The sequence below is a fragment of the Hoeflea sp. CAU 1731 genome, from assembly GCF_039888615.1.
Lineage (GTDB): Bacteria > Pseudomonadota > Alphaproteobacteria > Rhizobiales > Rhizobiaceae > Flavimaribacter.
In genome coordinates, this window is the sequence record NZ_JBDQQS010000009.1 from 1 (window position 1) to 57,197 (window position 57,197).

Here is a 57,197-nt window from a genome sequence, read left to right on the forward strand (position 1 = left end):
CGGATCGACCTTTCGGCTGAGCAGATCCCTGGCGTCGAACGCCGCTCTTCGTGCCTGCGCGATTCCCACTTCGGGATAGGCGCCCAGACCCATATCGCGGCGCTTGCCCGTAAGAGGCGAAACAAATCGGATGATCCATTTGCCACGTCCCTTGGGACTCGAGGGAAACAGAAAAAGGCCCCGAACGCGCGACCGACCCCGCTCATGCCTTCTCCTTCCAGAAGGCGGGCGACAAAACGAAGACGTTCTTCCATATCCGAACTCTCTCTCCACGGCATCAACACCTCCCGCAAAGCGAAAAGTGTTACCCATGTGTCCGGTGCGTTTTGGACTGAACCCCTGGACTGAACCCCATAACAGAGTCAGCGAAATAGGTTACAGTTCTCTGTAAGGAGAATTGATGTTTCCGAAGAAAAAGCCCCGCGGTTTCAGCCGTGATTTCAAGCTGAAAGTCGTTGAGCGCATGGAAGCCGGTGAGAATGTGGCAGCCCTTGCGCGAGAATTGGATGTTCAACGTCCACGGCTCTACCGGTGGCGCAACGCGTTTCGCAGCGGAGGGAAACGTGCGCTGCGCAATCGCCGCGGCCGTCCGGTCTTGCCGCCAGCTGTTGAGATGGCAAACTCACGCGATCCATCGCAAGAAGCACGGGATCTGGTCGAAGCACGACGACGGATCGCAGAACTGGAGCGCAAGATCGGCCAACAGCAGGTGGATCTTGATTTTTTCAAGGAAGCCTTGCGGCATTTAGAGGCGTCACGCCGGCACAGCAGCGTGCCTGGCGAGACAGCGTCTTCGCGAGCATCCAAGCGATGACGTGCCGGCAAGGCGAAGGATCGAAGTTGGCGCCTTCGGTTGCCAGGATGTGTGCGCTTGCCGGCGTTAGCCGGGGAGCATTTTATCGCGGTTGGGGTGAACGGGCGCCGGGCGAGGCAGAGACGGCGCTACGGGATGCTATCCATCGTTTGGCCTTGTCGCACCGTCACTACGGCTATCGTCGCATCACCGCTCTGTTGAAACGGGAAGGATGGGTTGTGAACCACAAGCGTGTCGCCCGTCTGATGCGTGAAGACAATCTGTTGTGCCTTCGCAAGCCGGCATTCAGGCCGGCAACGACGGACAGCCTGCATGACTGGCGGGTCTGGCCGAATCTGGCGCGCCGGCTGGCGCCGATGGCGGTTAATCAGTTGTGGGTGGCCGATATCACTTATGTGCGGCTGAAGGAGGCTTTCGTTTATCTGGCCGTGATCCTGGATGCCTTCAGCCGCAAGGTGGTAGGCTGGTCGATGGCAAATTATCTGACGGCGGATCTAGCAGTTGAAGCATTGGCGATGGCATTGGCCGATCGCGAGGTGATCGCCGGAGGACTGGTCCACCATTCGGATCGGGGTGTCCAGTATGCCAGCAGCGACTATGTCGAACGCCTTCAAACCGCAGGCATTTTGCCGAGCATGAGCCGTGCAGGATGTCCCTACGACAATGCAATGGCCGAAAGCTTCATGAAAACGTTGAAGGTGGAAGAAGTTCATACCTCAGATTACAACGACCTGGAACACGCACGATCCGCAATCGGCGCGTTCATCGAGACCGTGTACAATCGCCAGCGACTACACTCGGCTTTGGCATATAAGTCGCCAGAGGAATTCGAAGCCAGTTCACTGGGCGCAACTGCAACGTCGCATCCCGTGGACCAATTGAACTGTCACCAATTTATCTGACTCAATAAACGGGTTCAGTCCAGTTTCGTCACCTATGTCTCGGGTCGCTCAAAAGGGTCCATTCTTGTCACTTGATTGACGTTTTCTGTGGCGCGTTTTTTCCAGGGTCGGCGTTGAACAGACAGCTCAAGCAATGGAATTTTCCTGCGGATCCGATGAATCGTCGGGTTCATGCCAGGAACCCGGTTTGGCGCCGGCAAGGAAGTCTCCCCAGAAAACGTCGCGATTGCGACCGTTTATCTTGGCGCGATACAAGGCGACGTCGGCGGCCGCTGTGACTGAATCGAGCGTCGAGCCGGTCTGCGGCGAGAAAGCAATTCCTGAGGAAAATGTCAGTCGCATGTCGCCGAGTTCGTCCAGACGCGCGTCGCTGATCCGTGCGCGCCACTCGGCGCATCTGCGTTGAACACGCTCCCGGTTTGTGCTCGGTATGACAAACAGAAATTCCTCGCCGCCATAGCGAAAGACATGTTCTCCTTCACGAACCTCATCGTTAAGCATGTCCGCAAACGTCTTGAGCACCGTGTCCCCGACAGCGTGTCCGAACCGGTCGTTGACCTGCTTGAAATTGTCGATGTCGATCAGGATGACGGCAACTTCCTCGCCCTGCCGGGCGTTTGCGATGATCAAGGGCAGAATGTCGTTGGCGTGACGCCGGTTGTGCAGTTCGGTCAGCGGGTCGCGTATGGCGTCCTCCTTGAGGAGGTTCTGAAGCCGTATGTTTTCCTCCAGCCGCGATTGCAGATCCCGAGACATTACGGTCATTCTGTCTTCAGCCGCCTTTCGCAGAGTGACGTCCCGCAACACCAGCATCTTTCCCGCGCTCCGCCCCCAGGGTTTCACCACCTGGGACGAAACCTCGTACGTTTTGCCGATTTCCTTGAATCCGACCAGCGGAGCGTTGTCGTTGCCGGGCAGGGGGGCGTCGGCGAAAGCCGACAGCGGATGGCGTTCGTCGAGTATGTTGCCGATCGGCCGTTCGGGCAGTCCGGGTAGTTTTCGCGCGGCAGGATTGAGCTCGAGAATGCGCTTCTTGCTGTCGAGAACGATAACCGGATCCGGCAGAACCGTGAATATGATGTCGCGGGCGATGGGCGGCGCCTGGAACAGTCTGCCGAAAGACTGGACCAGCAACATTACGACTGCGGTCAGGGCGAAGGCGAAAGGCGTCGGATCGTCATTGAATATGCGAAATTCCCGGAAGACGAAGGCGGCGTTTGCAATCCAGGGCAGCGACATTGCGCCGATAAGCGCCGCGAACTGCAGGCGATGGCTTCCGGCGCGCCGGCGCGCCATGAAGATGACTGATACTCCGGTGGCGGAAATAGCGGTGTAGACCATCCCGAGCACTGCGAAGAAGAACCAGCCATGGGAGAAGCTTGGCCGCTCCACGTTGGTGACGCCCGTATATAGCCAGTTATGCCAGTCATTGGTCAGCGCAATAACGCAGACGAAGGCGCTCACTGCGCCGATCAGCACGAGATGCCGGTACGTCTCGATGCGTTTGCCTCCCGCATAGCTGAGAAAACCCAGAGCCCAGTAAAGCGGTGCTCCAGCGATGCCGAACCAGGCCAACTCGCAGTACAGAATCTTCGTGTTGAGATCAGGCGTGTTGAATCGCAGGACCACACAGGTGATCCACCACATGGCGGCGAAACCGGACAGCGCAAAGGCCCGCTGTCCGGGACTCCTTGGGGAACGGAGGATTCCGAAAACCATGGCGATCGCCAGGATGTCTGCAACCAGTAAAAATAGAAACGAGTTGTTCACGCGGATCCCTGCGACAGTCCTTACAGTAATAAACAGAATGTTGCTCGAACACAGTTCGACTATATTATCATGGTTGAAAATAAATAACGAAATACAAATTTTTAATTGCAGACAAAGACAAAGTCGAATTTCGTCTGGTCAGGCGCCATTATATAATAGCGCCTGACCACAATTTCGGAAAAATGGAAAAATGCGCGCCCGACGACATCCGTCGCCGGACCGCCCCCGAAATTCTGCAGTCGGATGCGCTATCCGACCGGTCGACCATAAAATATCTGATCGAAACGGGCGTCAGGATCCGCGCTCTCGGATCGGTCGAATATCAGTTCGCAAGCGACTTGTGGCATTCCCTGGCCGCTTCGATCGCCTTGAACGTTCCCGTAAGATCAATGATGAAGAACCAGGGCTTGTCCGGGAAAGCCAGTAGTTCATGACCCTTGGCGATCGCTTCGACAAAGCCCGGATCGTTTGACAGGACGTAGCCGCCGGAATAGTTGCCTTTCAGCTCTCCGCTGCGCACGCCGTAGGATTCGCCGGCATAGACCTTGCCGTCAACAGCGATCGCGATTGGCGTTTGCGGGGCGATTTTGGCGTCCTTTTGGGTAAAGACCCCGACATAGACCGCCGACAAATCCTTGGTCATGCCCATTTGCATGGCATTGCCGTCATCGTCGGATCGCTCGATCAGACAGCTGCCGCGGTCGGCGTCGGAATAGACTGTCCAGTCTCCGGACTGCTTGTAAACAACAAGCGTGTCGCCGGATGCAGGCACGATGTCGGAGATCTCCATCGCATAAGCCGCGCTCCCTGTCGTCAGAGCAAGTGTAGTCGATAATGCAAGTATATGACGTAGTTTCATGGGAAACTCCTCAATAGGCAAAAATCAAGAGCCAACCTTATGGTTGATTCGCGGCACAGTATTCCTGAATCGCTATTGTCTTCAAGAAGGAATTCTTCCTTTGTCCGCTATGTGCGCCAACAGGTATTTGAACTAAATGGCGTGTTTTCTTTATCGTGCGGCGTAACATCCGAAAGAACTCCCAACCATACTACGCGAGGCGCAGACTTCCAGGGTCAGGGCAACGGGCTTTACAAATCCGCATTGACATATGCATCTATTTTTGATAAATCGTTTTTTTGGGAGGAAAAAACGATTTACTAGGTTTTTTCCGCATGAATCTGCCTGTCGATCAGGTTACCCTCCGCAGACGATCCCTTAGAACCGTCGCTTACGATGCATCGCGTTCCGCAGGCGGGCTGGTGTTATATGCGCCGCAGGCGAGCGCCAAGGCGACGCTTGCCGAACTGGACGGCTGTATCGTCCATGAATGGTCCCTTCCCACACGACCAGGTCGTCATGCGGTATTGCTGGCGAACGGCAATCTCGGGCTGAATGGCGCGCACGCACAGAGGCCTGACTACTATCCGGCTTGGGATGTCTGGCAGGGCGGGCTTTTTCTTGAGATTACTCTAGACGACCGGATCGTATGGAGCCACGAGGACGATCTCCATCATCACGACGGGCGCTGGCTCGCCAACGGAAACCTGCTCTACACAACCGCCGAACCACTTCCCGCCGAAATCGGGCGGCGCGTGCTCGGCGGTCGGCCTGGCGCATCCGACATTATCGTCGGCGATGTCGTCAAGGAAGTGGATCGCAGTGGCGAGACGGTCTGGGAATGGCGCTCCTGGGAGCATATCGATCCGGTGGCGTTCCCGATCAATCCCGTGTTCGACCGCAATCACTGGCCGCTGATCAACGGCCTGCATCTCCAGGACGACGGTCTTGTTCTGATGAGCCTGAGAACAACATCAGGCATCATAGCCGTTGACCGAAAGTCCGGCGACATCGTCTGGACCATCGGTCCGGAACTGCTTGCCCAACAGCATTCTCCAGTCGGGCTTTCCAACGGCAATGTTCTTGCCTTCGACAATGGCAACTATCGACCCGGCATAGCCGTTCCGTATTCAAGGATCGTGGAGATCGATCCCCGGACCAACACTGTGGTCTGGGAATATTCCGATCCCATGAAGCCGTCCTTCTTTTCGCCCTATATGGGTTCGGTCCAACCGCTGGCGAACGGCAATCTGCACATCACCGAATCCGCGATGGGACGACTTTTCGAAGTGACGCGTTCAGGTGAGGTCGTGTGGGAGTACGTGGTCCCCGAATTCAACGAGTATCCTGCCGGAGGCGCGCGGACCTATGCGCCAGGACTGCATAACAGCGTGTTCCAATCTTTCCGCTATCAACATCGAGACATTCCCTGGCTCTGACGGGCCGGATTAAGGAGAAGATATGCCTATGCCGAAAACCGGAATCTTTACATCCCTGTCTTGCGCCGTCCTACTCTGTGCGGCGGCGCCGGCCGGCGCGCAGGACGATGTTCATGTGCTCCTCGACTGGTTCGCTCAGGCCACGCATGGCGGCTATATCCAGGCGGAGGAGGACGGGATCGGAGCTGACGACGACATCAGCATCACTGTTCTCGATGGCGGCCCGAAGATCCAGACCATTCCGCAGGTCGCCTCCGGACAGGCAGAGTTCGGCGTCGGGTACGCGGACGCCGTGTTGATCGCCCGGTCGCGCGGCGCGCCTGTCAAGGCGGTCTTTGTACAGGCTGATTTCGTTCCCTACGATCTCGTCTACCACTCCGATCCGGAAGTGAAATCGCCGGCGGACTTCAAGGACATGAAATTTGCGGTGTCGCTCGGCGCGCCGTACTGGGAGTGGATCAAGAAGAAATACGGGTTGGAAGGCGTTCAGGAACTTCCGGTCACCGGCGATCTTACCATGTTCCGCACGGACCCGACGCTGGTGCAACAGGGGCTGTCCCTTTTTCTGCCTGCGAGACTGGAAAAAGAAGGGGTCGCTTTCGACGAGTTCAAGGTCGAGGAACTCGGATACCGACCCTATTATGTTCTCTACACCACCGACGCAATGATCGAGGAAAAACCGGAACTGGTGGAAGCCGCCGTGAAGGCCGTGAAGGAGGGCTGGACGAAATTCGCCGAAGATCCGACGGTCGTCAAACCGGTGCTGATGGCGCGTAACAGCCAGATTGCCCCGGATATCCATGATATGGCTGCCGAAAAACTGATCGAAAGCATGCTTCCAGCCGACCGTACGAAGATCGGTTGCATGGATCCGGCGCGCTGGGAAGAGCTTGCGGCGCAGCTTCGGGAAGTAAACATGCTGGGTGATGATTTCAGTGTTGAAGAGGCCTACGATACGTCTTTCGTATCCGGGTGCAACGAGTAACCAAGCACAGGACTTCAAGGCGCGATGGTGACGAGCGGCGGCGTTTCGGAAACAGCGATTGGTGTGTGCGAGGTATCCAAGACGTTCGATGAAGATCTGGTTGCACTCGCGCCATCGAGCCTGTCCATCCGAAGGGGCGAGTTTGTCGCGATTGTCGGACCGTCGGGCTGCGGGAAATCGACGCTGCTTCGACTGATCGCCGGAATCATGGAGCCAACGGCGGGCAAGATTTCCATGCCGGCCGATGATACGCTAGCCTTCGTGTTTCAGGAGCCTGGGCTGCTTCCCTGGAGGAACGCGCTCGGCAACGCCGAACTGCTGCTGGAGTTGAATGGCGTTGAACGACAGTCAAGACGCAAGACTGCGACAGAAGCCCTGGAAACCGTTGGCCTCGACAACTTCGTTGACGCCTTGCCGCATCAACTTTCCGGAGGCATGAAAATGCGGTTGTCGCTGGCGCGGGCGATCGCTTTTCGGCCCAGCCTCCTGTTGATGGACGAGCCGCTCGCCGCGGTCGACGAAATCACCAGGGACATTCTACAGGAAGAAATTTCCACCCTCTGCCAGAATTTGAGCCTGACAGCGCTTCTGGTGACGCATAACGTCTATGAGGCGCTCTATTTGGCTGATCGCATCGTCGTCATGTCGACGCGACCGGGACGCATCATTGACATTGTCGAGGTTCCCTTCGCCTTTCCGAGAACACCGGACGTGCGTGCGTCCACAGAGTTCACGAGGCTTGCGGCAGGTATTTCGGCCTCGCTGCGACAGGGTTTCGGGGAGCGGATATGATGCGTGGCGGACGATCCGCGTTGTCGACCGGAAGGCTTGGCGCACTCATGAACGCCGCTGGCCCGGTCCTGCTTGTCGCCGTCGCCGGCGTTCTGTGCTGGTATCTCCTTTCGGCCACCTATTATGCCGACCGTCCCTGGCTGCTTCCCGGCCCGGGCGTCGTCGCAGGCGCCGCCCTGGAAAATTTCACGGTGATTGCACAGGCGACAGTGATAACGTTCGTCGAAGCCCTGTCGGGATTTGCCATCGCCGCGGTCGGTGGCGTCCTGACGGCGGCGGTCATGAGCCAGTCGCCGTTCCTCGAGAAGAGCATTTATCCCTATGCCGTCCTGCTGCAAACGGTTCCGATCATCACGGTCGCTCCCTTGATCGTGCTGTGGTTTGGCTACGGACAAACTTCGGTCATCGTCATCAGCATCATTATTTCCCTGTTTCCCATCATCAACAATACGCTGCTCGGTTTGCGATCCACACCGAAAGTGCTTGTCGAATTGTTTGATATGCAGACCCGGAGTCGCGCCGTGACATTTTTCAAGTTGCGGCTACCCTCGGCGATGCCTCAACTGATCGCAGGGCTGAAAATCTCAGCCGGACTTTCGGTTATCGGCGCGATTGTTGGCGAATTCCTCATTGGTACGGGAGGCGGGCGCGGCGGGCTCGGCGTCCAGATCATTTTTGCGCAGGGCCAGATGCACACAGCTCTGCTGTTTGCGGAAATCTTTGCTGCGACCCTGCTTGGATTTCTTTTCTTTTCTGCAGTCAGCGCAATTGGCAACCTCGTATTGAGGGGCTGGCATGAATCCGCTGCTTGACTGTCTCGGCGTACCCTCGTCGAGGCGGATGGAAATTGGCGCCCAAAATTCGCTTGAACAAGACGCATGTTTCGGAGCGAGGAGGACTGGCGTGCCGCTTTTGATAGACCGCAACAGACTTTTCTGATTATTCAGACCCCATGTTCAGGAAGAAAAACGCCGTTTCGATTCGCGACGTGGCGAAGGCAGCGAAAGTGTCTCCGCCTACGGTCTCGAATGCGTTGAGCGGCAAGCGTTACGTTTCACCGGAGCTCGCAAAGCGAATTCGTCTTATTGCCCACGAACTCGGTTACAATCCCGATCCACGGGCGGCGTCGCTAAGGACAGGAAAAGTCAACAGCATAGCGCTGCTTTCGCCGGTCACGTCCGCCATTCCTGCGGGACGTGGACGGCTGGAATTTCTGATGGAAATCGCCGAGGCCGCAGCAACACGGGCTTTGGAGAAGGATCTGGCGCTGGTCATCGTGCCGCCGACCGGCGCGCCGAGCAGGATTATTCCCAATCTGCTGGTTGACGGAGTAATCGCGGTGGAGCCCGCCAACGACGACCAGAACCTGGATGCGCTCGTCAAACGCAGCATACCGATCGTTTCGATCGGGCGGTTTGTGGCGAGCGGCTATGACATTCCTTATGTCGATATGCACTACTACGAAATGACAATGAAAAGCCTCGATCATCTGAGACAGGTCGGCGCGCGCAAGATCGCGGTTATTTTGTGCACGGCTCAACGCCAGCTTTACTCGGAAATGCATCGCGCTTATGCGGATTTCTGCGCAGTAAACAGCATGCAGATCATCTGCCACTGGGCTGAAGAAAGCGACGCTGAAGAAGGTGGAACGGTCGCTGTGGAGACGCTGTTCTCTGACCATTCAGATATTGATGGTTTGCTTGCGCCGCTCGCGACGTTCGCCGTCGGCGCTCGGAAAGCCTTGCGGACCTTGGGCAGGAACGTGCCCGAAGACGTGAAGATCGTCACCCGGTATAACGGCATCCGATCGCGCGAGTGTGATCCGCCTCTAACCGCGATTGACCTGCATCTGGATGAGGTGGCGAAAATTGCTGTCGACATGCTCTTGTCGCATATGTCCGACAACCAGTTGGAGCGAAAGGTGAAGGTGCCTGAGCCGACCCTGATTGTCAGACGGTCGACAGAGGTCGGCTTATCTTGAAGCTGGTCTCCGGCCTCCAATTCCAGGACATCGAACAGTCACCTTCCCGCCCTTGACAATCAGGCCGGCGTCCCCCAGAAATTTGCGTGCTCTGGTTCGGACGGTTCGCCGTTCAGCCAACAGGGAATACGGTGAGGTTCGACCCGAAGGGTTTCCAATTCCGTAACTGCCCCCGCAACTGTAGGCGGAGAGCAGAGCCGAATACGCCACTGCGGAAATGCAATCCGTGGGAAGGCCGGCCTCTGCGATGACCCGCAAGTCAGGAGACCTGCCAGAGCGGCTCACCCGGTTCTTGCGCGGGGCCGCGCGAGAAACAGCGGACTATCCGTAGTGGTGGCATCTGCAACCGTCTACGGATCAGGGTTATCCCCATCCGAGGACAATTTATGTACGCGGCGACGCCTTTGGGCCGCCGGTCCTGTTGGGGGTATAATCATGAGAAGTCAGCTCGTTGTGGCGGGATCATTGCTGGTGTCCAGCGCGGCATCTGCGCAGGACGTCGAGCCGTTTGTGCTCGACACGATCATTGTCGGCGGCGGTCTCACGCCGATCGAAGCCGAGCAATATGGCCGCTCAGTCACTGTCGTCACTGCCGAAGATCTGGAAAACCGACAGGTTCGTCACGCCGCCGACGCGTTGCGCGCTTTGCCCGGCGTTGAGGTCAGCCAGACCGGCGGTGTGGGCGGCGCCGTCCAGGTGCGAATCCGTGGCGCGGAGGGCAATCATACGCTGGTGCTGATCGACGGCGTTGAAGTCAACGACCCGGCGAGCGGCGGCTATGATTTCTCAAATCTGCTTGCCGACGATATCGAGCGGATCGAGGTGTTGCGCGGCCCGCAATCATCGGTCTTTGGTTCGAACGCAATCGGCGGCGTCATTAATATCATTACGAAATCCGCCACTGAATACGGCTTTCACGGAACCGCCGAAGCAGAAATCGGCAACGAGGAAAGCGGCGGAGGAGCCGCGTCGCTGCGCTATGCGAACGAACGGGCGCGTCTGTCCCTTTCGGCTGCGCGCCGGGTGACCGGCGGCTATGATGTTTCCAACACGCCCGGCGGGGATGATGACGGCGATCAGAACACAACGCTCAACGCACGCGGCGAATTCGATCTGACGGAAAACATCACCATCGGAGGGACCCTGCGCTACGTCGATCAGAACTCCGAATACGACCAGTTCAATTTCGGCGCCGCGACGGAAGAGGGTCTGGTGACGAGCGCCGATCTTGAGCAGGATATCGAGAATTTCTTCGGCTCCGCCTACATCAGGTCCGACCATTTTGGCGGGCGCTATCGCAGCGATCTGTTCTTCGCCTACGCCAACATGGACAGCATTACCACCGACGCCGGCGCCAAGACGTCCGATTTCACGACGACGCGCACGAAATTGAGATATCGCGGCACGGTGGCGCTTGATGCGCCACAAGTGGATTCGGCAAGCCAGATCGTGAGTTTTCTGGTCGAGGGCAGGCAGGAAACCTTCCAGAACAACGACGCCGATCTGGTGTTCGATCCGGCCATGCTGGAGAAGCAGACGCGGCAGCTTTACGGTTATGTTCTGGAATATCGCGGCGGGTTCTTCGATGATGCGCTGAACCTGCAGGCGACCGCCCGCTACGATCAGAACGATGATTTCGAGGATACGACGACATGGTCTGTCGGCGTCTCCTACCTGCTTCCCAACCAGACGACCCGTTTTCACGCATCGGCAGGCACGGGCGTCCAGAATCCGACGATGTATGAGCAGTTCGGCTACAACCCCGGCACATGGATCGGTAATCCCGATCTTATTCCGGAAGAGAGCATCGGTTATGACATCGGCGTCGAGCAGCGGCTCTGGAATGATCGCGCCGTGCTTGGACTGACCTATTTCAACCAGGATCTGACAAACGAGATCTCGTCGACCTATGATTACGTGACGGGTGAGTCGACTCCGGTCAATCTGGACGGCGAAAGCCACCGCCAGGGTATCGAGGCGTCAGTCGAGGTTCAGCCTGTCAGAGGTCTTACGGTCGGCGTGGACTATACCTGGCTCGACGCCACGGATCCCGATGGCGAGATCGAGGTGCGGCGGCCCGGTAATGAACTTGGCGTGCGGGTCTCCTATCTGTTTCCAAACGGAAAGACGCGACTGGGAGCGGATGTGCGTTATGTTTCAGACCTTTGGGACTTCGATTATACTGCGCCGTCCTACGGTTCCGATTTGACCAGTCTCGATGATTACACCGTGGTGAATTTGACCGCGCAGCACCAGCTGACGGACAATATTCTGTTGACGGGGCGGGTTCAGAACCTGTTCGATGAGGAATACGAAGAAGTGCAGGGCTACCTGGCGCCGCCGCGCACCTTTTATGTTGGTCTGAGAGGTCGATTCTGATCAGTCATGACGGTCGTTGCTCGCATATCAGGCATCCTGCTGGCTGTGCTCGCCACCGCGTCGCAGGTTGCCGCCACGCCGCAACGCGTCGTGTCAATGAACCTGTGCACCGACCAGCTCGCGATGATGCTGGCGGCGCCCGGCCAGTTGATCTCGGTGTCCTATCTGGCCCGGGATCCCGAGGCGTCCGCCATGGCCGGCGAGGCGCAGGCCTTTTCCGTCAATCACGGTCTGGCGGAGGAAATCTTCATGATGAAACCGGATCTGGTGATCGCCGGACAGTATACGACGCAGGCGACCGTCTCGATGTTGAAGCGTTTGGGTATTCCCGTGGCGGTTATGGCTCCAGCCGACTCGATGGAGGACGTGCGGGACCGGATGACCGAGATGGGCGCGCATCTCGGTCACCCGGAAAAGGCAATCGCCCTTGTCGCGGAATTTGACGAAGACCTTGGAAGACTTGCTCAAGACGCCGAAGAGGGCCCCCGCGCCGCGATTTACGCTGCGCACGGCTACACATCCGGTCCGGAGAGTCTGTCCGGCGACATTCTCAGGGCGGCCGGCTTGCGCAATGTCGCCGAGGAGGCAGGCCTCGATCGTGGCGGCGTGCTGGCGCTCGAACGCCTCGTCATGCTTTCTCCGGATCTCGTCGTTCTTTCGCAGCGCCGGACCGGCAATTCACGTGCCGAGGAAATACTGAACCACCCGGCGCTTAGCGCATTGCTGGAAGAGGCGGGCGTCGCGCCTCTTACCGATCGTGACTGGGTTTGCGGAACGCCGCACGTGTTGCGGGCCATCGCAGATCTCGCGTTTGAACGCGATGCGGGTCAGGAGTCGCAATGACGGCGTATGTCCGCCTCCTGTTTGGCCTTGGTCTGCTTTCCCTTTTGCTTTTTGTCATTTCACTGCTGGTCGGTCCAGCGGGCGTTTCGCCGCATCTCAGTCTGTCCGCGCTGATATTCGGCGACGCCGGTCCGCTTTCCCTTGTCATGCGTGAAATTCGCCTGCCGCGCGCAATTCTCGGCGTTCTGATAGGGGCGGCTCTTGGTCTTGGCGGCGCGGCCATGCAGGGTTATCTGCGCAACCCTATGGCGGAACCTGGCATTCTGGGCGTGTCAGGCGCCGCGGCTCTCGGCGCTGTTCTCGCGATCCAGACCGGGCTGACGGCGGCTTTCGCGCTCGCGCTGCCGTTTGCGGCTCTCGCCGGCGCGGGCGTCGCTGTCACCCTGCTTCTTCTTCTGGCGGGACGTCGCGGCGGCACGCTGACGCTAATCCTCGCCGGCATCGCCATATCGGCCTTGGCGGGCGCGTTGACGTCGCTGGTTTTGAACCTTTCTCCCAATCCGTTTGCGGCGAATGAAATCATTTTCTGGATGATGGGCTCGCTTGCCGACCGATCCTTCCTGCATGTTGCGCTTGCGCTGCCCTTCGTCGCACTTGGCGCTTGTTTGATACTGCCGCTCGGCCGCGGTCTCGATTCGCTGACGCTGGGTGAAGACGCGGCAGAAGCGCTCGGCGTCCGCATGGTCCGGCTCCGAGTGCTCCTGGTGGCCGGCGTCGCCGCCATGATCGGCGGCGCGACTGCAGTCGCCGGCGCCATCGGTTTCGTCGGACTAGTTGTTCCGCATCTGCTGCGCCGAGCGGTCGGCGCGCAGCCCGGCCGTCTTTTGTTCGCCTCCGCTCTGGGCGGCGCCTGCATGGTGCTCGCAGCCGATATCGCGGTGCGATTGATCCTGCCGGACAGGGATTTGAAGCTCGGCGTCATGACGGCCATTGTCGGTACGCCGTTCTTTCTGCACCTCATCTACCGCTCGCGCGGTCAGGGGTAGAGGCGATGGCGTTTGTGTGCCGCGACGTGACGGTAAACCGCGGTTCAACACCGGTGGTCAAGTCCGTCTCTTTGACGATTGCGCCTGGCGAAGTCGTCGGTCTGATTGGCCCGAACGGCGCCGGAAAGACAACGCTGATGCGGGCGGCTCTCGGACTTTTACCGTTTTTCGGCTCCTGTTCGCTGGCGGAAATGCCTGTCTCAAGCCGCGCGCGCTACGCGACCTGGCTTCCCCAGGATCGCGAAATCGCCTGGCCGATTCCGGTGGAAGCGCTCGTGGCCCTCGGCCGAACGCCGCACGGCGCTTCCATATCACGCTTGTCGTCGCAAGACGCGGAGGCGGTGCGGCAGGCGCTGGAGAAGGCCGACATGTGGGCGTTTCGCAATCGGATAGCGACGCAGCTTTCCGGCGGTGAAAAAGCGCGGGTTTTGCTCGCCCGGGCGCTGGCGCAGGAAACGCCCATGCTTCTCGCCGACGAGCCGATCGCCGGCCTGGATCCTGCTCATCAGATTGCGACAATGCAGGTCTTCAAAACCCTGGCCTCTGACGGACGTTCGGTGCTGGTCGCTCTGCATGATCTCGGGCTGGCGGCGCGTTTCTGTAGCCGCCTCGTCCTGATGCAGGCCGGCCGGATAGTCGCCGATGGTCGACCGGTAGACGTGCTGACGGCGCACAATCTCGCCGAAGTCTTCGGCATCGACGCCTATAGGGTCGAAACAGCAGACGGTTTGTTGTTGCAGCCACTTGGGCTTGCAACGAAGACGTAATACGACCAACAGCGGCAACCAGGCTTCGAGGATAAAACGATGCCCGATCTTGAACACGTGCTCACAGAGCAACTGGCCGACTATCGCAGCGGCTGGTCGATGGGTTCCTTTGGCGCCATTGCGGAGTTTCACCAGGACGAAGGCGAGCCTTGCAGCGCCAGTCCGCTGCAGCGGGTGACTGCTCGGGGAGGCATCCGGATCCTGCCTCAACCGGAAATGACGCCGGTCGCTTACGAGACGCTCAGCCCGCGGCCGCACCGCTGGAGCCAATCGGTTGCGCTTTGCCTGCCATCGGCCGCCGCAAGCCGCGCCAATCGCTCTGTTCTCACCGAACTCGGACCGGACGCCGAGGCCCTGCGCGAACAGGATCGGGGCGCTGTTCTCTTTGATATGGGTTTGTCCCAGATCCAGGTCGATTTCTGCATCAGGACGTCCGATCAGGGCCTGATCGAAGCGCTGCGCGCTTGTGCCGGCCGATCGCTTTTCGAATCGGACAATCCGGTTATGGGATGCATACTTTCGGCGCACCCGCACCGGGTGGCCCTGACTGGTCTCGGGCGGGTCGAGGTCTATCAGAAGATCGGCGGTCCGGAGACGGGCGGTCGGTCGCCGGAAGGTCCGCACACCCATGTTCTGCCCAAACTGTTGAAAGCAGGCCGCACCCATTCTGCCAATGTCCCGATACCGGACGGGTTGGTTCCATGCGCCGGCTTTCATCCGGGCAATCCTGTCATCGGGCCGCTCGGTGAGGACCGCGACTTCGATCCCGCTCTTTTTGATGCATTCCAGAAGCTGCTGCGGGCCTGGGGGAACCGCGACTATGTCGCGGAAAGAGACGGGAGTTGGCGAGCTTTGGAGGCCGGCCTGGCTCCACATCAATTTGATGCCGATATATCACGGCAGGGCCGCGCCGGATTACGCAACGGCTTGCGACAGTGGAGGCGGCGCCATGGCCATAGCGCGCTTCTCGACGAGTGGTCCCGCGCTTTCGACAAGGGCGCATCGGATATCGACGAAACGGGTCACGAGACCTGATCGTCGCCTTGATGTGAAGTTGGACATATTCCTTGCCCGACACGAAGTCTCGGACGGGATCGAGCAGTTCCCTGCTTGTTTACAGAAAATACCTGGCGTCGTTGTACACGTCGCCACGCCTTGGAAAGCGTTTGTTCTTACGTCTGAAATCGACCCAGGAAACCAGCCTGTCGCCGGCCCTTTATTTTGGAGCCAGACTTTACAGCTATCTGAACAGGATGTTGCTGGATGGTCGGGAAGTCGCGTGAGAACTGATTATCGTATTACTCTGGTAATCAAAGTTCCAATTTAATTCGAACTGTCTGTCTGACTGACGCCCCGCGGAACAAAGTCGTCGATGCCGGGTTATCTCCACAGCTCTTAAGACAACTCCAGGAGATAATAATGCCTGATCATGACGAGAATATCAGCAAAGCCAACAAGAAGCTGAGAAATGGCGAAAAGTCTGGCGAAAAGGACAAGAACGGCAAGTCGAACGCCAGCATTAGCAAGGGTGCGGCCGTACAGTCATCCGGAGAAGACAACTAGGCCCAGCGCATCAGAGATCGAGCAGAGAGCGTGTCGGATCGCGGATTCAGCGTCCGCGGGGCAGGCACTTGTAAGCAATCGTGCAGCGCCGCTTGTCAGAGGTCCTGACCTGAATTCCGGATGAGGAACAGCCCATCCTGCTGCGTTGAGAAGCTGGCGTGTATCCGTATATCGGGACTGTCGCGTTTCCGTTGGCGTTGGTATTGATGCGCCCGTTGCGCTCATAATAGTTGATCGCCTGCTGACAGGTCATCGAGTTTGAAACCTGCGCCAATGTTGCTGCAGGTTGGACAATCAGAATCGCCGTTAACAGCGAAAAAGCAATCGAACGCATGAGTTGAACCGCCCTGAGACGTCGCCAGTTTCAGGATCTTACAGTCAAGCGTAGCCTTTGAAAATAGGGCGTCAATCAATACTGCGTTATCCGAAGTTGTCAGGGCGCGCGCAGGCTGGCGCAATCCTGTCACACAGCAAGCCTATATTTATCATGATTCAGATTTATATTGTAAAATGCGCGAAGTTGCGCAGTAATGATGGCGACTGAAACACAGGCAGGTTAGTGGTTCAGCGGGTATTTGGTTGAAAACATGTGCTCTTGCGTTGCTGTCGCGGGAAGCTGATTTTTCAATCGAGGCGCTCTTGCTGGACATGGCGACGGAATTGCGGATGGCTTGCAACCGAATGAATGACCGCCGTATACGACGACGCTGCGCCATGGCGGCGGCGTTGCTTTGTGTCGCCTCTCTGGCTGGTTGTACGACGTCCGGCATGTCGACCGTCTATTACAACGTGCCCGGAACGACCGTGGATCAAATCACGGAACAGATTTCCAGCCGCGGTCCACAGAACGGGCACGCCATCGGCACGGCGGAGACCCGCATGACGCCGAAGATCATCACAATCCAAAAGGACGGACAGTGCCAAATCGCCTCGGCGGAGGTGCAACTCGGCATGAGGATCACGCTTCCGCGCTGGACGGAATTGCACAAGGCGGACGCTCGAACGAAGACAGCTTTCGAAGAACTCGGCAAGCATGTTCGCTGGCATGAGCAGCAGCATGTGGACATATCCAACCGTTATGTCCTTCTGATCGAAGAACGACTGATGCAGATCCCGCCGCAGAAGAATTGCCGCAAAGCGCTGGACACCGCTCGGGAGGTCTTCAAGCAAGGCTTCAAGGAGCATAACGAAGCGCAACTGGCCTTCGATGAGAGCGAACGCGACGCGATACGCACGCGTCTGGAGGCGCTGCACAACAACCGCCGCGAACTGCCTCCCTTTCCTGAAATCCTTTGAAGCAGGCTGATTTTAGCGCCGAAAGGCTGATTAACCAATCGCCAGACCGGCAAGATAGGCCAGGCCCAGGACGAGGGAGTGTGACGAAAAGACGACCGACAGCCAGACGCCAAGAGCGTTGTCCTGCGCCCTGCTGATCAGGATATTTCTCCTGGGCTTGAAGAAGAGATAGGGGATCGTGGCGACGACGGCGAGAACTGGAATGGCGATCCAGTGTTTCCCCATGAAGCCCATCAGGAACGACAGGGCCGATAAGCCGATATAGGTAATTAAAAGCAAAGCGTGACCCCCGACACATTGCGGGAAACAGCTATCGATCTTCGTTGATGCGATCAACACAATAATGGATGTAATTTACAAGAATATTTTGAGATTAATGCAACCCTTATTTTGCAAAGCTCATAAGTAAACTTGAGTAATGTAAATAAGAATAAGCTTCTCATCTTTTCACTGAGTGATGATATTGCGCTGTTGATCCTCGCTGTATCTGTTTGCCACGGGCTATCGACCTTCTGTCACCGGGCGTCATTGCGAAGCGTTGGCGATAGGCTCGATTGAAACGCGGCACATCGGAGAACCCGTTGCGATGGGCGATTGAGGAGATTGTCCGGAAAGCATGTTCAGGGTTCGCAAGCATTGCGTCCGCCTGCATCAGGCGGCTCTCGAGCAACCAGCCCGAGAATGTCTGGTCAGCCTCGCGAAACCGGGTCTGGATTGTGCGTATGGAACAGCCGAGCCGCCGGGCGAGGTCGGAAACGCCGTAGGCCGGATCGCACAAGCCCTCGCGCGCGGCCGTCTTGATTCGTTCGAGATTGGGTAGGCGGCTTTCCCCTGCGCTCTGATCTACGACGCCATGCAGAAGTTCGCGCACCGATGTCGCCATTGAGGCGCACAGACGGGCGTTGCCCTGGCGCATGGCCTGGCTGAGCAGCGCAAACTGCTGCGACAGCGCCCGGCCGGCTTCGCTGGCGCAGGCGTAGCGGTTGATTTCGCAGATCCGCGACGCCGTCAGTCTGCAGGGCAGGACGGAGCGGTCGATGCGCAGCGAAAAGAGATCCATAACGGCCGTTTTTTCGAATTCCAGCGCGAAGCCGTCGCCATTGTCAAGAATGAGCGGCGTTGCCCGCGGCGCCAGGAAACTGTCTTCGGAATAGCAAACGCCGCAAGCGCGGCCAGGCTCGAAATTGATGAAGATGCTGTCGTCGGGTCGCGTCGAAATGAGACGCCGGTCGCGCCGGGCGCGGTGGCCCGGGGCGGCGATGTGCGCAAGCTCCATGCCTGGCAAAGCAAGCGCGGTGAACTTGGCCCGGAATGTCTCGCTCGATGTTTGCTCTGGCCGGATACCCGTGAAGGTGTCACAAATGGATTCGACGAAATAATCGAATTTGCCGCGATCCGGGATCGCGTCGTTTGATCGCCTGATCCAGCGGTGATCATGCTGTTCTGCGTTTCCCGACAAGACTTTGCGCCTCCCGACAAAGACCTCTGGCTTCGCTGCGCATAATATCAGACGCACAACGGAGGAGGTAGGATCCATGCACAATAATCCCGGATTCGTGTTCGTGCACGGCGCCTGGCACAACGGCGCCTGCTGGAACAAAGTCATCGGACTGCTTCAAGACGAGGGTTTCGCCTGCGCTGCGATCGATCTTCCCGGCGCCGGCGCAAACGCCGCGGCGCCTGCATCATTGCAGGCCCGCGACATGGCCGCGCTCGCCACCGAACCGTCACCGAACGCCGGAGTCGGGCAGGAAGAGCGCACAAACGCTGTGATCAACAGCGTCGAACAGATGGCCGAACGGTCGAACGGTAAGGTGGTTCTCGTCGGCCATTCAATGGGCGGCGTCACCATATCGCCGGTGGCGGAGGCCATTCCGGATGCGCTCGAGGCGGTTGTCTTCCTCACTGCCTTCATGCTGCCGCCCGGCATGCCGGCGATCGCGATGATCCAGGATCCCGCCATGGCGGACGCCGTCGTGCCGTCGCTGTTCGTGGCCGATCCGCAAGTCGTGGGCGCCCTTCGCATCGACACGCTGTCTGACGATCCGGACGATCGCGCGCGGTTGCGGGAAGCATTCTACGCCGATCTCAATGAGGAGGCCTTCGCTGAGGCCGTGGCGCAGTTGCACAGCGACGAGCCGGTGCAGGTCGCGGTTAATCCCTCGGCGGCGACAGTCGAGCGTTTCGGGTCCGTGGCGCGTCACTATGTGCGGTGTCATGACGATCGCGCGATTACGCCGGCCGGACAGGAAAAGATGATAGCGCTGACCGATGCGGCCCTCGGCGGGAAAACAACCGTTCATGAACTTCACGCGAGCCATTCGCCGTTTCATTCGCAACCGGAGGAACTTGTCGCCATTCTCCGGAAGATCGCCGTCGCGTCGCGCTGATCGTCAGACGAGGCCCGCCAACGCTTCGATATCATAGATCAGGCATATTTCCTCCACCCCTTCGCGGCCACGGATAGGCGCTTCGTCGCGCTCGCCAATATCGTCGATTGAAAGGCCCGCGGCCTCGGCGATCTGCCGCGAGAACACAATGCGGGCGTTCTTCTGCTTGACGATGCCTTCCAGCCGCGAGGCGGTGTTGACCGTGTCGCCGAGCGCGGTCAGCGGCGCTTCGTTATCCACCCGACCGATCTGGCCGATGATCGCGGGACCGCCGTGGATCGCGACGACGAGTTTCAGCGGTTCGTCTAGATGCAGCTTCAGTTCCGCGTTCAGCGTATCCATGCCCTGTTGCAAGGCGACCGCGGCGCGCAAAGCGTCCCGTGACGCCTGTTCGAAACTGCGATCAACCCCGAACAGCGCCATGATGCCGTCACCCATGAACTTGTCGACCAGGCCATTGTTGCGTGCAATCCTTTCAGCCGCCGATTCGAGATAGGCGTTCAGTACGAACAAGACGTCGTAGGGCAACCTCTTTTCGGAGAAGCGTGTGAATCCGCGCAGATCGGTAAACATGACGATCACCGGTTGCTCGACGCCCCAGCGATACATGTCCGACCGACTGCCGGAAATGTTCTGAACGCGGGGTTGCACGAGCCGGATCACGGATATGTCGCGCGTCGGCTGGATCTGACAGGCGAGACGCACATCCGCCGTCGCCTGGATCTGCTTCAGCACGGCCGCCTCCCTGGCGTCTGGCGGTGGCAGTTGTTCAATTCCCGCCACCACCCGAACCCGACAGGTCGAGCAGCGCGCCCGGCCTCCGCAAATCGAGGTGTGGGCGATGTTGTTCGCCCGGCTGATTTCGAGCAATGTCGGTCCTGGCGCGGTGCGGATCTGTTTGCCGCCCACATAAGAGACCGTCATGGAGGATTTCAGGCGGTGTGCGGTCATCACGCCGACAGGAAACAGGAAGCACAGCACGAAGCCTGTGAAAGCGAGCTGTTGCGCAAGCAGCGCCTGGACGGCGAGCTGGTTGATTTGGTCGTTGGTCAGCGCAATTTCGGCCCTGCCGGACAGGATCAGCTCCTTGCCCGCGGTCGTCCATCCGGTCGCGGAAAGCAATGGAATGGCGACTGCCGCCGAAAACAGCCAGGGACGCCACGGTGCATACCAGCGCTTGTGGCGCAGCCACAGGTGAACGCCGATCATGCCGTGGATCCAGACCACGACGACGAGCGCGGTCTGTTTCCAGAACACCCACGGCCACGCGATGCTCAAATAGGTTTGATAGTTGAGTTTCGCGTCGACCAGTTCGGCGCTCAGGCGGGTGTAATACAAATGCTCCGCTGCAAAGACGGGGATCGACAGGCCGAGCACCAGTTGCAGCAATTCGCTCATTGGAATGCGGAAGGTCCGCCGACCGAGCGTCTTGGCGATCGCAAGGCCGGCGTGGATGATAAGCGCGCCGTAGAGAATGATCGTGCCGGCGAGCGAACGCCAGACAAAATCGTGGAAGTCGCCCGTGCGGGCAAGCGCTGCATAGGAAATGTTGCCGGCGGCGTGGCTGAGAAGGTGGGTGGTTGCAAAGAAGAGAAGAATCAAGCCTGTCCAAAGCCTGAGCTTCGCTCTTGCGGGCTTGCTGAATAGCGCTGGCAGGCGATCCCGGACGAAGCCGGAAGTATTCGAAGGCGTGACCGGTTGCGACAAGCTGCGTCCTCGACGTGATTCCTGTCTCTATATGCAACAATAGCGACGCCTTCGCCAGAGCTCGATCACAACTGTGAATGTGAGCGTGTCTGAATTAAACTACCGCCGTTTCGGAAGTTGAGGAGGATGGAAATGAGATTGCGTTGTCTAATGACAGCCTCCCTGACCGTACTGCTTCCCGCATCGGCGATCGCCGATCCATCGTTTGAATGTTCAATGGGCAGCGGCAGTCAGGTGGAGACCGCAGAATGTGTCGCCAAGACCGAGGCGATGGTCGACGAGACGGTTAAACTGTCCTTGCAATTCGCCATGAACGCCGCGAAGGAACTCGACGAAACAACGGGCCGTGCGGCAGCCGTCCCGGCGCTGGAGAAAGCGCAAGATGCCTGGTCAACCTTTCGCGACGTCCATTGCGACTATGTCGGTTCGACCTTCGGCGGCGGGTCCGGCACAGGCATAGCCATCCGTTCCTGCCGTATCGAACTCGGCCGCGACCGGGCGGACCTGCTGCTCCGCTTCGCAAAATAGCATCAGTCGCTGGAGGCGCCGGAGTTGCGGTTTCCCTTGCCAAGGTCTTCCCTGGCGCGCTTGTCCTTGTCGAGCTTCTCGAAACTCTCGATGACGCCGTCCGTCTCCAGCTTCACGTCGGGAACGGCGTGGCGCTGATTGCGCACCTGTTCCTGGTCGTTGCCCTGCAAGCTGTTGTCGCCCATCTTTTCTTGCGCGAGATCGCTCTCGGTCAGATCTTCGGGTTTCTTTGTCTTGCCGTGATTTTCCATCGTTGAACTCCCTTTTGAAGCACCAACGATCGAATGACGGTTAGGGTTCCCCACGATCTATCGGTAGAGCATCGTCGGCAGCCACATGGATATCGACGGAATGAAGGTCAGGAGCAACAGCACGATCACCAGCGGTACGAGAAACGGCGCGGTCGCCGTGACGCAGCGCTCGAAAGGCACGGCCGCGACTTTGGAGAGCACATAGAGGACCATGCCGACCGGCGGCGTCAGAAGGCCAATCATCAGATTGAGGATCATGATGATGCCGAAATGCACCGGATCCACGCCGAGCGATACGGCCACGGGTAACAGCACCGGCGTCAGGATCGTGATGGCGGCTATGGTTTCCATAAAGCAGCCGATGATCAATATGATCAGCGTGATGAGCAAAAGCAGCGCGACCTTGTTTTCCGTCACCGCGAGCAGGCCCTGCGAAAAGTGCAGCGCGACCTGGTTGGCTGTCAGAATCCAGGCGAAGATCGTCGAGGCGGCGACGATCAACATGATTGCGGCCGTTGTCTGAACGGTGTCCATCGAAACGCGCAGGATCTTGCGCCAGTCGAGCGTTCGGTAGACGGCGATGCCCAGGAACATGGAATAGGCCACGGCGGCGATCGCCGCTTCGGTCGGCGTGAAAAGACCGCCCATGATACCGCCAATGATGATCGCCGGCGTCATAAGGGGCAGGAAGGCGTCGACGAAGCTGCGGGCGAACCGGCCGAAACGAAAGCCCATATCGCGCGGGTAGTTCCTTCTGCGAGAATACCAGGCGACCATGATCATCAGGGAAAGGGCCATCATCAGTCCCGGCAGCAGGCCGGCGGTGAACAATTGTCCGATCGAGGTGTCGGCAAGCACGCCGTAGATCACCAGCGGAAGCGAAGGCGGAATGATCGGGCCAATGGTGGAAGAGGCGGCGGTGATGCCGACTGCAAAGTCCGTGTCGTAACCGGCGTCCCGCATCGCCTTGATCTCGATATTGCCGAGGCCGCCCGCGTCGGCGACCGCAGCGCCCGACATTCCGGCGAAGATGACGCTGGCGCCGACATTGACGTGTCCAAGCCCGCCGTGCATCCAGCCAACCGTAGCACGCGCGAAGTTGAATATCCTTGTGGTAATGCCGGCGCTGTTCATCAGGTTGCCGGCCAGGATGAAGAACGGCACGGCGATCAACGGAAATGAATTGATGCCGTTGACCATGTTGGCGAGCACGATCATCGGCGGCATGCCGTTGGTGGCGACAAAGGCGAGCGAGGCGAGAGCCAGCGCCGCCGCGACCGGCACCCCGATGATCATCAACGCGAAAAGCATACCGATCATGAGCAGTATCGACATGGGGTCTCTAATCCGTGGTGAGGTGCTGATCGAGATCGGCGATGATGTCTTCAGGCTTCTGGCGGATCTTGCGCCACAGCAAGATTGCCGAATAGACCGTCATGGCCGCGAGCGCCGCCACGCAGATGGCGTAAATCCATGCTTTCGGCACGGGCAGCGTCACCATCTTCTGGCGTGTCTTGTTGATCAGCGTGAAACCGATGACCGTCAAAGCGCCATAGAGAGCAAATGTGATGAGTTCGGCGACGACCGCCATCGCCTTGCCATAGGCGGACGGAACCATGCGAATAAAAAACTCCAGCGCGATATGTCCGCCGCGCCGCACTGCGCTGATCGACCCCAGGAAGCAGACCAGGATCAGCAGGTAACGAGCCACCTCCTCGGTCCAGGCGAGCGAATCGTTGAGCACGTAGCGGGTGAAGAACTGCAGAAAGACGACGACCGCCAGGACCCAGAAGACGACGATCGCCGGAATGTCGATCCACTGGATGTCGGAAATAGAGGTTTTTTCTTCCTCAATCACTAGATCGACGGGCGCGCGTTCAGCGCGCCCGCCGGTTTCCTTTGACTCGTCGCTCATTGCGCTCCCCGCCGCAGAAGCCCGGCCATCAGTTGGCGAGCGCCTGCATGCGCTCGAAATGGCTCTTTTCGTAAGGGACCTTCGATTCGTCGGTCAGGATAGGATAGACGGCGTCCTGGAAAGCCTGCTTGTCAACTTCGTTGACCTGGATGCCCTCGTCGCGGAACCATTGCACCAGATCACTCTCGGCCTGATTGATCTCCTCGGCGCACATGGCGGCTGCTTCCTTCATGACGGCTTCCACCGTCCCGGCGTCGTCGCCAATCTTGCCCATCGCGCTGTCCGACACGATGATAATCAGCGAATTGCCGATATGGCCGGTCAGGTTGATGTTCGACTGCACTTCGTAGAACTTCTTGAATTTGATGGTGGGAAGCGGATTCTCCTGTGCGTCGACCACGCCCTGCTGCAGGGCGAGATACACCTCGGCGAAGGCGATTGGCGTTGGATTGGCGCCTACGGCGTTGGGGAACATGACCATGACCGGAGAATCCGGCACGCGGATCTTTAGCCCCTTCATGTCGTCGGGCTTCATGATCGGAAATTTCGACGTCACGTGGCGATAGCCGTACCAGGTGATCGCCATGACGGTGTGGCCGGTGGCGTCTTTGTAGCCAGCGGCCAGATCCGTGAACAGGTCGCTGTCGCGATAGGCTTTCCAGTGATCGTAGTTCTTCAGCATGAAGGGATAGTCGGAAATGGCGATTGGTCCGTAGTCGCGCTCGGCGAAATTCGGTCCGGTGTAGATGATGTCGACGGAGCCGATGGTCAGACCCTCGTTGATGTCGGATTCGTTTCCGAGCTGAGAGGCCGGAAATACGGTGATATTGACCCGCCCGTCTGTTTTTTTGCCGATCTCGTCGGCTGCCCACAGGGCGCATTTGTGATAGGACGAGCCTTCTTCGTAGACATGCGCCCACTTCAGATCGACAGCATGGGCAACGCCTAGTGCGGCAAATAGCGACGCCGCAGCCAGCACAGCCGGCCTCAACAGTTTCGCAATCATCATTTCCTCCCTTATCCGGCCCGCGGGTTCCTCCACCATCGGGCAGGTGATGAAAATTAACTGGTATACAAGATATATTAGATATACTAGATTGAAGCGAGGCGCAAGAGGCGTCCTGAAGACGCACGTCATAATTGTGCATGAAGCGGAATCGACAGGAAGATACAGGCAGGCGATGGCAGAGTCAGAAACGGATGCGGCTTTGGAGAACCGGACAAGACGGAAGCCGAGGGCCGCCAATGCGCCGCCGGCTGCGAGTTCCGGGATACGGGTGCGCAGCGCCGCCAAGAACTCCGACATTGTCTATCGCGATCTCCACAAGGCCATCGTCACCATGGAGCTCGCGCCGGGCGCTCCGGTTCTGGAACGCAAGCTTACCGAGCAGTATGGCGTCAGCCGGACGCCGGTGCGCGAAGCCGTGCTTCGGCTCGTCGAGGACGGTCTTGTGGAAGTGGCGCCGAAATCTGGAACTTTCGTTGCGCGCATACCGCTTTCGGTCGTTCGCGAGGCGCTGGTCGCGCGGCGGGCTCTTGAGGAGGTCACAGTGCGCGCGGCGACCGAACTTTCCAGCGAAAGCCAGATCATGCAGATGCGAGCTATCATCCAGCAACAGCAGGAAATGGCGGACGCCGGCGACGAGGAGGCGTTTCACCAGGCCGATGACAAGTTTCACGCCAGCATCGCGGCGGCCGCGCAATATCCGGGAATCTGGAAAATGATCCAGCAGGTTCGAATCCAGGTCGAACGCTACCGGCGTCTAACCTTGCCCCAGAACGGACGCATGCCGATGGTCGTGAAGGAACACACGGAAGTCCTCGACGCCATGGCCGCGCGCGAGGCCGACGCCGCCGTCGCCCGGATGAACGAACATCTCGACAAGCTGCAACTCGACATTTCGATCTTCCGGGATTTATGGCCGGATTACTTCACGATCGATCCGTCGCTCGACGAAAAACTATTTGCCGGCAAATAAAATCAATATTCGATGGGGAGGATATCATGACCATGCCAGTAAGACAGGCGATCAGTCCGGCCGAAGCGCGCGGATTCGATACGCGGGACCTCAGACGGAATTTCCTGATTGAACCGATATTTACTCCCGGTCGGATCGGATTGACCTACAGCCATCTCGACCGGACGATCGTCGGAGGCGCCATGCCTCTGGACGGGGAACTTGTTCTGACGACCGAAAAGCAGGTTGGCTCCGATCCGTTCCTTGCGCGCCGTGAAATGGGGATCTTCAATATTGGCGGCGCCGGAGAGGTGGCGATCGACGGAGAGACGATGATCGCCGAAAGCACGGACTGCATTTATATTCCGGCGGGAACCGGCAATGTCCGCTTTCGCAGCCGCAGCAGTGACGACCCGGCCAAATTCTATCTCGTGTCGACGCCCGCGCACACGGCGCATCCGACGAGGCGCATCACCGCCGAAGACGCCAATCGTCTTGATCTTGGAACGCAGTCTGACGCCAACAAACGAATTCTGCGGCAATATATTCACCCGGATATCTGCCAAACCTGCCAATTGGTGATGGGTATGACCGTGATCGAGGACGGCAGTGTCTGGAACACTATGCCCTGTCACACACACGACCGGCGCACCGAATTTTATCTCTATTTCGATATGGCGCCGCAGACGCGCGTCTTCCATTTCATGGGCGAACCGGACGAAACGCGTCATCTGGTGGTCGCCAACGAACAGGCGATCCTCTCGCCGGGCTGGTCGATCCATTGCGGCGCCGGTACGGGGCGATATGCGTTCATCTGGTCGATGGCAGGGGACAACCAGGATTTCGATGACATGGATTTCGTCGCTATGGAGGCTCTCCGGTGAGCATCGGACCGGAGGAATTCCGTCTTGACGGCAAGGTCGCGATCGTCACCGGCGCGAATACCGGCATCGGTCAGGCGATCGCCGTCGCTCTCGCGGGATCGGGCGCGAAAGTGGCCGCGGTCGGGCGTTCGCCGATGGACGAAACGGCGGCGATGATCGGTAATGGCGCCATGATCGAAGTTCGCGCCGATTTGTCGACGACGGCGGACCACGGTCGCATTGTCGAAGAGACAGTCGCCTGGGGCGGCGGCGTGGACATCCTCGTCAACAACGCCGGCGTCATCCGTCGTCGCGACGCGATCGATTTTACCGAAAATGACTGGGATACGGTCATCGACACAAATCTCAAATCCGCATTCTTTCTCTCGCAGGCGGCCGCCCGGCGGATGATCCCCAATGGCGGCGGCAAGATTGTCAACATCGCCTCGCTGCTGTCCTTCCAGGGCGGGATTCGCATTGCCTCCTACACGGCGTCCAAAAGCGGTCTTGCCGGCCTGACGCGCCTTCTCGCCTGCGAGTGGGCCGGCAAAGGGATCAATGTCAACGCCATCGCGCCTGGCTATGTGGTCACCAACAACACGCAGGCTATTCGAGACGATCCCGATCGTTCGCAAGCGATCCTTGATCGCATTCCCGCCGGACGTTGGGCAACGCCGGACGATATCGCAGGCGCGGCCGTGTTTTTGTCCTCCCGCGCGGCGGACTATGTTCACGGTTCAGTGCTGCCGGTCGATGGCGGCTGGCTTGCGCGTTAGAACCCCGGATTGGCGATCGCAGAGCAACAGTCGCCAAATCTGCAATTGAGCCGTCGCACAGCCTCCGGCTCTGGCTGGTTGTTTGATTTTGTAGCGCAAACAAAACATCGGGCCGCAGAGAGCCGATCTATCTCAGACATGCAAGATGGATATTGATCTACTACGAGTCGCTTGCCGTTTTCTGTCTTTCAGAACGGCAGATGTTTCCGATTGCAATAGCCCGACAGCTTCTTGCCGAGACGAAAGCCCGGCGGCATGGAGGATAAGAACTACTCGGCTTCACCTTCCGCCGGGCCGGGAAACGGACCCATGCAGCCAGTCTTGTTTTCCGACTGGATGACGTGATTGTAGAGCTGCGCGACCCATTGCTTGCCTTCTAGCGTCTGCTCCAGATAGTTCAGCGCCGGGCCGATATAGGGCTGTACCTTGGACCAGAAGAATTGCGGATAGCGCTCGACCATGTCCATGGGCGAGGTATATTCCAGCATGTCGGTGACCCCGAGTTCGGTGAACTCGTAGTAGAGAGCGTTGATCTTGCGGTGATAATAGGGGTCGGCCATCTGGCCGATCAGATCGGCGGCCCGCACCAGCGCCGGTTCCGTATCGGTTTTGAGATAGTCGGGATCGTCAGGCACGGGAAATCGCGTACATTCTATGGCGCGCGCGATGCGTTCGTGGTCGATCAGCTCGACATTTGCAAAGCGCTCCCGGACGAAGATCTTGCCGCGATCGACATGAAACGGCGCCAGGCTGGCGTCGGAAGCGCCGCGCTGGGGCATGATCGTATCGCCCTTTTCGTTGATCACCACGGTGCACGGGCCATCGCCCTCGCAGATCCCGCGGGTGTAGCCGATATCGTGCATCAGCAAGGCGAGTATGTAGTGGGCCCAGTCTTCAGGCTCCAGGGACGCCGTCAGCAGGCGGCCTTCTATGATCTGCTGGCCAACCAGCGTGACCATGATCGTGTGCTCTGTATTGTGGTAGAGCGCGTCGGAATTGTTGAGGCGCTCAAGCGCCAGACGGGCCACGTTTCCGATGATTGGGCCAAACGCCGGCTTCCGTCCCGAAAAAAAACGCAGATACGTATCGGTCAGATGGTCGGCGAAAGTGGATGCGACGACTGTAGATGGATTGTACATGCCCGGATTCAGTCACTCCGTTTGCCCGATGCCGGAGACTAGTGTTGCGGATCTGACATTTGTTGGTAGTTGTGTGTTCTCATCATCAAATATCAAATCCAGGTGGCACACCAGAAATTTTACCTGGCTCGTGTTCTTGTCGGCGCCAAAGCCCGTTCGTTGTCAGCCACAGGGGATACAAACCTCGGCGAAGGAACACTAGCGCCAATCAGCGCGGATGGTAAAGTCCCGGAATGACGACACGCTGCAAGAGGTCGACAAACCTTCCTGCCTCTCAAGCCGAGCCGCCCATTGAATCGTCTTGTCGAACATGGCGTTGAAACGCGAAAGCTCCATCCATTTTCGATGTCGCGCACGGCCTTTGTTTCCGGCCCTCCGGCGTAGAGAAGCGCCCTCAAGGTTGTCGCAGGCGCTCCGAATTCCGCAACCCGAGTTTGCGGCATGGCGTCTCCTCCTCGTCCGAAAGCGGGCTTTGCCGATGCTTTCGGTCAATCACAGGTAGGATTTCTATCGAAGAAATCAACCTCTTGCGAGACGCCTGTCAGGACCGGGAACGCCGTCGCCGCCATCCTCCCGGCCGAAACCGTACGTGTCAGCGAAGCCTCGGGAAATCGCCGGAACGGAAGTATAGCCACAGCGTTCGGCGATCTCGGCCATGTCCAGCCCGTCCATACGCAAAAACTCGCCTGCCTTCACCATGCGTCAACGGGTGAGATAGGCGAATGGCGTCAGGCCCACGGTTTGCGCAGATCGGGCGGCAATGGCGCTGAGCGTGAACGTCTGGCGATCTCCGGACCCGCCCGGAAGCACAGTCTGGCCGAAAGACGCAGATGCCTCCGTTTATGCTGCAAGCGGACTATAGGTCAGATCGGGGTAGCCGAAGGCTTGTGGTCCAACCACTTGCAGCGCCCTTGACGACTTCATCAAAGGGTGCGCCGGCATTCCGATGACTGCGACGCGCTGGCCGTAGCGCAGCATCTCCGTTGTGATGGGTTCGCCGCTGTCGATCTCCAGGTTCATGATCAGATCCGGCACCATTATGGCCGGCTCGCCGTCGATCCACAGAACGAGATTCTCGTTCTGGATGGCGATGCGCGCCTCCGATCCCGACCACTGGTCGAATCCTGAGAGTAGCGCGTGTCCGCGGGCGAAACCGCCCGTCAGCTCGCGCCGGACATCAGTGATCTTGCCCGTGAAGAATATCTTGCCGCCGGTCAGATCGATTATGCGTTCAATGACATTGAGGCGCCTCTCCCTCGCGTCGAGAACAGTCTCGCCAATCCTGAGGGCAAGCGTAACCGTATCGGGCACCGCCGTCTTTCGCACGACCGCCATCGACAGCGGAGCTCCGGCGGCGCCCGCTCCACCGCCCATATCGACGGCCACCGACCGCGCGAAGCGTTCCAGCCAATAGGCGTCGACCAGTTCCCTGAAAAGGACGACATTGCCTTTGTCGTCGGCAAGGGCTGTCAGGGAAGCCGCCGGACCATAGATCGAGAAGGTCGTCATCTGCACTTCGGGAAACGCGCGCCCCATTCCGTCGCCGTCGATTACCGGCAGTCCTGCCTGGGCTGCGGTGATGATGGGCGCCATGGCGTTGGCGCCGCCGATTTCGGCTGCAATCAGCGCCGACATTCCGACGCCCGCCGCCTCCTCTATGGCGCGTAGCGCGCGGAAACATTCCCGGCCCTCCGATATCTTCTCGACGCCCACCACAGGCGCGCCGATGCCGCCGACCCGGCCGACCCAGGCTTCGTCGGGGAGTTCGTCCAGCGGCGTGATGCGGACCTTGGCGCCATTTCTGATCATCTCACGGGCGCGCAACATGCCGATATAGGGGTTGCCGCCGCCGCCGGTTCCCAGCAGGGCTGCGCCGATTGACAGCGGAAGCAGATCAGATTCTTTGAGGAGATATCCCTTGTCAGTCGACATTGACCGCGCCTCTTTCTTGGCTGTCACAAACTTCACCACATTGATTTCCGATAACCTTCGGCCAGATTCTCATCCAGTTCCTCTCCGCTCTGGGCCAGAGCGAGTTGATCGCTCATGATCTGGCCGAGCGTCGGCATTTCCGACCGGTCGGGCCATGTGTCGGGCTGCCACAGCTGTGAACGCATGAAGGCCTTGGCGCAGTGCATGTAGACTGCCTTGATCTCGACCACGAGGACCGACAGCGCCGGACGTCCCTCAACAGCAAACGCATGCCGCAGATCGTCATCGACCGTGAGCCGCCCCGTCCCGTTGACGCGCAGCGTCTCGTTCATTCCCGGGATGAGGAAAATCAGGCCAACGGCCGGGTTGTTGATAACGTTCTCCCAGGTGTCGAGACGGTTGTTGCCGGGTCGGTCCGGTATGGCGATGGTCGTGTCGTCCAGCACTTTCACGAAACCCGGCTTGTCGCCCCTCGGGGTCGTATCGGCATTGCCCTCGGCGTCTTGCGTGCCCATTACAAGAAAAGGGCTTCTTGAAAGGAAACCTTTTGCATGCGGGTCGAGCTTTTTCAGCTCCTTGAGCACTGCCCTGCCTTTTGCCTCGCGATAAACCGATCTCAATTCTTCCCGGGTCTCGACAAAATTCATTTTTCCATCCTTTCCACGCCTGTTTTGCTTCCAGCGAGCAAACTGCCCGAGGTCAGGATATCCCCGTCGACTATCGGCAAGGCCGGGCGCATTGCTTCCTCTTCGGCGGATACGACCGGGACGGAGGCAAGCAGCAGCTTTGTATAATCGTGTTGTGGATTCTCGAAGACTTCAGCGGTTTCGCCCGTTTCCACGATCTTGCCAAGGTAAAGCACACCGACAGACTGTGCGAAATTACGCATCAGGCTCAAATCGTGGGAAATAAAAAGGAATGTGAGGTCGAGACGGCGACCGAGATCGACGAGCAGGTCGACAACCCGCGCCTGCACCGATACGTCGAGAGCGGACGTCGGCTCGTCCAGCACCAGCAATTTCGGAGGAATCGCCAGCGCGCGTGCAATCGCGACACGCTGCTTTTGCCCTCCTGACAGTTCGTGCGGATAGCGCTCGGCGAACTCCGCCGGCAGCTGCACCATTTCAAGAAGTTCGTCGATTCTCCGCGCCCGGTCGCGGCGCGGATGACCGTGTGCATCCAGCGGCACCGCAATGGACTGTCCAATGGTGCGGCGGGCGTTCAACGAAGATCCGGGGTTCTGAAATACCATCTGGACCTTGCCGCGCCTTGCGCGGCCGCTGCCGGTGTCGGTGATGTTCAGGCCATCGAGAAATATCTTTCCGGCGGTGGGGCGGGTCAGCCCCATGATCATGCGGGCGATGGTCGATTTACCCGAACCGCTTTCTCCGGCCAGACCGTAGACTCTGCCCTTTTCGATATCGAAAGACACATTGTCGACCGCAGTCACTTCGCCCGAAATGCGGCCGAAAGCACTGCGAACAGGAAAGGTCTTGGTCAGATTTTCGATCCGGAGCATGGAGCCGCTCATCGCGCCGCCTCCCGCGTCCCAAACGACATGCCGCCGGTCATTCGTGGCACTGCCGCTATCAATCGCCCCGTATATTCCTCCTTCGGCGCGGCGAATATTTCGTCGGTCCGACCGTGCTCGACCACCTTGCCGTTGTGCATCACATAAACATAGTTCGAGGTTTCGCGCACGACGCCGAGATTGTGGGTGATCATCAGCAGCGCCAAGTCCTGCTCTTCTACAAGTTTGTTCAAGAGCCTCAATATCTGCGCCTGGGTCGTCACATCGAGCGCGGTCCCCGGCTCGTCGGCGATCAGCAATTTCGGTTCGCTCAGCAGCGCCATCGCGATCAGCACCCTCTGGCACATCCCGCCCGACAGCATCACCGGATAGGATCGGGCGACGCGTTCCGGCTCCCGCATACGAACCTGTCCCAGAACTTCGAGCACACGATCCATGCGCTGGGTGCGCGTGCGGTGGCGACCAAGGCGCCGATCTGCGTATTTCAGTATCGTTCGCATCTGGTCGCCGATTGAAAACACCGGATTGAGCGAACGCACAGGATCCTGGAAGACCATGGCCATCGCGGTGCCTCGCAGCGCCAGCCGTTCCTTCTTCGACATCGTCAGGAGATCGCGACCGTCATACAGGATACGGCCTGCGGTGATGGTCGCCGGCGGTTGGCGCAGGATTCCCATGATCGCCTTGGTGGTCACCGTCTTGCCCGAGCCGGTTTCGCCGACAAGCGCTGCCTGCGACCGGGCGGCGACATCCAGCGACACATTTTTCAGCACGCTGAGCGGACGGCCATAGGTGGTGAAATCGACGCACAGATCACGGACGCTGAGTAAAGCTTCGCTCATCGGACCTCCTCTACATCAAAGAGATCGCGCAGTCCGTCGCCAAGCAGGATGAATCCGAGGGCGACGAAAAGGATGGCGCAACCCGGCAGCACGGATTCCCACCAGTAATCCGGCAGGAAGTCGGATCCGGAGGCGACCATGGTCCCGAGATCGGGCGTCGGCGGCTGTATGCCAAGGCCCAGGAACGACAAGGACGCGCCGACGATGATAACAAAGCCGCAATCCAGAGAGGTCTTGACGGCAAGCGCCGAAACGCAGTTGGGAAGGATCTCGCGAAACAGAATGTGCATCTTGCCGGCGCCGAGCGTCTCGGCCGCCTCAACGAACTCCTGACTGCGCAATTGCCGTGTGATCGCGTAGATAAGCCGCGCGTGCCATGTCCACCAGAGGCCGGCAATGGCGAGCATGGCGTTGATGAGATCGGGAGACAGGACAGCCGCCACGGCGAGCGCCATCACCAGCGCCGGAATGGCGAGAGCGATATCGGTTATGCGCATGATGATGATGTCCACCCAGCCGCCGAAATAGCCGGCGACCAGACCGAGGATCGTTCCGACAGGAACCGCGATGCCAAGCACTACCACCGCCAGAAGCAGCGATATGCGCATGCCGAAAATCGTGCGTGAGAAAATATCGCGTCCGACATTGTCTGTGCCGAACCAGTAATCCGCGGACGGCGGAAGGTGACGGGAACGAAAATCCACCACTGCTCCCACATGATCCGGATAAGGCGTAATGAACGGCGCGAAGGTTGCTGCAAGAATGCACAAAATCACGATGCCGGCGCCGATCAGCGCTGTCGGATTGCGCGTGAAGCGGTACCAGTTCTGATCGGCGTTGGAGAGCCGGCGCGGTTGGGAAACGGTTGTCGCGTCCGTCATCAGCGCGCTCCCCTGACACGAACGCGCGGATCGACCACGCCAACCATGACATCGATCGCCAGATTGACCGCAACGAAGAAGACGCCCGAAACCATGACCACGCCCATGACGGCGTTGAGATCCTTCTGCATGATGGCGCGGACGCCGTAGGCGGCCATGCCCGGCCAGGAGAAGACCAGCTCCACGACGAAGGCGGAGCCGATGAGAGACGCGAAGGCGAGACCCAGGATGGTCATCGGAGGAACGAAGCTCGGCCGCAGCATGTACTTGAAGATCTGCACCCGTTCCGGAACACCGAAAGCGCGGCTCGCTTCAATATAGTCCTGGCTGGAAACGTCGATCATCGACGATCGCGTTGTCAAGGCGATCTGCCCGAGCGTGGTCGAGGACAGGGCAAGCGACGGCAGCAACAAATGCCTTACCGCCTGCACGAAAACGTCAGGACGTCCGAGAAGCAGGGAATCAATCGTCAACAGGCCGGTAATACTCGCCGTAAAGTCCATTCCGTGCGGCAGCCGGCCTGTGGTCGGCAAAACATGCAGGACATAGCCTGCAAGGATCTGAAGCAGCAATGCGAGAAAGAAAGCCGGCGCCACGGCGGAAAACAGCGCCACCAGCCGCACCACGTTGTCCGGCCATCGGTCCTTCCAGTAGGCGGCCGCCACGCCCATCGGCATGCCGAACAGGAAGGCGAGCGTAATCGTGAAGAGCACCAGTTCGAAGGTGGCGGCGAAGGTGTCTCGAATATCGTGGTTGACCGGCCGTTCCGTCAGCAGCGAATAGCCGAGATCGCCGCGCGCCAGTCCGGCGACGAAAAGGCCGTACTGTTCCACCATCGGCTTGTTCAGCCCCAGCTTGTCCTGCAGCGCCTGGACCTGTTCCTGGCTGGCCCGTGGACCGAGCGCAAGCCGCGCCGGATCGCCGGGCACCCAGCGGGCAATCGTGAATATCACCATCGACAGGCCGACAAGCACCAGCAGCGACCAGAGAATTCGCCGGATCAGGAAGAACAGGAATTCCAAAAAACGGGCTCCTTCGGCAGCACCGGCTGAGGGCGACGGGCAATGGCGTCAATTCGGACAAGCCACCAGTGCCCGTCACACTATCATGTCAGCGGACGGACTGCCTTATTCGCAGTTCCAGCTCCAGCGCGTAAAGTCGTACGGCACCGACTGCATGGGCACGTACTTGTAACCCGTCAGGCACTTGTCGATGGCGAGCTGCGCATCGAGGGTCAGCAGGAATACGTCCGGCTGCATCTCGACCAGCTTGTGCTGCAGCGACCTGTAGATCTCCGCCTGCTTGTCGGCGTCCGCGGTGCCGCGCGCCTCGTCGATCATGGCGTCGACTTCCGGGTCCAACAGCCATTCCATCGAGGCCCAGGTGCCGGCCGAATCCGAGTGATACTGCGAAAAGAATATCGAATCCGGGGACGGATAAACCGGGCCGAAGAAGATCTGGTTTACAGCCGGCGTCGTCTCCTCTTTCGTCGCAATCTCGGTGATCCGGTTCCACGGATCGGCCTGCTGCGTGACCTTGAAGCCGAGTTGCTCGAGGTTGGACTGCATCAGCAGGCTGATCTCCTCCTCGAACTTCGTGCCGGCGACATAGCCAAGCGTGATCGGAATTTCCTGTCCGGCGTACTTCGACTTTTCGATTTCGGCCTTGGCGGCTTCCATGTCGAAAGCCGGCGCCGGAATGTCGTCCGCATGGAAATCCGCAAAGGCGGACGGCAACGGTGTGGACAGCAATCCGCCCGGATAGATCACGTCGCGAATGGTGTCGTAGTCGGTCGCCAGAGCGATCGCCCTGCGAATGTGGATGTCGTCGGTCGGCGCGATCTTGGTGTTGAGCTTGAGAAGAAACACCGTCGCTGTGCTGAACTTGTCGATATAGAAGCGGTCCATTGCTTCCAGGGCCTTGTAGGTGTCGGGCGCCTGGAACGCTCCGCTCATCGTGAGTTCGCCGGATGCGGCGAGCGACCGCACGGTCGCTTCGTCGTTGACGACGATCCATCGCACCTCTTCTATGGGCTTGTCGTTGAAGCCCGCAAAGTAATCCTTGTTGCGTTCGATGGTCAGGCCGGTGCCACGGTCATAATCCTTGACCAGATAGGCGCCCGAGCCCGCGACATTGGTCGAAAGCCATGTCTGGCCGTCGTCGTCGCCTTCATTCTCCTTTACGACATCGGCGTTGAGGATGAAAATCGAGGGGACCGTCGCCAGGAACGGTGAGAAGGTCTTGGACAGGGTGAACTTGACGGTCTTCGGGTCCACGGCCGTCACAGCCCCTTCTTCCAGAACATCCTTGAAGAGGTTCGCCGGACCCTGATTGATGCGCTGCAACCTTTCGACGGAGTAGACGACGTCGCTTGCTTCAACCGGGGATCCGTCGGTGAAGACCGCATCGTCACGGATTTTGAACACGACTTCCTTCGCGTCGTCCGAGACCTGCCAGCTTTCAGCGAGTTCCGGCGCCAGGGCGCCGCCCTCAACCACCGTCAGCAACGCGTCGTAGAGGTTGACGACCGCGGCGTAGTCGTTCTGGTCGGACATTTTTGCGGGATCGAGCGTGCGGAAAATCTGTCCCGTGCTCACAGTAATCATGTTATCCGCCATGGATGGCGTCGCGCCCAGTAAAACTGCCGTTAACGCAGTCGCCGCGATAAAGCTCTTCCTGCTCATTGCATGTTCTCCTTGTTCATTTTCCAGTTCCCCGTTTCAGCCCGAAATCCATGGTCCCGGGTCCGCCGAACTTTATGCTTCCTTGCGCGTCTTCGTAGGATCAGGCCAGAAAGTGACGCCCGCGCGCGCCAGCCCCCCTCCGATCGCCATCGGCGTGCCGTCCGCCCGCCAGCAGGCGGCGCCCTCCATGTGGTCGCCACCGAAACCGATCGCCGCCATCCCGCCGCCAACATGAGCAGCGCCCCGCACTGTGTGTCCGAGTTTTGCAAGCGCCTCGTGAACATCAGGCGGAAATCCGAATTCGACTTCCGCTTCCTGGCCCTGGGTGAAAACCCGTGGCGCCTCCACGGCTTCCTGCAGGCTCATGCCATGGTCGATGATATTCATGATTGCCTGGAACACGCAGGCGGGAATGCGGTTCGCGCCCGGCAGACCAAGGGCGAAAGCCAGATCGCCCTCCTTCATGCCGATGAATGCAGATATGCCGCTGGTGATCCGCTTGCCGGGCTCCAGTGACAAAGCGTTGCCCGGATGCGGATCGAACAGATACATGTAGTTGTTCGGAATGATCCCCGTTCCGGGGAAGACCAGGCGCGCTCCGAACAGACTGTTGATCGTCTGGGTGGAGGTGACAACGTTACCTTCACCATCAGCGACAGTAACATGGGTGGTATTGTCAGACTCGTTCAGCAAGATCTGTGCTTCGTAGTCGGTAGCGTGATCCATGCTGATTTCCGCGCGACGCTGATCTGCGTAGGCCTTTGATATAAGCTTGGCGACCGGCACGTTGACAAAGGCGGGATCAGCCGTCGCCGCGCGTCTGTCGGAGGCCGCGATCTTCAGCGTTTCAAGAACCAGATGCAACGTTTCGGGTGTTCCAAAGCCGCTGCCGACGATATCATAGCGCTCCATCAGGTTCAGCATCTGGATGACATGAACGCCGCCGGAACAGGGTGGCGGCGGGCCAATCAGATCATAGCCGCGATAGCTTCCGTGAACCGGCGCGCGCCATTCCGTCTTGTATCCGGCGAGATCGTCTGCGGAGATGAAACCACCCGTCTCTTGCATGTAGTTTGCAATTTGCTGACCGAGATCTCCTTCATACAGCAGTGCGGGTCCTTCATCGGCGATCCGTTGCAGGTTTCTGGCATAGTCGCTCTGCACCAGTTTTTCGCCCGCGGAAAGCGGCCTCCCGTCAGGAAGGAAAATGGCCGCGATGGCGGGGTCGCGCGCCATGTCCGTAACATGTTCCTCAATGCAGCTCGCAAGATAGGGCGTGACGACAAATCCGTGCTCTGCGAGCCGAATTGCGGGTTCGATCACGTCCCTCAGGCTCATTGTTCCGAACTCGTCGAGCATCTCGCACCAGGCGCGCAAATTGCCGGGTACGGCGACTGAACGGATACCGACCCGGTTTTCACGGTTCTCCGTCTCCATGTAGTCCGGCCAATTGTCAGATATCGGCGTATAGGTGTCCGGTGCGCACTGCAAAGGCGCCGTACACAGGCCGTCAATGACCGCTTCGCGACCGTCCACTGTGCGGACAACCGAGCATCCGCCTCCGAAAATGCCCACCATCATGGGTTCGACGACGGTCAATGCGAACAGGGCCGCGACAGTCGCATCGGCGGCGTTGCCTCCCCGCGCCATGATCTCGACAGCGGCGGCGGAAGCAAGAGGATGGTTGGTGACCGCCACACCCCGGGAGCCGGAAACCGGAGTCTTTTCACAGGTGACTTCAAGTGCGCGGGAGATTTGCGTAGAAACGTGTTGGCTCGACATATTGGACGCTTTCACTCATTGGTTCATATATTGAACCATCTGTATTGAAATCAATCATAGCGACCAGTCCCTGAATATTGTCAAGTCTCCTAAGGTCATTTTCGACGATAGCTGTTGACAAATTTCGATTTTGTACAATGATCACATCTCAAATTAAACCTAATGGTTCACACAATGAACCATATAACAGAGAGGATCCTGAACATGAAAAATATTTTGATGGCCTTGGCGGCGCTTGCGGCAATGGCGGCGCCCGCGGTTGCAGAAACGAATCTGACCTACGGCAGCACGCTTCCGGCGCCGCATGTGGTACATCGCGCCGGGCTTGCCCCGTTTTTCGAGCGCATTGAAGCCGGCACAGACGGAGAACTGGTGTTCGAACTCATACCAGGCGGCGCCATGGGCAGCGTCAAGGAAACAATTCAGATGCTCAGCGACAACGTTACAGACGCCGGTCTGCTGCTCGATATATACGCGCGTCAGGAATTGCCGATCACATCCATGTTCTCGGACATGATCACTCTGCCGGACGACTTCATCGTCTTTGCAGCCGCCGCAAACGAAATGCAGTTGGTGGCTTGCGCCGAATGCCAGGAAGAACGGGCGGAAACAGGCGTGACCGCCCTCGCATATTATGGTCCGGACCCGTACCGCCTGATGTGTCGCGGTGCCACGGACTCCTATGCCGCCCTGTCGAACAAGAAAACGCGCGCGACTGGAAGGCTTGGCGTGCTGATGCAGGAGTTCGGCGCCACCACGGTGACCATTCCGAGCTCCGAAGTGTATGAATCGCTGCAGCGCGGCCAGGCGGATTGCACCGTCGCATCCACGGCCTGGCTTGACAGCTACAGCCTGAGCGACGTCGTCGAAACGGTGATTGACCTGCCGATGGGCAGCTATTTTAACGCCGGACTGCTGCTGATGAACGCCAAAGTCTGGAACGGTCTTCCGGATGGCTTGAAGATGGCGATCAAGGACAATCTTGCAGAACTGGTGGTCGATACGCTGTTTGCCTATCGTGACGAAGGCGAAGCAGCCATGGAGAAGGCACGCGAAGCAGGCGTGAAGATCGTTGCGCCGGATCCGGCCTTCGTCGAGGCGATAGCCGCATTCCGCAAGGGTGAAATCGAATTCACGATAGAGGCGGCCGAAAAGGCCGGCGTGCCGGGCGCGCCGGACCGCATCAAAACCTATATGGCGCTTGTCGAGAAGTGGCGCGGAATCATGGAAGAGGTCGGCGATGACCGTCAGGCCTTCGTCGACGCCCTGAACCGCGAAGTCTTTTCCAAGGCGCCGCTTTGAGTTCAGACAAGGCTCCCTGAAGCGGCTTCCCGAGGACAGTTCATGCAAAGCGTACGAATTTGGCTGGAACGGATCAACGGCGTCATCGTGTCGTTGGCCGTTCTGGCGGCCGCGATGATGATGGCGCAGGTCACGCTCGATGTCCTGTGTAAGTACCTGTTCAACTTTCCGATACCGCTGACCCTCGAAGCGGTTTCTAGCCTCTATATGGTTTCGCTGATATTCCTGCCGCTCGGGCTGGTGACACGAGATCGGGGCCACATCGGCGTTGATCTTTTTACCAGAAACCTGCCGCGCCGCACGCGCGCCGGTCTCGACTCGTTCGCAAGCTTGCTTGGGGCCGCCTATTCGGCGCTGCTCCTTTACTTCACGACCAACGAAGCCTTGCATCAGACGCGTATCGGGGAAACCTGGGAGACTGCGTTCGGCTATGTCGAAATCTGGCCAGCGCGATGGCTCGTGCCGCTGGGTTGCATTCTCATGCTGGCGTGGTTCGTCATCCTTATGGTCGACGACGCCGTTTCCGCCGTGGGACGAAATGCAAAAATTCAGGCGTCCAATCCTTGTAAGTGAACGGTTGCGACCATGATCACATCTCTCAGCATTCTGACGCTTTTGCTGCTCCTGGCCATACGGGTGCCGATAGGCATCGCGCTGGCGCTCGTCTCGATCGGCGGCATGATCGCGTTGCGCGGAACCCGCGCGGCCTTTGGCGTTCTCGGATCCCTGCCTTTTGATTTTGCGGCGTCATGGTCACTGTCCGCAGTGCCCATGTTCCTGCTCATGGGCGCGTTGGCGTCGCATACGGGCCTCACGCGCTCGCTCTATCAGGCTGCGCGAATCTGGTTCAATCCGCTGCCCGGCGGGCTGGCCGTCGCATCGAATTTCGCATCGGCCGGCTTCGCCGCCGCCTCCGGGTCCAGCCTGGCGACGGCCGCAGCCATGGGACGGCTGGCGATCCCGGAAATGCTGTCCTTCGGATACAATAAGGGCCTTGCCACCGGCACCATCGCCGCCGCCGGCACGCTGGGCGCTTTCATCCCGCCGTCCATCGCGTTCGTTCTGTACGGCTGGTACACCCAGCAACCGGTGGGCACATTGCTCGTCGCCGGCATCATTCCCGGCTTGCTGACGGCGGCCGGTTATTCCTTCATGATCATCCTGCGCTGCTCGATCAATCCCGAAATCGCCCCGAAAGCCAAAATCGACGCAACGATGCGGGAAAAACTTCTGACCCTGCGCGGCATATGGCCGATGCCTCTCCTTATCCTCTGCGTCATCGGCGGCATTTTCTCGGGAATGACGACGGCAACGGAAGCCGGCGCCTTCGGCGCAAGCTTCGCCCTGCTGATTGCGCTTTTCATGGGGAGGCTGACAAAAAAGGCGGTTCTCGACAGCTTCATGGAGGCTTTGCGCACCACGGCCTCGATTTTCTTCATCGCCATCGGCGCCATCCTGTTCACGCGATTTCTCGCAATGGCGGGCTTGCCACGCGTGATGGGGGACATCGTCACTTCATGGGATCTTGGCGTCATCGGCGTCATTCTGCTGATGGTGGCCGTTTATCTCATCCTCGGAATGTTCCTCGATCCGCTCGGCATCATCCTGCTGACTCTTCCTGTCTTTCTCCCGATGTTCCAGGAACTCGGGCTGAACTTGATCTGGATCGGGGTGCTTGTGGTCAAGATGATCGAGGTCGGACTATTGACGCCCCCCGTCGGGATGAACGCCTTCGTCGTGAAAAACATTGTCGGCGATCAGGTGGAGCTAAACGAGATATTCGCCGGATTGTCGTGGTTTCTGCTGTGCGAGGTCGTGATCGTTGCGCTGTTGATCGCGTTTCCATGGTTATCGCTGTGGCTGCCTGGCATGATGTAACAAAGAGCCGTGTAATTCGCCGAAGACAGACGTCTCTTACGCACGGACGCAGTGTGCATCTCACTGGAACCGATTTGCGCATTTGTTTGGCCCGCGCTATTGCCGGATATATTTCGACCAATAGGCGCACAACACTGCAAGAGAGTTACAGGTGATCAAGAACAACAAGCAACGAACGCCGGTCTACAAGGCGGTTTCCGCCTCGCTCAAGGTTTTGGAAGTACTGGAAGCGCTCAATGATATCGGGCCCGCAGGGTTGACAGCATTGTACAAGCGCGCCGAGCTTCCGAAAGCTACCACGCTTCGGATGCTGGAGACTCTCTGCTCGGCTGGCTTCGCCACATACGATCCGCTTGAAAAGACCTATGCGGTCGGCCTGCATGCACTGGCCCTGAGCCGCGGCTACAACCCTGCCGATGAAATAATCGCCATAGCGAAACCGGTGGTCACCGAGTTACGTATGGATCTGGGTTGGCCCTCGGATATCGTCATCTGCCAGAATGACCGTCTTGTGATTGCCGATACGAACACCCAGGAGGCCCAGTTCTCAATTGTCCGCAATCGTGGATCGGGTTCGCAGCTTCCCTTCACCATTTCTGCAACAGGTCGCGCCTGGCTTGCATTCTGTCCGGACGAGACACGCGAACGCATCCTCAAGTTCGAGAATCCGCATCCGCAGGAATCTCGGGATCTGCTCGCCAATCCTGCACGGATGCGCGCCATCATCGATGAAACCCGCCGTAGGGGTTATGGGGTGCAGTCCGGAGAGTTCTTCGACACTGAAGCGGGCGCCGGCGTGCCGGTTATCGTCAATGGGGTCTTGCGCTGCTGCATCAATATCGTCACCGCCCGCAACGCCGTATCGGTCGAGCAGATCGAGAGGCAATATGTTCCGAAAATCCTGAAAGCGGCCGAGACGATCGCGACGGCCGCCGGCAAGTAAAGCCCTAATATTTCTCAGGAACGTATAGTTCCCCCGGCAAGACCTGTCGTTCATAGTCCGGATTGAACACGCGTTCGGGTAACGCCACTTCCTCGTGCTGCACCTCTGTATAGGGAATCTGGTTCAGGAAATGGTCGATGCAGTTCAGCCGCGCGCGCTTCTTGTCGTTGCCTTGCACGATGTACCAGGGCGCTTCGGGTATGTTGGTGCGCGCGAACATTTCTTCCTTGGCCTTGGTATAGGCTTCCCAGCGCACCCGTGACTGAAGGTCCATCGGGCTCAGCTTCCACTGTTTCAGCGGATCGTGAATGCGCAGCAGGAATCGCATCTGCTGTTCCTCGTCGGTGATCGAGAACCAGTATTTGATCAGCGTGACGCCTGAGGAGACGACCATCCGCTCGAACTGCGGCACATCGGACAGGAACTGTTCCACCTGTTCGTCGGTGGCGAAGCCCATCACCCGCTCGACGCCGGCGCGATTGTACCAGGACCGGTCGAACAGCACGATTTCACCGGCCGCCGGCAAATGCGGCACGTAGCGCTGGAAATACCATTGTGACTTTTCCCGGGCTGTCGGCGCCGGCAGCGCGATAACGCGGCAGATGCGCGGGTTCAGTCGCTGGGTGATGCGCTTGATGACGCCGCCCTTGCCGGCGGAGTCGCGCCCCTCGAAGACGACGACGATCTTGGCGCCGGAATAGGAGACCCAGTCCTGCAGCTTGATAAGTTCGGCCTGCAGCGAAAGCAGGCTGCGGAAATAGACCTGCCGGTCGATCATCTGCGGGTGATGGCGCCGGTAGATCCTGCGGATCTCCATCGACAGCGCGGGTTCGGACAATTCCAGCTCGTAGTCCTCGTCCAGCGTATCCGCGAGTTCGGCTTCCAGCCAGTCCATCGAATGTTCGTCCGTATCCTTGTCCGCCACGCCGGATCTCCTTTCCTTCAGCGCCCCGGTGCGCCGTTTGTCCCTGTCTTCAGAACGACTGTTCCTAAGTCCAGAACGTTCGCGTCACATATCGCACTCAATCGGAATAAACGCCAGATTTCGGGGCTTTTGTGATTTACAAATTTATAGTTCCTGTATGAGACTGCTGGCACGATGATGAATACCCGCAATCCCGCCAGTCCGGTCGCCGGCGCACACTTTGCGCCCCGGTCAGCCGCCACGATAATGCCAAAATCAGGTGACGCTTTTGTATCAGCCTCTTCATGACGCCACAGCGGCGCCGCGCGTCGGCGTTCGTTTGTTCGAATATCCCTCCTTGACTATATTTTATCATTTGGTAAAAATTTTTACCGAAGGAAAAGAGAGCACATGATGACGCCGGAAGCTGCACTGGCTCTGGACACTGTCACCGATGACCAACTGGCTGAATTGATGGCCAGCGCCACAGCCGTGCGCAGAGCGCATTGGGGCGACGTGATCACCTATTCGCGCAAGGTCTTCGTGCCGCTCACCAACATGTGTCGCGACACCTGCGGCTATTGCACCTTCGTCAAGCATCCGGATTCGCCGCTGGCCAACATCATGACGCCGGACGAGGTTTTGAAAGCCGCGCGCCGCGGTGAGGAAAAGGGCTGCAAGGAGCTTTTGTTCAGCCTCGGAGAAAAGCCGGAACGCCGCTACGAAAAGGCCAAAAAAGGCCTGCAGGCGCTCGGATACGAGACTATGTCGGACTATCTTGGGGCCATGTGCCGGCTGGTGATCGAGGAGACGGACCTGCTGCCGCACGTCAACGCCGGCACCCTGACGGAAGACGAGATCCGCCTGCTGCGCCCGGTCAGCGCCTCCATGGGCATGATGCTGGAAACCGTCAGCCGCCGGCTGACGCGCAAGGGCGAGGCGCATTACGCCTGTCCTGACAAGACGCCGCTGCAGCGGTTGCGCACGATCGAGCGCGCCGGCGCGCTGGGCGTGCCCTTCACAACCGGGCTCCTTATCGGCATCGGGGAGACCTGGGCCGAACGGGTGGAGAGCCTGGCCGCGATCGAGGCGGCGCACCGCCGTCACGGTCATATCCAGGAAGTGATCGTCCAGAATTTCCAGCGCAAGCCGGATATCGCCATGGCGGACCACCCCGAGCCGCCGCTCGAGGACATGCTGAAGACGCTGGCCGTCGCCCGGCTGATGCTGTCGCCGGACATCAGCCTGCAGGCGCCGCCCAATCTCAGTGAGCGCCACATTGAATATCTCGCCGCCGGCATCAATGACTGGGGCGGGATTTCGCCGGTCACCATTGATTTCATCAATCCGCAGCATGAGTGGCCGGAGATCGTCCAGCTTGCCCGATCCACCGCGCAAGCCGGATGCAGGCTGCAGGAACGGCTGACGGTCTATCCCGCCTATCTGGCGCAGGCCGGCCACTATCTCGATCCGCATATTGCGCGACGCGCCAACAGCATGGCCAGGCCGGACGGTCTAGCCCGTCGCCAGGTCGAAGATCTTCTCCCAGGAGCCGCCGAATGAACCATTTCGACCCGAACCCGCCGCGCCCATCGTCGCTTGCCGACCTCGTCGAGGTGACCGGATTGGGCAAGAATGTCCGCCGCATCCTGGAGGGCGTTCTCGAAGGCCGGGAGGCGAGCGAGACAGACGGCGTCGCGCTGTTTGCGGCGACCGGACGCGATATCGCCGCGATCGTTGCGGTCGCCGACCATCTGCGCGAGCGGGTCAATGGCGACCGGGTCAGCTTCGTCGTCAACCGCAACATCAATTTCACCAATGTCTGCTACATGGGGTGCCGTTTCTGCGGCTTCGCCAAGCGCAGCGAGGAGGAGGGCGCGGAATGGCTCACCCTCGACCAGATCGTCGGCCGCGCTTCCGAAGCCTGGTCGCGGGGCGCGACGGAGGTCTGCATCCAGGGCGGTTTGCATCCGAAGTTGGAAGGGACCTACTACCGCGACATCGTGCTCGCGCTGAAGGCCGAATTGCCGGACATGCATATCCACGCCTTCTCGCCCTTCGAGATCTGGTACGGCGCGTCCAAGCGGCGCATGTCCTATGAGGATTATATCGCGGATCTCATGGAATGCGGGCTCGGCACTATTCCCGGAACTGCGGCGGAAATCCTTGATACGGACATCCGCAAGCAGCTGACGAAGAATAAACTCAGCGCGGAGCGGTGGATCGAGATCATCCGCGCCGCCCATTCCGTCGGAATGAAGACCACGGCGACGATCATGTACGGCCACATCGACGGGCCCGAGACCTGGGCGGCGCATATCTGCCTGCTGCGCGACATCCAGAAGGACACTGGCGGCTTTACCGAACTCGTGCCGCTGAGTTTCGTACATACCGAATCGCCGCTTTTCACGCAGTCGCCCGACACGGTGCGCCCCGGCCCTACGGTCGACGAGGTGACGAAGATGCACGCGGTCTCGCGCATTCTTCTGCACGGCTGGATCGACAACATCCAGGTGTCGTGGACGAAGCTCGGTCCAAAAGAAGCCCATCGCATGCTTGCCTGCGGCGTCAACGATCTTGGCGGCACGTTGATGAACGAAAGCATTTCGCGTGCAGCCGGCGCAAAGAACGGGCAGGAGGTGACCGCGCACGAGATGGTGCAGATCATCCGCTCGGCCGGCCGCGTTCCGGTTCAGCGCAACACCCCTTATGACGTTCTGGACGTGTTCGACGATCACGACCCGGTCGTCATCGCGCCGCTTGTTGATCGCGCCGGCGCCAGCCCCGTCGATTTCCTGTCGATGTTTCCCGATGCGAGGCAGGCCTGATGGCGGATAAGCGCTGCAAGGTGGTGTTGCTTGCCGGCGGCGTCGGCGGCGCCAAGATGGCGGAGGGGCTGGACGGCCTCGACGATATCGATCTGGCGATCATCGGCAATGTCGCCGACGACGCGGAGTTCCACGGTCTGTGGGTCTCGCCCGACATCGACACCGTCACCTATACGCTCGCCGACCGGATCGACCGCAAACAGGGCTGGGGCGTTGCCGACGAGAGCCATCGCGCGCTGTCCGTGCTGGCCGAACTCGGCAAGGATGCCTGGATGACGCTGGGCGACCGGGATTTCGGTCTGCATATCTATCGCACGGAACGCATCCGCAAGGGCGACAGGCGCAGCGAAATCGCAGCCGATGTCGCGAAGGCCTTCGGCGTGAAGAGCCGGATCCTGCTGCCGACCGACGACATCGTCCAGACGCAGATCAAGACCGATGCCGGCTGGATATCTTTCCAGGAATATTTCGTGCGTGAAGCCTGCCAGCCGGAAGTGCAGGGCATCCGGTTCGAGGGCGCGGAAAAAGCACAGGCGACGCCGGAATCGCTGGCCGCCATCGGCGAAGCCGACCTGATCGTGATCGCGCCGAGCAACCCGCTGGTCAGCATCGAGCCGATCCTCTCGGTCAGTGGAATAAAGGAGGCCTTGCAGGCGGCGGCCGCTCCGAAGATTGCGGTCTCGCCGATCATCGCCGGCAAGGTCGTCAAGGGGCCGGCGGACAGGATGATGGCGTCGCTCGGTCTTGAAGCCACCGCCCTCGGGGTCGCACGGCGTTACGCCGGTCTCGCAGACGCAATCGTTGTCGACCGTCAGGATGCGGCGCTTGAGGCGTCGGTCGAGGCGCTGGACCTTCGCTGCATTCTCGACGACATCCTGATGAAAAGTCGGGAAGACAAATTGCGGCTCGCCCGTTTCGTGGTCGATTGCGCCGCCCTTCCCGCTTCGCGGAGGGCCTGCGCATGAGCCGTGACATGCTCTTCGTCATCCCCATGAAAGATCCGGAACGCGCCAAGTCGCGTTTGCAGCCGATCCTGTCGCAGCCGGTTCGCAAGAAGCTGGCGCTGGCGTTGTTTCGCCAGACCATTGATTTCATCCGCTCAAGCCACGGCGACGCGGATATTCTGGTGGTCACCGGATCCCGCGAGATCGCTGGCCTTGCCGCCGTCCTTGAGGTGGAGGTGCTGGCCGAGATGGACGTGACCCATCTGTCGGAGGCCGTCGAACAGGCGGCGCGCCATGCAGAAGATCAGGGCTATCGCTCGATCTGCGTTCTGCCCGCCGACCTCGCCAATCCGCAAAGTTATGATCTCGAACAGCTGTTGTCGGCTGCGCGCGATACGCCGTCCGTCATCCTGTGCCCGGCGCATGACGGCGGCACCAATGCGCTGGTCGCAACGCCGCCGCGCGCGATTCCGTTCCGCTACGGGTACCAGTCCTGCACATCGCACGAGCAGGAAGCCGTCCGCGCCGGCGTGTCCTGCACAGTGCTGCGGCTTGAAAGCCTGGCGCACGACATCGATGTCGCCAATGACCTCTATCTGCATCTGGCGCCCTCCATCAATCAGCTTCTGGACGCCGAGTTGCCATGATGTCGCCGGTCGAAATCCATGTGGTTCCGGGATTGCCGGAAATCCGGCCCGGCGATGATCTGGGCGCGATGATCGGCGACTGCCTGGAAGAAGCCGGTCTCGGGCTGCGTGACGGAGACGTGGTGACGTCGGCGCACAAGGTGGTTTCCAAGGCGGAAGGCCAGATCGTGCGGCTCGCCGATGTGGAGCCGTCGGCCGAAGCGCTCGCCTATGCCGAAAAGCTCGCCAAGGACGCCCGCAAGGTCGAGGTCGTGCTGCGCGAATCCGTGCGGGTGGTCAAGGCATTCAGGCATCCCGGCCAGAACGAGGGCACGATGATCTGCGAGCACCGGCTGGGTCTGATTTCGGCCAACGCCGCGGTCGATGAATCAAATACCGGCGAAGACGGAACCGTGATCCTGCTGCCGCGTGATCCGGACGCCAGCGCTGAGCGTATAAAACAGGCGCTGGAGCAACGCTTCGGCGTGTCAATCGGCGTCATGCTGACCGATACGTTCGGGCGCCCCTGGCGTCTCGGCCAGGTCAACATCGCGATCGGTCTCGCCGGGGTTCCTTCCGTGAAGAGCGAAAAGGGAAAGACGGACGCCTATGGCCGCCGCCTGATGGTCACCGAGCCGGCCTTCGCGGACGAAATAGCGGCTGCCTCAGGCCTCGTCGTTCGCAAGGCCGGAAACACGCCCGTGATCCTTTTCAGGGGTCTCGAATGGGAAAAAACACAAAGCCGGGCCGCCGAGATGCTGCGCCCTGCAGGAGAGGATATGTTCAGATGACAATTGCAATTATCGGCGGCACCGGCCCTCAGGGCCAGGGGCTTGCGCTTCGCTTCGCAAGGGCAGGGGTCGAGGTGGTGCTCGGTTCCAGAGACGGCGCGCGGGCGCAGTCGATCGCCGAAGAACTCGCCGCCAAACTGCCGGCCGGATCGGCCGCGATCACCGGCGCGGACAATGAAGGCGCGGCGCAGGCGGCGGACGAGTTCGTCATCCTGGCTGTGCCCTTCGCAGCACACAATGCGACGCTGGGCGCGCTCAAGCCGTACCTGGCGGGCAAGATCCTGGTCGACATCGTCGTGCCGCTGTCCCCCGACGACCCGAAGATCGTCGAGATGCCCCCCGAAGGGTCGGCGACGGAGGCGGCCCAGGCTCTGCTTGGCCCGGATATTGCGGTGATCGGCGCGCTGCACAACGTGTCGGCGACAACCCTCAACAATCTCGACTGGACCATCAACTGCGACATTCTCGTCTGCGGCAATAGCCTGGACGCACGCAAGAAAGTCATGGAACTGGTCGGCAAGCTGAGTGTGACGACCTACAACGCCGGCGGCGCCTCCGCCGCGCGATCCATTGAGGCGATCACGCCGATACTTATCCGGATAAATATCTCGAAAGCGGTGCCTTTTACCCATGCCGGGATAAAGATCTGGGCGCCGGATCACTGACGCAACCACCCTCAAGGAGGAATACGAAATGCAGTTTGGAATTTGTTTCAAGGGCTTCATGAAGCCGGAAAGACAGCGCGCCATCGTCCGCCAGGCGGAAAATGGCGGCTTTGAATATTGCTGGTTCTACGACAGCCATATTCTGTGGCGCGAAAGCTTCGTGGCGATGGCCATGTGCATGGAGCACACCACGACCATGCGTTTTGGGCCATGCGTCACCAACCCAAATACGCGCGACTGGTCCAACGCCGCCAGCCTGTTCGGTTCGCTGGCCATGCAGTCGAACGGCCGGTTCGACATCGGTCTCGGCCGTGGCGACAGCGCCGTGCGCGTCATGGGCAAGAAGCCGGCGCCGCTGTCGCGGCTGGAGGAATTCACCCATGTCGTCAAGGCGCTGGTGCGCGGCGACGAAGCCCAGTACGGCGAATGTCCCGAGCCGGTGAAGTTCCCCTGGGCCTGGGGTTACGAACTGCCGGTCTGGGTAGCGGCTTACGGGCCGAAGGCGCTGAACTCCGCAGGACGGGTCGGCGACGGCCTGATACTGCAGATCGCTGATCCGGGCATCTGCAAATGGCTCGGCGACCAGGCGATCACCGCCGGCAAGGAAGCCGGACGCGACATGTCGAAATACGGAATCATGGCTGCGGCTCCGGCCTATACGGGACCGATCGAGAAAGGCCGCGAAGCCACCAAGTGGTTCCCCGCCATGGTCGGCAACCACGTCGCCGATATCGTCGAGAAATATGGCGCAGACACGGACCTCGTCCCGGCCAGCCTGACGTCCTATATCGAGAATCGCCGCGGTTACGACTATTCCAAGCATGGCCAGAGCGACAATCCGTATCTCGACTTCATCACCGACGAAATTGTCGACAGCTTCGCCGTGCTCGGCGAGCCGGAAGATCACATCGCCAAGCTGAAGGAACTGGAAGCCGCCGGCATTACCCAGTTCAACATCTATCTCGACAATGGCGACGAAGAACGAATCATCGCCGATTACGCCGAGAAGATCATCCCGGCGTTCCGGTAGGACAAGCGCAGGGGCAGGCGAATGCGCCTGCTCCCGCTATCAGCGCTTCGGCGCAACGAGCGAGAAGGCGGCGCCTTCCGGATCCATGCAGTTGACGATCCAGGCGCCGCCCGGAACCTCCATCGGTCCGTTCAGGATCGCGCCGCCGCCTGAAGTCACGCGGTCAGCCGCCGTGTCCAGCGTGTCGACACAGAAATAATAGCCCCATGCCGGCTTGGGCATTTCCGGCGTCTTCGTCATCATGCCGCCAATGTCTTTTCCGTCATGGGCAAAGAGCTGGTAGATGCCCAGCTCGCCCATATCCATAGCCTCGCCTTTCGTCCAGCCGAACATTGTCGCATAGAAGTCGAACGCCTCCGGGCCGTCGCCGGCGTAGAGCTCGGTCCATCCGACCGTGCCCTGCTCCGCTTCCTTTGGCATATCGGGAAGCGGCCCTTCCGGCAGGTTCGGTTTGAAGAGGTAGATCACGGCGCCGTGCGGGTCGGCGACCATGGCGAAGCGGCCGATTTCGGGAATATCCGTTCCCGGCATATGGACGGTTCCGCCATTTTCAGCGAAGAGCGCCGCCTTGGCGTCGACATCGTCGACGGCGACATAGCCGAACCAGGCCGGGCGGGCGCCGCCGTCCCGCATATCCTGTGTCAATCCAAGCATGCCGGCGGTCGGCATTTCGTAGCCGGGTATGGAGAATGTCGTATAGTCGCCGCCGGTCGGCGTCTGACCCATCGGCTGCGCCTGCCAGCCGATGACGTCCGTGTAGAAACGCGACGCCGCCTCCGTATTCTCAGTCATCAATTCGTACCAGACGAATGATCCCTCCATGAAACTCTCCTTCGCTCCTGTCCGCACTCTGTCGCGGCTCCGCTAAAAGGTTGATATCAACATAAAAAATCCATGTCAAACGGAAAGAGAGGCGCTGTATATCCATGGTTTCGAAAGATGTTGCCTTGAAATCAACCCGATTTCCTGCTGCTGTTGAAATATTGTTACAGGACGTATGGAGGATTTTATGAGCGGGCAGCCATTTGTTTCCCGAAGCCGGGTTCTGCGTTTCTTCCGCAACCGGCGATCGCCGATCCGGACGCTGGCGGCCGCCCTCCTGGTCCTGACGCCCGTTGGCCTGACAAGCGCCTATGGCGCCGATGAGCGGCGGATCGAGACCTTCGAAAACCAGGATTTCTTCGGCCATGACCTGCGCACCGAACGCGACGTCACGCTGGAAGAATGCAAGTCCGTCTGTCTGGCGGACGGACGCTGCAAGGCCTTCACCTACAACACCAACGCAGGATGGTGTTTTCTGAAGTCCGATTTCAGTCAGGCGCAGCCCTTCCTGGGCGCCGTTTCCGGACGTGTGGTGACTGTGGCCGCGGAACCCGATATCGGGCCGGCTGCTGTCCTTTCCTTCCTGCCCGAGGGTTATGTTCTGGAGGCGACCCGCTTTCGCACCACGCTGCCGCGCAGCGACGCCGGTTTTGCGCGGCTTGTCGCCGCCGCACAGCGTCAGATGCAGGCCCGCGACTATCAGCCCGCCATCGCAAACCTGAAAGCGGCGCTGTCGCATCAGCCGGACTCCATTCCGAGCTGGCTCGATCTTGCGCGAGCCGCTGCGGACAAGTTGAATCTCGATGGCTCCAACGACTGGCAGCTCAAGCAGACGGCGACAGCGGCTGCGCTGAACGCCTATCAGTTGACGCGCACGGCGACAGAGCGGGCGCAGGCGCTTGATCTTTTGGCCAAGGCGCTGGAAACACGCGAACAGTATCGCGCGGCCCTCGAATCCTACAAGGAGAGCCTGGCGCTTGTCGATTCGCAGCAGGTGCTTGCCGATTTTCAGGAACTGAAAGCCCGCAAGGGTTTCCGCGTTGTCGAACACGTCGTCGAGGCCGACGGGCGAACCGGCCGGATCTGCGTGCGGCTCTCCGATCCTCTCGTCAAATCCGGTGTCGATTACGCCTCCTTCGTCACCGTGGATGATCAGCCAGCCACAGCGATCAACGCAAGCGGCAATGAAGTCTGCGTCGAAGGTCTGGAGCACGGCCGCGAATACCACCTCACACTGCGGCCGGGCCTGCCCGCCGCCGTCGGCGAGGTGCTGGAGCGCCCGATCGTCATCAACGCCTATGTTCGCGACCGCGCGCCGTCGGTGCGCTTTACAGGCGACAGCTTCGTGCTGCCGAATTCGACCCGTCACGGCATTCCTGTCGTCAGCGTCAATACCTCCCAAGTGGAGATCCGGCTTTACAGGATCGGCGATCGTTCCCTGGCGTCGCTTTTGTCCGGATCGCAGTTCCTGCGGCAGCTCGACGCCTATGACGCTTCCGGAATACGCGATGATCTTGGTGAAGAGGTCTGGGAAGGGACGCTTGACGTCAGCCCGGCGCTGAACGCGGAGGTCATCACCGGCTTTCCGGTCGACGAGGCCTTGCCGGAGCGGCGCCCTGGCGTCTACGTCATGACGGCCACGGCGAAGGGTGCGCAACTGGATAACTGGTCGGACCGGGCGACGCAATGGTTCGTGGTCTCGGATATTGGGCTGTCGACCTATACGGGCGCGGATGGAATGTCGGTCTTCGCGCGGTCGTTTGCGACCGCCGAACCATCGGCGGGCGTCACCCTGAAATTGCTTGCCCGCAACAACGAGGTATTGGGCGAAGCGGTCACCGACGATCAGGGAAGGGCGCACTTCCCGTCCGGTTACGTGCGCGGACAGGCGGGGCTGGCGCCTGCCGTCCTGACCGCGGCGGACGGAAACGACGATTTTGTCTTTCTCGATTTGACGCGCGCCGGTTTCGACCTTTCGGACCGCGGCGTCACCGGCCGTCCGTCGCCCGGGCCGATCGATCTCTATGCATGGACGGAACGCGGCATCTACCGCGCCGGGGAGACTGTCCACCTGGCGGCGCTCGCCCGTGACGACGCGGCCGCCGCGATCGGCGACATGCCGCTGACATTCATCGTGACGCGTCCGGACGGCAAGGAGTCGCAACGTTTCGTTGAGACCGGCGGCGCGGCGGGCGGATACGAACTGGATCTCGACCTGCCTCAAAACGCAATGCACGGCGCCTGGACGGTGGGTATCCATTCCGACCCCGATGGACCTGCGCTTTCTGAAAAGATGTTCCTGGTCGAGGATTTCCGACCCGACAGGATCGAATTTGATCTCGACGCGCCGACAGCGCCGCTTGCGCCGGGCGACCTGGCGGAAGTCGGCGTCGACGGCCGTTATCTCTATGGCGCGCCTGCTTCCGGTCTGGCGCTCGAGGCTGATTTGAAGGTCAAGTCGGTTCGCGAACGCGCTGATGCGCCGGGTTTCCTCTTCGGCCTCGCTGAAGAAGACGACATATCCGCGCAGATTCCGGTCAATCAGCCGGCGCCGCTCGATGCGCAGGGGCAGGGAACGGTCGACATTGCGTTGTCCGGCCTCCCGGCGTCGACGCGGCTGCTCGTCGCAGACCTGACCGTCAGGATGCGCGAAGGCGGCGGCCGGGCGGTCGAGCGCAACGCCTCGATGCCGGTTTCGCCGGCCGGAGTCATGATCGGCGTGCGTCCGCAGTTCGCGAACGGCAAGCTTGCCGAAAACACCGTCGCCGGCTTCCAGGTCGCCGCTTTCGCTCCCGATGGCGCCCGGCAGGCGCTTGGCGACGTGTCCTGGTCGCTCAAGCGGATCGAGCGACACTATCAATGGTATTCGGCGGGCGGACGATGGCGTTACGAGCCGGTCGAGTTCACGAAGGACATCGACAATGGTCGGATTGTGCTGTCAGCGGATGCGGTGTCGGAAATTTCCGTTCCGGTCGGCTGGGGCCGTTACCGGCTCGATCTGGAAACGGACGACGCAATGGGTCCGGCCACCAGCGTCGAGTTCACCGCCGGTTGGTATGTCAGCGCCGCCTCCACCGAAACGCCGGACGGGCTGGAAATCGCGCTCGACGGGGAAAGCTACGAGCCGGGCCAGACGGCGAAGCTCAATATTTCGCCGCGCTTTGCAGGCGTCGCTTTGATCACGGTCGCCAATGATCGCATGCGCGAAGTCCTGACGGCGCCGGTTCCGGCCGACGGCGCGGTGATCGATCTGCCAGTCGGCGACGACTGGGGCGCCGGCGCCTATGTTACGGTCACCCTCTTCCGCCCCGGCGACGATGTTGAAACGCGGCTGCCGTCTCGGGCGATCGGGGTGAAGTGGCTGACGATCGATCCGGGTGACCGGGTTCTCGACGTCGCCCTCGATATTCCGGACATGATTCGACCCGACCAGGTGCTCAGCGTGCCGGTAACGATTTCAGGCGCCGGCGCGGGCGAGGCCCGGTTTACGCTGGCGGCTGTCGATGTCGGCATCCTCAATCTTACGGCCTACGAGCCGCCGGATCCTGAGGCGTGGTATTTCGGCCAGCGCCGTCTCGGCATCGAGATCAGGGACCTGTTCGGCCGGCTCATCGACGGCTCCCAGGGCGTGATGGGCGCCATCCGCACAGGCGGCGACGGACCGGGCATGGTGCAACAGGGAAGTCCGCCAAAGCAGAAGCTGGTCTCGTTGTTCTCCGGCGTCGTCGAGACAGACGAAAACGGGGAGGCGACAGTCGATTTCGCCATCCCTCAATTCAACGGCTCGCTGAAGCTGATGGCGGTCGCCTGGACGGCTGCCGGCGTTGGCCAGGCGAACAGGGAACTGATCGTCCGTGACCCGGTGGTTATTACCACCAGCCTGCCGAAATTCCTTGCTCCGGAGGATGTTTCGGAATTGCGGATCGATCTCGCCAATACGGACGGCCCCGCGGGTCCTTACACGATTTCGGTTGATGTCGGCGAGGCGATCGAACTCGACGCAACGGAACTGCCTGAGACCATCGAATTGGCGCGAGGCGAAAAGACGACGCTGGTCGCCGGTCTGAAAGCAATTCGACCGGGCGTCTCCGATATCGTCCTGCATCTGAGCGGGCCTGACGGGTTGAACCTGGTGCATGAAGAGCAGCTAGGGGTGCGGCCGGGCGTGTTGCCCGTGACGACGCGCATGGAGTTGCCGCTCGCCGCCAATGGCGGTTCGGCGGTCATCGACAGCGAATTGCTCGCGGCAAGTTACCTGCAAGGCGCGACAGTGACCATCGACGTGTCCGGTTCCGGGATCGATGTGCCGGCGCTTCTCATGTCGCTGGATCGGTACCCCTATGGCTGCGCGGAGCAGACCACCAGCCGCGCCCTGCCGCTTCTCTATCTGAGTGAACTTGATGCGCCGGAATCGCTGTTGCGCGACGTAGGCGTTCGCGAGCGTGTCGAAAAGGCGATCGCCCGCGTTCTTTCCTACCAGTCTGCGGGAGGAAGTTTCGGCCTCTGGGGACCCGGTGAGGGAGACCTGTGGCTCGATTCCTATGTTTCGGATTTCCTGACGCGCGCTGTCGAAACCGGATATGACGTGCCGGATCAGGCCATGCGCCTGTCGCTCGACAATCTCCAGAACCGGCTTTCCTACACCAACGATCTGGAAGACGACGGCGACGCGATCGCCTATGCGCTTTATGTTCTCGCCCGCAACAAGCGCGCCTCGGCTGGCGACCTTCGCTACTACGCCGACACCCGAATCGGCGATTTCAGTTCGGCTATGGCCCGGGCGCAGATCGCTGCGGCGCTTTCCATCTATGGCGATGTGGAACGGTCGTCGAGGGCGTTCGATTCGGCCTGGTTCCTTGCATCCGGCGTCGAGCAGGCGAGCCGTCAGGCTTCCTGGTTTGCATCGCCGCTTCGGGACGACGCGGCAATGCTGGCGCTTGCCGGCGAAAGTCGGCCCGCCCCGGCGGAAATCGGAGACATGATCAAGCTCGTATCGGACGGTCAGAGGCGCAAGCCCGCCCAGTCCACGCAGGAGCAAGCCTGGATGCTGCTTGCGGCCCGCGCCGTTCAGGAAACCAATGCCGATCTGTCTCTGGAGGTCGATGGCGTCGCCCATGGAGGCAGTTATCGCGCGGAGATCGACGGGGAGGAGCTGGCGGTTAATCCGGTGCGGATCGAAAATACCGGGACCGAACCTGTCAACGCGATGGTGACGGCCGTCGCCGCGCCGCTTCAGCCGCCATCGGCGTCCGGCAATGGTTACAGAATAGAGCGTGGCTATTACGATCTTGAGGGTCAACCGGCCAGCATTGATCAGGTGGAGCAGAACCAGCGTTTCGTCGCCGTGATCACAGTCACCAAGGACAATCCGTTGCCGGCCCAGATCATCGTGACGGATCTGCTTCCGGCGGGACTGGAGATCGACAATCCACGGCTTGTCGACAGCGCGCAATTGAGCGGCTTCTCCTGGCTCGGAGAAACCAAGGCGGCGCATACGGAATTCCGCGACGATCGTTTCGCGGCCGCCTTTGAGACCGGATACAAAGCCGGCGAAGTATTCAGGATGGCCTATGTCGTTCGGGCTGTCTCGCCGGGCCTCTACACCCACCCGGCGGCCCATGTGGAGGACATGTATCGGCCGGATTACTCCGCCCGCACGGCGACGCGGTGGATGGAGGTCAAGGGCGCTGGCCAATGAAACCGGGCAGGCTCATACGCTGGACCGGTTTTGCAGGCGCTTGCGCGCTTGCTCTGGCGTTCCTTGCCTGGCCGGCGGCGATTTGGCTGGATAATGCCTATCCGCCGCCGCTCGCCGGTTACGATCGATTGTCGCCCGAGGTTACGGATCGCGAAGGCCGATTGCTCAGGGCCTTCGTTAATCCGGACGGACGCTGGCGGTTGCCGGTCACGCTGGCTGAAGTCGATCCCGA

54 protein-coding genes and 1 riboswitch (1 of these 55 running past the window's edge) are annotated in these 57,197 nt (G+C 59.9%); of the genes, 32 read left to right on the forward strand and 22 right to left on the reverse strand.

The genetic code is table 11. The annotated features are described in order from the left end of the window. Window positions 1-171: Arm DNA-binding domain-containing protein (locus AAFN47_RS15205; protein WP_499810324.1), on the reverse strand; the 171-nt coding region annotated here is incomplete at its 3' end. A 229-nt stretch (window positions 172-400) separates the two neighbouring features. Between AAFN47_RS15205 and AAFN47_RS15210 the strand changes: the two genes are divergently transcribed. Both AAFN47_RS15210 and AAFN47_RS15215 read left to right on the forward strand, forming a co-directional pair. Further along, window positions 401-814, forward strand: coding sequence for a helix-turn-helix domain-containing protein (locus AAFN47_RS15210; protein WP_499810100.1), 414 nt, complete (start codon window positions 401-403; stop codon window positions 812-814). Window positions 815-840: 26 nt separating this feature from the next. Continuing rightward, entirely contained in the window at window positions 841-1,716 is an 876-nt protein-coding gene (locus AAFN47_RS15215; protein WP_499810101.1) for an IS3 family transposase, read from the forward strand. A gap of 126 nt (window positions 1,717-1,842) precedes the next feature. On the opposite strand, the gene AAFN47_RS15220 is transcribed toward AAFN47_RS15215, so the two are convergent. Further along, window positions 1,843-3,486: a diguanylate cyclase gene (locus AAFN47_RS15220; RefSeq protein WP_499810102.1), complete on the reverse strand. Its 1,644-nt coding sequence runs from the start codon at window positions 3,484-3,486 to the stop codon at window positions 1,843-1,845. 322 nt (window positions 3,487-3,808) lie between these two features. Beyond that, window positions 3,809-4,345, reverse strand: a complete 537-nt coding sequence (locus tag AAFN47_RS15225; protein ID WP_499810103.1) for a hypothetical protein — start codon at window positions 4,343-4,345, stop codon at window positions 3,809-3,811. A gap of 314 nt (window positions 4,346-4,659) precedes the next feature. Here AAFN47_RS15225 and AAFN47_RS15230 point away from each other — a divergent pair, with 314 nt between their 5' ends. From AAFN47_RS15230 to AAFN47_RS15285, 12 genes are all read left to right on the forward strand, one after another. Beyond that, entirely contained in the window at window positions 4,660-5,763 is a 1,104-nt protein-coding gene (locus AAFN47_RS15230) for an aryl-sulfate sulfotransferase (RefSeq protein ID WP_499810104.1), read from the forward strand. A gap of 22 nt (window positions 5,764-5,785) precedes the next feature. Continuing rightward, window positions 5,786-6,748 carry an ABC transporter substrate-binding protein gene (locus tag AAFN47_RS15235; protein WP_499810105.1) on the forward strand — a complete coding sequence of 321 codons (963 nt, stop codon included), beginning with the start codon at window positions 5,786-5,788 and terminating at the stop codon, window positions 6,746-6,748. A gap of 24 nt (window positions 6,749-6,772) precedes the next feature. Next, the gene (locus AAFN47_RS15240) at window positions 6,773-7,540 is read left to right on the forward strand and encodes an ABC transporter ATP-binding protein (RefSeq protein ID WP_499810106.1); all 768 of its coding nucleotides are present in this window, start codon (window positions 6,773-6,775) and stop codon (window positions 7,538-7,540) included. Then, window positions 7,537-8,352: an ABC transporter permease gene (locus AAFN47_RS15245; RefSeq protein WP_499810107.1), complete on the forward strand. Its 816-nt coding sequence runs from the start codon at window positions 7,537-7,539 to the stop codon at window positions 8,350-8,352. Before AAFN47_RS15240 ends, AAFN47_RS15245 begins: the two co-directional genes overlap by 4 nt. Window positions 8,353-8,492: 140 nt before the next feature. Beyond that, the gene (locus tag AAFN47_RS15250; protein ID WP_499810108.1) at window positions 8,493-9,521 is read left to right on the forward strand and encodes a LacI family DNA-binding transcriptional regulator; all 1,029 of its coding nucleotides are present in this window, start codon (window positions 8,493-8,495) and stop codon (window positions 9,519-9,521) included. Window positions 9,522-9,596: 75 nt separating this feature from the next. Then, a riboswitch (cobalamin riboswitch) is annotated at window positions 9,597-9,811 on the forward strand. 145 nt (window positions 9,812-9,956) lie between these two features. Then, the gene (locus AAFN47_RS15255) at window positions 9,957-11,900 is read left to right on the forward strand and encodes a TonB-dependent receptor plug domain-containing protein (RefSeq protein ID WP_499810109.1); all 1,944 of its coding nucleotides are present in this window, start codon (window positions 9,957-9,959) and stop codon (window positions 11,898-11,900) included. 6 nt (window positions 11,901-11,906) lie between these two features. After that, complete coding sequence (locus AAFN47_RS15260) at window positions 11,907-12,743, forward strand: ABC transporter substrate-binding protein (RefSeq protein ID WP_499810110.1); 837 nt, start codon at window positions 11,907-11,909, stop codon at window positions 12,741-12,743. Continuing rightward, window positions 12,740-13,729, forward strand: a complete 990-nt coding sequence (locus AAFN47_RS15265; RefSeq protein WP_499810111.1) for a FecCD family ABC transporter permease — start codon at window positions 12,740-12,742, stop codon at window positions 13,727-13,729. Before AAFN47_RS15260 ends, AAFN47_RS15265 begins: the two co-directional genes overlap by 4 nt. A gap of 5 nt (window positions 13,730-13,734) precedes the next feature. Further along, window positions 13,735-14,496, forward strand: a complete 762-nt coding sequence (locus AAFN47_RS15270; protein WP_499810112.1) for an ABC transporter ATP-binding protein — start codon at window positions 13,735-13,737, stop codon at window positions 14,494-14,496. A 39-nt stretch (window positions 14,497-14,535) separates the two neighbouring features. Next, window positions 14,536-15,531, forward strand: a complete 996-nt coding sequence (locus AAFN47_RS15275; RefSeq protein WP_499810113.1) for a DUF6925 family protein — start codon at window positions 14,536-14,538, stop codon at window positions 15,529-15,531. 384 nt (window positions 15,532-15,915) lie between these two features. After that, window positions 15,916-16,059 (forward strand): hypothetical protein, encoded by a 144-nt coding sequence (locus tag AAFN47_RS15280; protein WP_499810114.1) that lies wholly within the window; start codon window positions 15,916-15,918, stop codon window positions 16,057-16,059. 579 nt (window positions 16,060-16,638) lie between these two features. Then, on the forward strand, window positions 16,639-17,355 hold the full coding sequence (locus AAFN47_RS15285; protein ID WP_499810115.1) for a DUF922 domain-containing protein: 717 nt from the start codon (window positions 16,639-16,641) through the stop codon (window positions 17,353-17,355). A 30-nt stretch (window positions 17,356-17,385) separates the two neighbouring features. Here the strand turns inward: AAFN47_RS15285 and AAFN47_RS15290 are convergent, their stop codons facing one another. Further along, a complete protein-coding gene (locus AAFN47_RS15290; protein WP_499810116.1) occupies window positions 17,386-17,634 on the reverse strand; it encodes a hypothetical protein in 249 nt (82 codons plus the stop codon). 160 nt (window positions 17,635-17,794) lie between these two features. Then, window positions 17,795-18,814 carry an AraC family transcriptional regulator gene (locus AAFN47_RS15295; RefSeq protein ID WP_499810117.1) on the reverse strand — a complete coding sequence of 340 codons (1,020 nt, stop codon included), beginning with the start codon at window positions 18,812-18,814 and terminating at the stop codon, window positions 17,795-17,797. A gap of 76 nt (window positions 18,815-18,890) precedes the next feature. Here AAFN47_RS15295 and AAFN47_RS15300 point away from each other — a divergent pair, with 76 nt between their 5' ends. After that, window positions 18,891-19,745, forward strand: coding sequence for an alpha/beta fold hydrolase (locus AAFN47_RS15300; protein ID WP_499810118.1), 855 nt, complete (start codon window positions 18,891-18,893; stop codon window positions 19,743-19,745). Window positions 19,746-19,748: 3 nt separating this feature from the next. Here AAFN47_RS15300 and AAFN47_RS15305 read toward each other — a convergent pair whose 3' ends face one another. Next, the gene (locus AAFN47_RS15305; RefSeq protein ID WP_499810119.1) at window positions 19,749-21,347 is read right to left on the reverse strand and encodes an adenylate/guanylate cyclase domain-containing protein; all 1,599 of its coding nucleotides are present in this window, start codon (window positions 21,345-21,347) and stop codon (window positions 19,749-19,751) included. Window positions 21,348-21,584: 237 nt separating this feature from the next. Here AAFN47_RS15305 and AAFN47_RS15310 point away from each other — a divergent pair, with 237 nt between their 5' ends. After that, window positions 21,585-21,980: a lysozyme inhibitor LprI family protein gene (locus AAFN47_RS15310; protein ID WP_499810120.1), complete on the forward strand. Its 396-nt coding sequence runs from the start codon at window positions 21,585-21,587 to the stop codon at window positions 21,978-21,980. 2 nt (window positions 21,981-21,982) lie between these two features. Here the strand turns inward: AAFN47_RS15310 and AAFN47_RS15315 are convergent, their stop codons facing one another. The 4 genes from AAFN47_RS15315 to AAFN47_RS15330 are packed head-to-tail and all read right to left on the reverse strand — an operon-like array spanning window position 21,983 to window position 25,152. After that, window positions 21,983-22,231, reverse strand: coding sequence for a hypothetical protein (locus AAFN47_RS15315; protein ID WP_499810121.1), 249 nt, complete (start codon window positions 22,229-22,231; stop codon window positions 21,983-21,985). A gap of 57 nt (window positions 22,232-22,288) precedes the next feature. Next, on the reverse strand, window positions 22,289-23,566 hold the full coding sequence (locus tag AAFN47_RS15320) for a TRAP transporter large permease (protein WP_499810122.1): 1,278 nt from the start codon (window positions 23,564-23,566) through the stop codon (window positions 22,289-22,291). 7 nt (window positions 23,567-23,573) lie between these two features. Then, window positions 23,574-24,146, reverse strand: coding sequence for a TRAP transporter small permease (locus AAFN47_RS15325; protein ID WP_499810123.1), 573 nt, complete (start codon window positions 24,144-24,146; stop codon window positions 23,574-23,576). Between the two features lie 28 nt (window positions 24,147-24,174). Beyond that, window positions 24,175-25,152: a sialic acid TRAP transporter substrate-binding protein SiaP gene (locus AAFN47_RS15330; protein WP_499810124.1), complete on the reverse strand. Its 978-nt coding sequence runs from the start codon at window positions 25,150-25,152 to the stop codon at window positions 24,175-24,177. A gap of 175 nt (window positions 25,153-25,327) precedes the next feature. Between AAFN47_RS15330 and AAFN47_RS15335 the strand changes: the two genes are divergently transcribed. Genes AAFN47_RS15335 through kduD form a run of 3 tightly spaced genes read left to right on the forward strand, consistent with a single transcriptional unit; the run spans window position 25,328 to window position 27,743 of the window. Beyond that, complete coding sequence (locus AAFN47_RS15335) at window positions 25,328-26,125, forward strand: GntR family transcriptional regulator (RefSeq protein WP_499810125.1); 798 nt, start codon at window positions 25,328-25,330, stop codon at window positions 26,123-26,125. A gap of 26 nt (window positions 26,126-26,151) precedes the next feature. After that, on the forward strand, window positions 26,152-26,988 hold the full coding sequence (gene kduI, locus AAFN47_RS15340; protein WP_499810126.1) for a 5-dehydro-4-deoxy-D-glucuronate isomerase: 837 nt from the start codon (window positions 26,152-26,154) through the stop codon (window positions 26,986-26,988). Next, window positions 26,985-27,743: a 2-dehydro-3-deoxy-D-gluconate 5-dehydrogenase KduD gene (kduD, locus tag AAFN47_RS15345; RefSeq protein ID WP_499810127.1), complete on the forward strand. Its 759-nt coding sequence runs from the start codon at window positions 26,985-26,987 to the stop codon at window positions 27,741-27,743. The genes kduI and kduD overlap by 4 nt, the downstream gene beginning before the upstream one ends. Before the next feature lie 269 nt (window positions 27,744-28,012). On the opposite strand, the gene AAFN47_RS15350 is transcribed toward kduD, so the two are convergent. From AAFN47_RS15350 to ggt, 10 genes are all read right to left on the reverse strand, one after another. Continuing rightward, a complete protein-coding gene (locus AAFN47_RS15350) occupies window positions 28,013-28,882 on the reverse strand; it encodes a metal-dependent phosphohydrolase (RefSeq protein WP_499810128.1) in 870 nt (289 codons plus the stop codon). 519 nt (window positions 28,883-29,401) lie between these two features. Then, window positions 29,402-29,554: a hypothetical protein gene (locus AAFN47_RS15355; RefSeq protein WP_499810129.1), complete on the reverse strand. Its 153-nt coding sequence runs from the start codon at window positions 29,552-29,554 to the stop codon at window positions 29,402-29,404. A gap of 168 nt (window positions 29,555-29,722) precedes the next feature. Then, window positions 29,723-30,814, reverse strand: a complete 1,092-nt coding sequence (locus tag AAFN47_RS15360; RefSeq protein WP_499810130.1) for an S-methyl thiohydantoin desulfurase family protein — start codon at window positions 30,812-30,814, stop codon at window positions 29,723-29,725. Window positions 30,815-30,846: 32 nt separating this feature from the next. Next, a complete protein-coding gene (locus AAFN47_RS15365) occupies window positions 30,847-31,461 on the reverse strand; it encodes a pyridoxamine 5'-phosphate oxidase family protein (protein WP_499810131.1) in 615 nt (204 codons plus the stop codon). Beyond that, window positions 31,458-32,345 (reverse strand): ATP-binding cassette domain-containing protein, encoded by an 888-nt coding sequence (locus tag AAFN47_RS15370; RefSeq protein ID WP_499810132.1) that lies wholly within the window; start codon window positions 32,343-32,345, stop codon window positions 31,458-31,460. Before AAFN47_RS15370 ends, AAFN47_RS15365 begins: the two co-directional genes overlap by 4 nt. Beyond that, window positions 32,342-33,187, reverse strand: coding sequence for an ABC transporter ATP-binding protein (locus tag AAFN47_RS15375; protein ID WP_499810133.1), 846 nt, complete (start codon window positions 33,185-33,187; stop codon window positions 32,342-32,344). The genes AAFN47_RS15370 and AAFN47_RS15375 overlap by 4 nt, the downstream gene beginning before the upstream one ends. Then, window positions 33,184-34,068: an ABC transporter permease gene (locus tag AAFN47_RS15380; protein WP_499810134.1), complete on the reverse strand. Its 885-nt coding sequence runs from the start codon at window positions 34,066-34,068 to the stop codon at window positions 33,184-33,186. The genes AAFN47_RS15375 and AAFN47_RS15380 overlap by 4 nt, the downstream gene beginning before the upstream one ends. Further along, on the reverse strand, window positions 34,068-35,090 hold the full coding sequence (locus AAFN47_RS15385) for an ABC transporter permease (protein ID WP_499810135.1): 1,023 nt from the start codon (window positions 35,088-35,090) through the stop codon (window positions 34,068-34,070). The genes AAFN47_RS15380 and AAFN47_RS15385 overlap by 1 nt, the downstream gene beginning before the upstream one ends. Window positions 35,091-35,195: 105 nt before the next feature. Continuing rightward, window positions 35,196-36,752: an ABC transporter substrate-binding protein gene (locus AAFN47_RS15390; protein ID WP_499810136.1), complete on the reverse strand. Its 1,557-nt coding sequence runs from the start codon at window positions 36,750-36,752 to the stop codon at window positions 35,196-35,198. Between the two features lie 72 nt (window positions 36,753-36,824). Beyond that, window positions 36,825-38,534 carry a gamma-glutamyltransferase gene (gene ggt / locus AAFN47_RS15395; protein WP_499810137.1) on the reverse strand — a complete coding sequence of 570 codons (1,710 nt, stop codon included), beginning with the start codon at window positions 38,532-38,534 and terminating at the stop codon, window positions 36,825-36,827. 204 nt (window positions 38,535-38,738) lie between these two features. Here ggt and AAFN47_RS15400 point away from each other — a divergent pair, with 204 nt between their 5' ends. From AAFN47_RS15400 to AAFN47_RS15415, 4 genes are all read left to right on the forward strand, one after another. Then, entirely contained in the window at window positions 38,739-39,836 is a 1,098-nt protein-coding gene (locus tag AAFN47_RS15400; RefSeq protein WP_499810138.1) for a C4-dicarboxylate TRAP transporter substrate-binding protein, read from the forward strand. Between the two features lie 42 nt (window positions 39,837-39,878). Continuing rightward, the gene (locus tag AAFN47_RS15405; protein ID WP_499810139.1) at window positions 39,879-40,409 is read left to right on the forward strand and encodes a TRAP transporter small permease; all 531 of its coding nucleotides are present in this window, start codon (window positions 39,879-39,881) and stop codon (window positions 40,407-40,409) included. Window positions 40,410-40,421: 12 nt separating this feature from the next. Beyond that, window positions 40,422-41,714, forward strand: coding sequence for a TRAP transporter large permease (locus AAFN47_RS15410; RefSeq protein WP_499810140.1), 1,293 nt, complete (start codon window positions 40,422-40,424; stop codon window positions 41,712-41,714). A gap of 151 nt (window positions 41,715-41,865) precedes the next feature. Continuing rightward, window positions 41,866-42,657, forward strand: a complete 792-nt coding sequence (locus AAFN47_RS15415; RefSeq protein WP_499810141.1) for an IclR family transcriptional regulator domain-containing protein — start codon at window positions 41,866-41,868, stop codon at window positions 42,655-42,657. A gap of 4 nt (window positions 42,658-42,661) precedes the next feature. Here AAFN47_RS15415 and ppk2 read toward each other — a convergent pair whose 3' ends face one another. Further along, the gene (ppk2, locus tag AAFN47_RS15420) at window positions 42,662-43,552 is read right to left on the reverse strand and encodes a polyphosphate kinase 2 (protein WP_499810325.1); all 891 of its coding nucleotides are present in this window, start codon (window positions 43,550-43,552) and stop codon (window positions 42,662-42,664) included. A gap of 420 nt (window positions 43,553-43,972) precedes the next feature. On the opposite strand from ppk2, the gene cofG reads away from it, so the two are divergent. The 7 genes from cofG to AAFN47_RS15455 are packed head-to-tail and all read left to right on the forward strand — an operon-like array spanning window position 43,973 to window position 50,445. Next, entirely contained in the window at window positions 43,973-45,124 is a 1,152-nt protein-coding gene (gene cofG, locus AAFN47_RS15425) for a 7,8-didemethyl-8-hydroxy-5-deazariboflavin synthase CofG (protein ID WP_499810142.1), read from the forward strand. After that, window positions 45,121-46,389, forward strand: coding sequence for a 5-amino-6-(D-ribitylamino)uracil--L-tyrosine 4-hydroxyphenyl transferase CofH (gene cofH / locus AAFN47_RS15430; protein WP_499810143.1), 1,269 nt, complete (start codon window positions 45,121-45,123; stop codon window positions 46,387-46,389). Before cofG ends, cofH begins: the two co-directional genes overlap by 4 nt. Further along, a complete protein-coding gene (gene cofD, locus AAFN47_RS15435; protein WP_499810144.1) occupies window positions 46,389-47,354 on the forward strand; it encodes a 2-phospho-L-lactate transferase in 966 nt (321 codons plus the stop codon). Before cofH ends, cofD begins: the two co-directional genes overlap by 1 nt. Next, the gene (gene cofC, locus AAFN47_RS15440; RefSeq protein WP_499810145.1) at window positions 47,351-47,980 is read left to right on the forward strand and encodes a 2-phospho-L-lactate guanylyltransferase; all 630 of its coding nucleotides are present in this window, start codon (window positions 47,351-47,353) and stop codon (window positions 47,978-47,980) included. Before cofD ends, cofC begins: the two co-directional genes overlap by 4 nt. Beyond that, window positions 47,977-48,750, forward strand: a complete 774-nt coding sequence (cofE, locus tag AAFN47_RS15445) for a coenzyme F420-0:L-glutamate ligase (protein ID WP_499810146.1) — start codon at window positions 47,977-47,979, stop codon at window positions 48,748-48,750. Before cofC ends, cofE begins: the two co-directional genes overlap by 4 nt. Further along, a complete protein-coding gene (npdG, locus tag AAFN47_RS15450; RefSeq protein WP_499810147.1) occupies window positions 48,747-49,415 on the forward strand; it encodes an NADPH-dependent F420 reductase in 669 nt (222 codons plus the stop codon). Before cofE ends, npdG begins: the two co-directional genes overlap by 4 nt. A 28-nt stretch (window positions 49,416-49,443) precedes the next feature. Next, the gene (locus AAFN47_RS15455) at window positions 49,444-50,445 is read left to right on the forward strand and encodes a TIGR03842 family LLM class F420-dependent oxidoreductase (RefSeq protein ID WP_499810148.1); all 1,002 of its coding nucleotides are present in this window, start codon (window positions 49,444-49,446) and stop codon (window positions 50,443-50,445) included. Window positions 50,446-50,484: 39 nt separating this feature from the next. Here the strand turns inward: AAFN47_RS15455 and AAFN47_RS15460 are convergent, their stop codons facing one another. Continuing rightward, window positions 50,485-51,267: a VOC family protein gene (locus AAFN47_RS15460; protein WP_499810149.1), complete on the reverse strand. Its 783-nt coding sequence runs from the start codon at window positions 51,265-51,267 to the stop codon at window positions 50,485-50,487. Window positions 51,268-51,454: 187 nt separating this feature from the next. Here AAFN47_RS15460 and AAFN47_RS15465 point away from each other — a divergent pair, with 187 nt between their 5' ends. Beyond that, window positions 51,455-56,965: an MG2 domain-containing protein gene (locus tag AAFN47_RS15465; RefSeq protein ID WP_499810150.1), complete on the forward strand. Its 5,511-nt coding sequence runs from the start codon at window positions 51,455-51,457 to the stop codon at window positions 56,963-56,965. Next, on the forward strand, window positions 56,962-57,197 hold the start of the coding sequence (gene pbpC / locus AAFN47_RS15470) for a penicillin-binding protein 1C (protein WP_499810151.1). Its footprint extends 1,861 nt past the window's final position; only the first 236 of its 2,097 coding nucleotides appear in the window; its start codon is at window positions 56,962-56,964; its stop codon lies off the right edge, out of view. The genes AAFN47_RS15465 and pbpC overlap by 4 nt, the downstream gene beginning before the upstream one ends.

Bases quoted from the DNA above. Each gene is read 5' to 3' on its own strand.
- AAFN47_RS15210 (WP_499810100.1), top strand. From the start codon at position 401: ATGTTTCCGAAGAAAAAGCCCCGCGGTTTCAGCCGTGATTTCAAGCTG.
- AAFN47_RS15225 (WP_499810103.1), bottom strand. From the start codon at position 4,345: ATGAAACTACGTCATATACTTGCATTATCGACTACACTTGCTCTGACG.
- AAFN47_RS15230 (WP_499810104.1), top strand. From the start codon at position 4,660: ATGAATCTGCCTGTCGATCAGGTTACCCTCCGCAGACGATCCCTTAGA.
- AAFN47_RS15235 (WP_499810105.1), top strand. From the start codon at position 5,786: ATGCCTATGCCGAAAACCGGAATCTTTACATCCCTGTCTTGCGCCGTC.
- AAFN47_RS15240 (WP_499810106.1), top strand. From the start codon at position 6,773: ATGGTGACGAGCGGCGGCGTTTCGGAAACAGCGATTGGTGTGTGCGAG.
- AAFN47_RS15245 (WP_499810107.1), top strand. From the start codon at position 7,537: ATGATGCGTGGCGGACGATCCGCGTTGTCGACCGGAAGGCTTGGCGCA.
- AAFN47_RS15250 (WP_499810108.1), top strand. From the start codon at position 8,493: ATGTTCAGGAAGAAAAACGCCGTTTCGATTCGCGACGTGGCGAAGGCA.
- AAFN47_RS15255 (WP_499810109.1), top strand. From the start codon at position 9,957: ATGAGAAGTCAGCTCGTTGTGGCGGGATCATTGCTGGTGTCCAGCGCG.
- AAFN47_RS15260 (WP_499810110.1), top strand. From the start codon at position 11,907: ATGACGGTCGTTGCTCGCATATCAGGCATCCTGCTGGCTGTGCTCGCC.
- AAFN47_RS15265 (WP_499810111.1), top strand. From the start codon at position 12,740: ATGACGGCGTATGTCCGCCTCCTGTTTGGCCTTGGTCTGCTTTCCCTT.
- AAFN47_RS15270 (WP_499810112.1), top strand. From the start codon at position 13,735: ATGGCGTTTGTGTGCCGCGACGTGACGGTAAACCGCGGTTCAACACCG.
- AAFN47_RS15275 (WP_499810113.1), top strand. From the start codon at position 14,536: ATGCCCGATCTTGAACACGTGCTCACAGAGCAACTGGCCGACTATCGC.
- AAFN47_RS15280 (WP_499810114.1), top strand. From the start codon at position 15,916: ATGCCTGATCATGACGAGAATATCAGCAAAGCCAACAAGAAGCTGAGA.
- AAFN47_RS15300 (WP_499810118.1), top strand. From the start codon at position 18,891: ATGCACAATAATCCCGGATTCGTGTTCGTGCACGGCGCCTGGCACAAC.
- AAFN47_RS15310 (WP_499810120.1), top strand. From the start codon at position 21,585: ATGAGATTGCGTTGTCTAATGACAGCCTCCCTGACCGTACTGCTTCCC.
- AAFN47_RS15315 (WP_499810121.1), bottom strand. From the start codon at position 22,231: ATGGAAAATCACGGCAAGACAAAGAAACCCGAAGATCTGACCGAGAGC.
- AAFN47_RS15320 (WP_499810122.1), bottom strand. From the start codon at position 23,566: ATGTCGATACTGCTCATGATCGGTATGCTTTTCGCGTTGATGATCATC.
- AAFN47_RS15325 (WP_499810123.1), bottom strand. From the start codon at position 24,146: ATGAGCGACGAGTCAAAGGAAACCGGCGGGCGCGCTGAACGCGCGCCC.
- AAFN47_RS15330 (WP_499810124.1), bottom strand. From the start codon at position 25,152: ATGATTGCGAAACTGTTGAGGCCGGCTGTGCTGGCTGCGGCGTCGCTA.
- AAFN47_RS15335 (WP_499810125.1), top strand. From the start codon at position 25,328: ATGGCAGAGTCAGAAACGGATGCGGCTTTGGAGAACCGGACAAGACGG.
- kduI (WP_499810126.1), top strand. From the start codon at position 26,152: ATGACCATGCCAGTAAGACAGGCGATCAGTCCGGCCGAAGCGCGCGGA.
- AAFN47_RS15350 (WP_499810128.1), bottom strand. From the start codon at position 28,882: ATGTACAATCCATCTACAGTCGTCGCATCCACTTTCGCCGACCATCTG.
- AAFN47_RS15355 (WP_499810129.1), bottom strand. From the start codon at position 29,554: ATGGACGGGCTGGACATGGCCGAGATCGCCGAACGCTGTGGCTATACT.
- AAFN47_RS15360 (WP_499810130.1), bottom strand. From the start codon at position 30,814: ATGTCGACTGACAAGGGATATCTCCTCAAAGAATCTGATCTGCTTCCG.
- AAFN47_RS15365 (WP_499810131.1), bottom strand. From the start codon at position 31,461: ATGAATTTTGTCGAGACCCGGGAAGAATTGAGATCGGTTTATCGCGAG.
- AAFN47_RS15370 (WP_499810132.1), bottom strand. From the start codon at position 32,345: ATGAGCGGCTCCATGCTCCGGATCGAAAATCTGACCAAGACCTTTCCT.
- AAFN47_RS15375 (WP_499810133.1), bottom strand. From the start codon at position 33,187: ATGAGCGAAGCTTTACTCAGCGTCCGTGATCTGTGCGTCGATTTCACC.
- AAFN47_RS15380 (WP_499810134.1), bottom strand. From the start codon at position 34,068: ATGACGGACGCGACAACCGTTTCCCAACCGCGCCGGCTCTCCAACGCC.
- AAFN47_RS15390 (WP_499810136.1), bottom strand. From the start codon at position 36,752: ATGAGCAGGAAGAGCTTTATCGCGGCGACTGCGTTAACGGCAGTTTTA.
- ggt (WP_499810137.1), bottom strand. From the start codon at position 38,534: ATGTCGAGCCAACACGTTTCTACGCAAATCTCCCGCGCACTTGAAGTC.
- AAFN47_RS15400 (WP_499810138.1), top strand. From the start codon at position 38,739: ATGAAAAATATTTTGATGGCCTTGGCGGCGCTTGCGGCAATGGCGGCG.
- AAFN47_RS15405 (WP_499810139.1), top strand. From the start codon at position 39,879: ATGCAAAGCGTACGAATTTGGCTGGAACGGATCAACGGCGTCATCGTG.
- AAFN47_RS15410 (WP_499810140.1), top strand. From the start codon at position 40,422: ATGATCACATCTCTCAGCATTCTGACGCTTTTGCTGCTCCTGGCCATA.
- ppk2 (WP_499810325.1), bottom strand. From the start codon at position 43,552: ATGGACTGGCTGGAAGCCGAACTCGCGGATACGCTGGACGAGGACTAC.
- cofG (WP_499810142.1), top strand. From the start codon at position 43,973: ATGATGACGCCGGAAGCTGCACTGGCTCTGGACACTGTCACCGATGAC.
- cofH (WP_499810143.1), top strand. From the start codon at position 45,121: ATGAACCATTTCGACCCGAACCCGCCGCGCCCATCGTCGCTTGCCGAC.
- cofD (WP_499810144.1), top strand. From the start codon at position 46,389: ATGGCGGATAAGCGCTGCAAGGTGGTGTTGCTTGCCGGCGGCGTCGGC.
- cofC (WP_499810145.1), top strand. From the start codon at position 47,351: ATGAGCCGTGACATGCTCTTCGTCATCCCCATGAAAGATCCGGAACGC.
- cofE (WP_499810146.1), top strand. From the start codon at position 47,977: ATGATGTCGCCGGTCGAAATCCATGTGGTTCCGGGATTGCCGGAAATC.
- npdG (WP_499810147.1), top strand. From the start codon at position 48,747: ATGACAATTGCAATTATCGGCGGCACCGGCCCTCAGGGCCAGGGGCTT.
- AAFN47_RS15455 (WP_499810148.1), top strand. From the start codon at position 49,444: ATGCAGTTTGGAATTTGTTTCAAGGGCTTCATGAAGCCGGAAAGACAG.
- AAFN47_RS15460 (WP_499810149.1), bottom strand. From the start codon at position 51,267: ATGGAGGGATCATTCGTCTGGTACGAATTGATGACTGAGAATACGGAG.
- AAFN47_RS15465 (WP_499810150.1), top strand. From the start codon at position 51,455: ATGAGCGGGCAGCCATTTGTTTCCCGAAGCCGGGTTCTGCGTTTCTTC.